Source organism: Curtobacterium sp. MCJR17_055, from assembly GCF_003224335.1.
GTDB lineage: Bacteria > Actinomycetota > Actinomycetes > Actinomycetales > Microbacteriaceae > Curtobacterium.
The window spans coordinates 795,505-851,357 of record NZ_QKLF01000001.1 but is presented as its reverse complement, the minus strand read 5'-3'; the positions used below and the strand labels follow the sequence as shown (position 1 = coordinate 851,357).

At 72.3% G+C, this 55,853-nt stretch carries 56 protein-coding genes and 1 pseudogene (2 of these 57 only partly in view); 35 read left to right on the top strand and 22 right to left on the bottom strand.

Translation table 11 applies throughout. From position 1 onward, the window contains the following. Window positions 1-594 carry the 5' portion of a LysR family transcriptional regulator gene (locus DEJ16_RS03970; RefSeq protein WP_181419443.1) on the bottom strand. 282 nt of this gene lie to the left of the window's left edge, so the window shows 594 of its 876 coding nt (coding positions 1-594); it begins with the start codon at window positions 592-594; the stop codon falls past the left edge of the window. Between the two features lie 81 nt (window positions 595-675). Between DEJ16_RS03970 and DEJ16_RS03965 the strand changes: the two genes are divergently transcribed. Beyond that, window positions 676-1,935, top strand: a complete 1,260-nt coding sequence (locus DEJ16_RS03965; RefSeq protein WP_110823930.1) for an MFS transporter — start codon at window positions 676-678, stop codon at window positions 1,933-1,935. A 184-nt stretch (window positions 1,936-2,119) separates the two neighbouring features. Then, window positions 2,120-2,752 (top strand): hypothetical protein, encoded by a 633-nt coding sequence (locus DEJ16_RS03960; protein ID WP_110823107.1) that lies wholly within the window; start codon window positions 2,120-2,122, stop codon window positions 2,750-2,752. A 24-nt stretch (window positions 2,753-2,776) separates the two neighbouring features. On the opposite strand, the gene DEJ16_RS03955 is transcribed toward DEJ16_RS03960, so the two are convergent. Then, window positions 2,777-3,691 carry a cation diffusion facilitator family transporter gene (locus tag DEJ16_RS03955; protein WP_110823931.1) on the bottom strand — a complete coding sequence of 305 codons (915 nt, stop codon included), beginning with the start codon at window positions 3,689-3,691 and terminating at the stop codon, window positions 2,777-2,779. Window positions 3,692-3,739: 48 nt separating this feature from the next. On the opposite strand from DEJ16_RS03955, the gene DEJ16_RS03950 reads away from it, so the two are divergent. Further along, window positions 3,740-4,474, top strand: a complete 735-nt coding sequence (locus tag DEJ16_RS03950) for a DUF4166 domain-containing protein (protein WP_110823109.1) — start codon at window positions 3,740-3,742, stop codon at window positions 4,472-4,474. A 19-nt stretch (window positions 4,475-4,493) separates the two neighbouring features. Further along, window positions 4,494-5,471 (top strand): epimerase, encoded by a 978-nt coding sequence (locus tag DEJ16_RS03945; protein WP_110823111.1) that lies wholly within the window; start codon window positions 4,494-4,496, stop codon window positions 5,469-5,471. Here DEJ16_RS03945 and DEJ16_RS03940 read toward each other — a convergent pair. Continuing rightward, window positions 5,440-6,480, bottom strand: coding sequence for an EamA family transporter (locus tag DEJ16_RS03940; RefSeq protein ID WP_258365793.1), 1,041 nt, complete (start codon window positions 6,478-6,480; stop codon window positions 5,440-5,442). The two genes, DEJ16_RS03945 and DEJ16_RS03940, sit on opposite strands and share 32 nt — an antisense overlap. Window positions 6,481-6,551: 71 nt before the next feature. On the opposite strand from DEJ16_RS03940, the gene DEJ16_RS03935 reads away from it, so the two are divergent. Continuing rightward, window positions 6,552-7,466, top strand: coding sequence for a LysR family transcriptional regulator (locus tag DEJ16_RS03935; protein WP_110823113.1), 915 nt, complete (start codon window positions 6,552-6,554; stop codon window positions 7,464-7,466). 128 nt (window positions 7,467-7,594) lie between these two features. Here the strand turns inward: DEJ16_RS03935 and DEJ16_RS03930 are convergent, their stop codons facing one another. The 7 genes from DEJ16_RS03930 to DEJ16_RS03900 form a co-directional block, all read right to left on the bottom strand. After that, on the bottom strand, window positions 7,595-8,680 hold the full coding sequence (locus DEJ16_RS03930; RefSeq protein ID WP_110823115.1) for a hypothetical protein: 1,086 nt from the start codon (window positions 8,678-8,680) through the stop codon (window positions 7,595-7,597). Between the two features lie 180 nt (window positions 8,681-8,860). Next, window positions 8,861-9,682, bottom strand: a complete 822-nt coding sequence (locus DEJ16_RS03925; RefSeq protein ID WP_258365792.1) for a L,D-transpeptidase family protein — start codon at window positions 9,680-9,682, stop codon at window positions 8,861-8,863. 2 nt (window positions 9,683-9,684) lie between these two features. After that, window positions 9,685-10,167 carry a hypothetical protein gene (locus DEJ16_RS03920; protein ID WP_110823117.1) on the bottom strand — a complete coding sequence of 161 codons (483 nt, stop codon included), beginning with the start codon at window positions 10,165-10,167 and terminating at the stop codon, window positions 9,685-9,687. Next, window positions 10,164-10,991 carry a hypothetical protein gene (locus DEJ16_RS03915; RefSeq protein WP_110823119.1) on the bottom strand — a complete coding sequence of 276 codons (828 nt, stop codon included), beginning with the start codon at window positions 10,989-10,991 and terminating at the stop codon, window positions 10,164-10,166. Before DEJ16_RS03915 ends, DEJ16_RS03920 begins: the two co-directional genes overlap by 4 nt. Before the next feature lie 200 nt (window positions 10,992-11,191). Then, complete coding sequence (gene purB / locus DEJ16_RS03910; protein ID WP_110823121.1) at window positions 11,192-12,577, bottom strand: adenylosuccinate lyase; 1,386 nt, start codon at window positions 12,575-12,577, stop codon at window positions 11,192-11,194. Then, window positions 12,574-13,086, bottom strand: coding sequence for a low molecular weight protein-tyrosine-phosphatase (locus DEJ16_RS03905; RefSeq protein WP_110823933.1), 513 nt, complete (start codon window positions 13,084-13,086; stop codon window positions 12,574-12,576). The genes purB and DEJ16_RS03905 overlap by 4 nt, the downstream gene beginning before the upstream one ends. 51 nt (window positions 13,087-13,137) lie before the next feature. Continuing rightward, window positions 13,138-13,539 (bottom strand): phage holin family protein, encoded by a 402-nt coding sequence (locus DEJ16_RS03900; RefSeq protein ID WP_110823123.1) that lies wholly within the window; start codon window positions 13,537-13,539, stop codon window positions 13,138-13,140. A gap of 52 nt (window positions 13,540-13,591) precedes the next feature. Between DEJ16_RS03900 and DEJ16_RS03895 the strand changes: the two genes are divergently transcribed. From DEJ16_RS03895 to DEJ16_RS03870, 6 genes are all read left to right on the top strand, one after another. Continuing rightward, complete coding sequence (locus tag DEJ16_RS03895) at window positions 13,592-14,689, top strand: histidinol-phosphate transaminase (RefSeq protein ID WP_110823125.1); 1,098 nt, start codon at window positions 13,592-13,594, stop codon at window positions 14,687-14,689. Window positions 14,690-14,694: 5 nt separating this feature from the next. Next, window positions 14,695-15,831 carry a thiamine pyrophosphate-dependent dehydrogenase E1 component subunit alpha gene (locus DEJ16_RS03890; protein ID WP_110823127.1) on the top strand — a complete coding sequence of 379 codons (1,137 nt, stop codon included), beginning with the start codon at window positions 14,695-14,697 and terminating at the stop codon, window positions 15,829-15,831. Between the two features lie 86 nt (window positions 15,832-15,917). After that, window positions 15,918-16,877, top strand: coding sequence for an alpha-ketoacid dehydrogenase subunit beta (locus tag DEJ16_RS03885; protein ID WP_110823934.1), 960 nt, complete (start codon window positions 15,918-15,920; stop codon window positions 16,875-16,877). Window positions 16,878-16,921: 44 nt separating this feature from the next. After that, complete coding sequence (locus tag DEJ16_RS03880; RefSeq protein WP_110823129.1) at window positions 16,922-18,508, top strand: dihydrolipoamide acetyltransferase family protein; 1,587 nt, start codon at window positions 16,922-16,924, stop codon at window positions 18,506-18,508. Window positions 18,509-18,629: 121 nt separating this feature from the next. Then, window positions 18,630-19,205, top strand: a complete 576-nt coding sequence (locus DEJ16_RS03875; protein ID WP_110823131.1) for a GNAT family N-acetyltransferase — start codon at window positions 18,630-18,632, stop codon at window positions 19,203-19,205. Window positions 19,206-19,373: 168 nt separating this feature from the next. Next, window positions 19,374-20,108, top strand: coding sequence for a GntR family transcriptional regulator (locus tag DEJ16_RS03870; protein WP_110823133.1), 735 nt, complete (start codon window positions 19,374-19,376; stop codon window positions 20,106-20,108). Window positions 20,109-20,115: 7 nt separating this feature from the next. Here the strand turns inward: DEJ16_RS03870 and DEJ16_RS03865 are convergent, their stop codons facing one another. Both DEJ16_RS03865 and DEJ16_RS03860 read right to left on the bottom strand, forming a co-directional pair. Continuing rightward, window positions 20,116-20,568, bottom strand: coding sequence for a PTS glucose transporter subunit IIA (locus tag DEJ16_RS03865; protein ID WP_110823135.1), 453 nt, complete (start codon window positions 20,566-20,568; stop codon window positions 20,116-20,118). Next, window positions 20,565-20,801: a glucose PTS transporter subunit EIIB gene (locus DEJ16_RS03860; RefSeq protein WP_110823137.1), complete on the bottom strand. Its 237-nt coding sequence runs from the start codon at window positions 20,799-20,801 to the stop codon at window positions 20,565-20,567. The genes DEJ16_RS03865 and DEJ16_RS03860 overlap by 4 nt, the downstream gene beginning before the upstream one ends. Window positions 20,802-20,979: 178 nt before the next feature. Here DEJ16_RS03860 and DEJ16_RS03855 point away from each other — a divergent pair, with 178 nt between their 5' ends. The 13 genes from DEJ16_RS03855 to DEJ16_RS03795 all read left to right on the top strand — a co-directional run bounded on the left by DEJ16_RS03855 (window position 20,980) and on the right by DEJ16_RS03795 (window position 32,774). Continuing rightward, a complete protein-coding gene (locus DEJ16_RS03855; RefSeq protein ID WP_110823139.1) occupies window positions 20,980-22,248 on the top strand; it encodes a PTS transporter subunit EIIC in 1,269 nt (422 codons plus the stop codon). A 121-nt stretch (window positions 22,249-22,369) separates the two neighbouring features. Further along, complete coding sequence (locus tag DEJ16_RS03850) at window positions 22,370-23,284, top strand: metal ABC transporter solute-binding protein, Zn/Mn family (protein WP_110823141.1); 915 nt, start codon at window positions 22,370-22,372, stop codon at window positions 23,282-23,284. Continuing rightward, entirely contained in the window at window positions 23,281-24,174 is an 894-nt protein-coding gene (locus tag DEJ16_RS03845) for a metal ABC transporter ATP-binding protein (protein WP_110823143.1), read from the top strand. The genes DEJ16_RS03850 and DEJ16_RS03845 overlap by 4 nt, the downstream gene beginning before the upstream one ends. After that, entirely contained in the window at window positions 24,174-25,094 is a 921-nt protein-coding gene (locus tag DEJ16_RS03840) for a metal ABC transporter permease (RefSeq protein ID WP_110823145.1), read from the top strand. The genes DEJ16_RS03845 and DEJ16_RS03840 overlap by 1 nt, the downstream gene beginning before the upstream one ends. Continuing rightward, window positions 25,091-25,513: a Fur family transcriptional regulator gene (locus DEJ16_RS03835; RefSeq protein ID WP_110823147.1), complete on the top strand. Its 423-nt coding sequence runs from the start codon at window positions 25,091-25,093 to the stop codon at window positions 25,511-25,513. Before DEJ16_RS03840 ends, DEJ16_RS03835 begins: the two co-directional genes overlap by 4 nt. A 10-nt stretch (window positions 25,514-25,523) precedes the next feature. Continuing rightward, window positions 25,524-26,210, top strand: a complete 687-nt coding sequence (locus DEJ16_RS03830; RefSeq protein ID WP_110823935.1) for an alpha/beta fold hydrolase — start codon at window positions 25,524-25,526, stop codon at window positions 26,208-26,210. Between the two features lie 74 nt (window positions 26,211-26,284). Next, the gene (locus tag DEJ16_RS03825) at window positions 26,285-27,733 is read left to right on the top strand and encodes a lipase maturation factor family protein (RefSeq protein ID WP_110823149.1); all 1,449 of its coding nucleotides are present in this window, start codon (window positions 26,285-26,287) and stop codon (window positions 27,731-27,733) included. Window positions 27,734-28,074: 341 nt separating this feature from the next. Then, window positions 28,075-28,311, top strand: coding sequence for a 50S ribosomal protein L28 (gene rpmB, locus DEJ16_RS03820; protein ID WP_110823151.1), 237 nt, complete (start codon window positions 28,075-28,077; stop codon window positions 28,309-28,311). Further along, the gene (gene rpmG, locus DEJ16_RS03815) at window positions 28,311-28,481 is read left to right on the top strand and encodes a 50S ribosomal protein L33 (protein ID WP_110823153.1); all 171 of its coding nucleotides are present in this window, start codon (window positions 28,311-28,313) and stop codon (window positions 28,479-28,481) included. The genes rpmB and rpmG overlap by 1 nt, the downstream gene beginning before the upstream one ends. Before the next feature lie 3 nt (window positions 28,482-28,484). Next, window positions 28,485-28,790, top strand: a complete 306-nt coding sequence (gene rpsN / locus DEJ16_RS03810) for a 30S ribosomal protein S14 (RefSeq protein WP_110823155.1) — start codon at window positions 28,485-28,487, stop codon at window positions 28,788-28,790. Between the two features lie 301 nt (window positions 28,791-29,091). Further along, entirely contained in the window at window positions 29,092-29,379 is a 288-nt protein-coding gene (locus DEJ16_RS03805; RefSeq protein ID WP_110823157.1) for an HU family DNA-binding protein, read from the top strand. 111 nt (window positions 29,380-29,490) lie between these two features. After that, a complete protein-coding gene (locus DEJ16_RS03800; protein WP_110823159.1) occupies window positions 29,491-31,455 on the top strand; it encodes a cytochrome c oxidase assembly protein in 1,965 nt (654 codons plus the stop codon). Then, window positions 31,452-32,774, top strand: coding sequence for an ATP-dependent RecD-like DNA helicase (locus DEJ16_RS03795; protein WP_110823161.1), 1,323 nt, complete (start codon window positions 31,452-31,454; stop codon window positions 32,772-32,774). Before DEJ16_RS03800 ends, DEJ16_RS03795 begins: the two co-directional genes overlap by 4 nt. A 54-nt stretch (window positions 32,775-32,828) precedes the next feature. Here DEJ16_RS03795 and DEJ16_RS03790 read toward each other — a convergent pair whose 3' ends face one another. Next, complete coding sequence (locus DEJ16_RS03790) at window positions 32,829-33,275, bottom strand: DUF4383 domain-containing protein (protein WP_110823163.1); 447 nt, start codon at window positions 33,273-33,275, stop codon at window positions 32,829-32,831. Between the two features lie 247 nt (window positions 33,276-33,522). On the opposite strand from DEJ16_RS03790, the gene DEJ16_RS03785 reads away from it, so the two are divergent. Then, window positions 33,523-34,434 (top strand): phosphatase PAP2 family protein, encoded by a 912-nt coding sequence (locus tag DEJ16_RS03785; RefSeq protein WP_181419442.1) that lies wholly within the window; start codon window positions 33,523-33,525, stop codon window positions 34,432-34,434. 157 nt (window positions 34,435-34,591) lie between these two features. Continuing rightward, the gene (locus DEJ16_RS03780; RefSeq protein ID WP_110823167.1) at window positions 34,592-35,731 is read left to right on the top strand and encodes a CE1758 family FMN-dependent luciferase-like monooxygenase; all 1,140 of its coding nucleotides are present in this window, start codon (window positions 34,592-34,594) and stop codon (window positions 35,729-35,731) included. 104 nt (window positions 35,732-35,835) lie between these two features. Here DEJ16_RS03780 and DEJ16_RS03775 read toward each other — a convergent pair whose 3' ends face one another. Next, window positions 35,836-36,222, bottom strand: coding sequence for a multidrug efflux SMR transporter (locus DEJ16_RS03775; RefSeq protein ID WP_110823169.1), 387 nt, complete (start codon window positions 36,220-36,222; stop codon window positions 35,836-35,838). Further along, window positions 36,222-36,536, bottom strand: coding sequence for a multidrug efflux SMR transporter (locus DEJ16_RS03770; RefSeq protein ID WP_110823171.1), 315 nt, complete (start codon window positions 36,534-36,536; stop codon window positions 36,222-36,224). The genes DEJ16_RS03775 and DEJ16_RS03770 overlap by 1 nt, the downstream gene beginning before the upstream one ends. Before the next feature lie 89 nt (window positions 36,537-36,625). Here DEJ16_RS03770 and DEJ16_RS03765 point away from each other — a divergent pair, with 89 nt between their 5' ends. The 4 genes from DEJ16_RS03765 (at window position 36,626) to DEJ16_RS03750 (ending at window position 40,517) form a co-directional block, all read left to right on the top strand. Then, the gene (locus DEJ16_RS03765) at window positions 36,626-37,207 is read left to right on the top strand and encodes a TetR/AcrR family transcriptional regulator (protein WP_110823173.1); all 582 of its coding nucleotides are present in this window, start codon (window positions 36,626-36,628) and stop codon (window positions 37,205-37,207) included. 119 nt (window positions 37,208-37,326) lie between these two features. Next, a complete protein-coding gene (locus DEJ16_RS03760; RefSeq protein ID WP_181419441.1) occupies window positions 37,327-38,346 on the top strand; it encodes a permease in 1,020 nt (339 codons plus the stop codon). Then, complete coding sequence (locus DEJ16_RS03755) at window positions 38,333-39,118, top strand: TIGR03943 family putative permease subunit (protein WP_110823175.1); 786 nt, start codon at window positions 38,333-38,335, stop codon at window positions 39,116-39,118. The genes DEJ16_RS03760 and DEJ16_RS03755 overlap by 14 nt, the downstream gene beginning before the upstream one ends. Then, window positions 39,108-40,517: a hypothetical protein gene (locus DEJ16_RS03750; protein ID WP_110823177.1), complete on the top strand. Its 1,410-nt coding sequence runs from the start codon at window positions 39,108-39,110 to the stop codon at window positions 40,515-40,517. The genes DEJ16_RS03755 and DEJ16_RS03750 overlap by 11 nt, the downstream gene beginning before the upstream one ends. 52 nt (window positions 40,518-40,569) lie before the next feature. Here the strand turns inward: DEJ16_RS03750 and DEJ16_RS03745 are convergent, their stop codons facing one another. The 3 genes from DEJ16_RS03745 to DEJ16_RS03735 form a co-directional block, all read right to left on the bottom strand. Then, the gene (locus DEJ16_RS03745) at window positions 40,570-41,532 is read right to left on the bottom strand and encodes a helix-turn-helix transcriptional regulator (protein ID WP_110823179.1); all 963 of its coding nucleotides are present in this window, start codon (window positions 41,530-41,532) and stop codon (window positions 40,570-40,572) included. Window positions 41,533-41,749: 217 nt separating this feature from the next. Continuing rightward, the gene (locus DEJ16_RS03740) at window positions 41,750-42,796 is read right to left on the bottom strand and encodes an NAD(P)-dependent alcohol dehydrogenase (protein ID WP_110823181.1); all 1,047 of its coding nucleotides are present in this window, start codon (window positions 42,794-42,796) and stop codon (window positions 41,750-41,752) included. A 113-nt stretch (window positions 42,797-42,909) separates the two neighbouring features. Beyond that, window positions 42,910-43,908 carry a LacI family DNA-binding transcriptional regulator gene (locus DEJ16_RS03735; RefSeq protein ID WP_220032727.1) on the bottom strand — a complete coding sequence of 333 codons (999 nt, stop codon included), beginning with the start codon at window positions 43,906-43,908 and terminating at the stop codon, window positions 42,910-42,912. 134 nt (window positions 43,909-44,042) lie between these two features. Between DEJ16_RS03735 and DEJ16_RS03730 the strand changes: the two genes are divergently transcribed. Next, the gene (locus DEJ16_RS03730; RefSeq protein WP_258365809.1) at window positions 44,043-50,021 is read left to right on the top strand and encodes a GH92 family glycosyl hydrolase; all 5,979 of its coding nucleotides are present in this window, start codon (window positions 44,043-44,045) and stop codon (window positions 50,019-50,021) included. Window positions 50,022-50,246: 225 nt separating this feature from the next. Here DEJ16_RS03730 and DEJ16_RS03725 read toward each other — a convergent pair whose 3' ends face one another. Further along, window positions 50,247-51,350, bottom strand: coding sequence for a glycerate kinase (locus DEJ16_RS03725; protein ID WP_110823183.1), 1,104 nt, complete (start codon window positions 51,348-51,350; stop codon window positions 50,247-50,249). 120 nt (window positions 51,351-51,470) lie between these two features. Next, window positions 51,471-52,199 (bottom strand): NYN domain-containing protein, encoded by a 729-nt coding sequence (locus tag DEJ16_RS03720; RefSeq protein WP_110823185.1) that lies wholly within the window; start codon window positions 52,197-52,199, stop codon window positions 51,471-51,473. 116 nt (window positions 52,200-52,315) lie between these two features. Here DEJ16_RS03720 and DEJ16_RS03715 point away from each other — a divergent pair, with 116 nt between their 5' ends. Further along, entirely contained in the window at window positions 52,316-53,158 is an 843-nt protein-coding gene (locus DEJ16_RS03715) for a formate/nitrite transporter family protein (RefSeq protein WP_110823187.1), read from the top strand. 26 nt (window positions 53,159-53,184) lie between these two features. On the opposite strand, the gene DEJ16_RS03710 is transcribed toward DEJ16_RS03715, so the two are convergent. Next, a complete protein-coding gene (locus DEJ16_RS03710) occupies window positions 53,185-54,315 on the bottom strand; it encodes an FAD-dependent oxidoreductase (protein WP_110823189.1) in 1,131 nt (376 codons plus the stop codon). Window positions 54,316-54,391: 76 nt separating this feature from the next. On the opposite strand from DEJ16_RS03710, the pseudogene DEJ16_RS16090 reads away from it, so the two are divergent. Further along, window positions 54,392-54,448, top strand: a pseudogene (locus DEJ16_RS16090) (hypothetical protein); the annotation flags it as partial. On the opposite strand, the gene DEJ16_RS03700 reads toward DEJ16_RS16090, so the two are convergent. Next, entirely contained in the window at window positions 54,427-55,008 is a 582-nt protein-coding gene (locus tag DEJ16_RS03700) for a TetR/AcrR family transcriptional regulator (protein WP_110823191.1), read from the bottom strand. The pseudogene DEJ16_RS16090 and the gene DEJ16_RS03700 overlap by 22 nt on opposite strands. A gap of 106 nt (window positions 55,009-55,114) precedes the next feature. On the opposite strand from DEJ16_RS03700, the gene DEJ16_RS03695 reads away from it, so the two are divergent. Both DEJ16_RS03695 and DEJ16_RS03690 read left to right on the top strand, forming a co-directional pair. Next, entirely contained in the window at window positions 55,115-55,477 is a 363-nt protein-coding gene (locus DEJ16_RS03695; RefSeq protein WP_110823193.1) for a DUF4267 domain-containing protein, read from the top strand. A gap of 84 nt (window positions 55,478-55,561) precedes the next feature. After that, window positions 55,562-55,853: the 5' portion of an ester cyclase gene (locus tag DEJ16_RS03690; protein ID WP_110823195.1), read on the top strand. The gene runs 173 nt beyond the window's last position; only the first 292 of its 465 coding nucleotides appear in the window; its start codon is at window positions 55,562-55,564; its stop codon lies beyond the right edge, outside the window.

The following is a 55,853-nucleotide window of genomic DNA, read 5'->3' as shown; positions in this document are numbered from 1 at the left end:
GTGCGCGGTGTCCACGAAGGTCTCGTCGGCCAGGTCGGCGAGGGACACCGAGCGCCGGCCGGCCAGCGGGTGGTCGGCGGCGAGGAACACCCGGAAGGGCATCTCCCGGAGCGGCTCCACCACGACCCCGGACGGCGTGTTCGGCAGCCCCGTGTACGCGAGGTCGAGGCGCCCGGCCACGAGGTCCTGCACGAGCCCGGTCGTCCCGCTCGGCGAGGTCATCAGTTCGACGGCGACGAGCGGGTGCTGCCGACGGAAGTCGCGCAGGACGCCGGTCAGGTCGACGACGTCCATGCTCGTGAAGATGCCGAGGCGCACCCGACCGCGCAGCTCCGCGTCCGACGCCGCGGCGAGGTCACGCATCCGGTCGAGCGACTCCAGCACGGCGCGGGCGTGGGGCAGGAGGTCCGCTCCGGTCGGGGTGAGGACGAGCCGCCGGCCGCCACGCTCGAACAGGCGGGTCCCGAGCGACCGTTCCAGGCTCGCGATCCCCGCGGACACCGTCGACTGCGCCGCCCACAGGCGCTCGGCGGCACGGGTGACACTGCCCTCGGCCGCGACCGTGACGAACTGTTCGAGCAAGCGGGTCTCCATCCGGACATCATCGACGAGATCGATGCCGGCCATCAAGGAGCTGCGTTTGACCCGATGGTCCACCGGCGGGACGATCGGGGCATGTCAACCGTCATCGAAACGCCGGCGACCGGCGCCCAGGCCACCGCTCCGGCTCCCCGTGGTCGGCGTGCGCACACCCGCCGTCGGCACGGCTTCGGCTTCTGGGCCGTCGCCTTCGCGTTCACCTCGGTGATGGCCTTCGCGACCGTCCCCGCGCCGCTCTACGTCATCTACCAGGCGCGCGACGGCTTCCCGACGTTCACGACGACCGTCGTCTTCGCCGCGTACGGTCTGGGCGTCGTCGGCTCCCTCTGGCTCGCCGGACACCTCAGCGACGTGCACGGGCGTCGTCCGCTCATCCTCGTGTCCGTGGCGCTGGAGCTCGTCGCCGCGGTGCTGTTCCTCCTCTGGAACGACGTCACCGGTCTGATCGTGGCGCGACTCGTCACCGGACTGGGTGTCGGCACGTTGACCGCGACGGCGACCGCACACCTCGGGGAGCTCAAGGTGCGGGCCACCGGCGACGAGTCCTCGGCGAAGGGCGCCAGCGTCGCCGCGGGCGTCGTCAACCTCGGCGGCCTGTCGCTGGGCGCCCTCGTCGGTGGTGCCCTCGCGGAGTTCGTCGGTCAGCCGCTCATGGTGCCCTACGTCGTGTTCGTCGTCGCCCTGGCGGTCGCGTTCGTCGTCGTGCTGGCCGTCCCGGAGACCGTCGACCGTCCGGCCGAGCCCGTGCCGTACCACCCGCAGCGCCTGCAGGCTCCGGAGGGCCAGAGCGCCGCGTTCTGGGCCGCCGGCACCGGGGCCTTCGCCGCCCTCGCGGTGCAGGGGCTGTTCACCTCCGTCGCGCCGACGTTCCTCGGGACGACGTTCCACGTCACCGACCGGTTGGCCGCCGGCGCCACGACCTTCGGGGTCTTCGCCGCGAGTGCCCTGTCGCAGATCGTGTTCGCCGCGCTCCCGCAGCGCAGGCAGATCCGCCTCGGTGTCGGCCTGCTCGTCGGCGGTCTCGCGGTCCTCGCGGTCTCGGCGGTGGTGCTGCAGGTCGCCGGGTTCATCGGTGGCGGGGTCGTCGCCGGTGCCGGTGTGGGTCTGCTGTTCCGTGCCTCGATCGGCAGCGCCGGAGCCCTCGTCGGCCCCGAGGAGCGCGGCGGCGTCCTCGCCGCGACGTTCCTCATCGCCTACGCCGGGCTCACGATCCCGGTCGTCGCGGTCGGCGCCGCACTGCTCGTCCTGCCCACCCTGCCGGTCCTCATCGGGTACGTGGTGCTCGTCTCCGTGCTCGCGATCGTCGCGGGCGGACGGCTGGCCGCGCGCGCCTGACCGCCGCGAGACGCCGCCCCCGGTCCTGCGCCGCTCGCCACGTCGGCGTCGCCCGGGTCGGGCGGGGTCGCGCGGCGTCCCGACGACCGTGACGACCGTGACGACCGTGACGACCGTGACGACCGCGCCGCGGTGCAGCAGCCCCGCCGGTCCGACCGGGAGGGCCGCACCCCATACTGGCCCGATGGCCCAGAAGCGCCCGCGTTCCACGCTGACCGGCATCGCCGCGGCGGTCGCCGCCGTCCTCGTGGTCGGCGGCTTCGCCCTGACGAACGCGCGGGAGGGTGACGACGCCGTCCTCACCGCCGCACCGTCGGCCACCGCGTCCACGACCGCCGACGAGCCGCAGTCGACGCCGGGCGGCGAGGGCGACGCGGGCGGCGTGGCGGTCATCGCCCGGACGGGACCCGACCTGCCGGGCACCGCGGTGCTCGACCGCTGCGGCACCGACACCCGTGCAGAGGTCGCGTCGTACGACACCGCCGCCCTCGGCACCGTCGTCATGCAGTGCGGGAACGCCGCGCAGGGGTACGAACACATCCGGGTCCGGCACACCGCCGACTGGCAGGACGTCCTCCGCGGGCACACCGACGCGCGCGACTGGGACGACGCCATGCTCACCGCCGTGCGGACCGCGGTGACGAACCCGCAGAAGGGCCTGCCGGTCGACGCCGGCGACGGCAAGGTCTGCTACGCCGCGCCCGTGCGGTTCGACGACGGCAGCGCGCCGAGCCCGGACGGCTTCGTCAAGGTGATCGTGTCCGCGACGACCGAGCGGGTCATCACGGCCTACCCGACGGACGAGTCCGACTGCTGACGCCCGGGGGCACCAGGGGGAGGATCAGGCGTGCACCTCGTGCTCGTGCCGCTGGTGTGACGCCGGCTCGAGCTGGAAGGTCGAGTGCTCGACCGGCACGTCGAAGTGCTCCGCCACGCACTGCTGCAGTTCGTCGAGGATCGCGGGGGCGTGCGCCGTCGTGAAGCAGTGGTCGTCCACCACGACGTGTGCGGTGAGGTTCGGGACGCCGGTCGACACGAGCGTGGCGTGCAGGTCGTGCACGGCGATGACGTGGTCGAGCTCGAGGATGTGCCCGCGCACCGCGTCCAGGTCGAGTCCGCGCGGGGTGGCCTCGAGCAGGACGTCGGCGGTCTCGCGCAGGAGCTTCACGGCCCGGGGCAGGATGAGCGCTCCGATGAGCAGTGCCGCGACCGAGTCGGCTCGTTGCCAGCCGGTCAGGAACAGCACGACCGCGGCCAGGATCACGGCGACGGACCCGAGGGTGTCGTTCAGGACCTCGAGCCGTGCCGCCCGCGAGGTGAAGCCCTCGCCGGACGCCCGCACGAGCACCGCGAACGCGATGAGGTTGCCGACGAGTCCGACGACCCCGAAGACGAGCAGCGGCCCCGCCTCGATCTCCTCGGGCACGATCAACCGCTGCACCGCGGAGATCACCACGTAGACGCCGACCGCGAGCAGGACCGCGGCCTGCGCGGTCGCGCCGAGGACCTCCGCCCGCTGGTACCCCCACGTGCGCCGGGCCGTCGGGATCCGGCGTGCCAGACGTGTGGCGACGAGGCCGATGCCCAGTCCGCCGGTGTCGACGACCATGTGCCCGGCGTCGACGAGCAGGGCGAGGGAGCCGGTGACGACCGCGCCGACGACCTCGGCGAGCAGGATCCCGGCGGAGATGCAGAACGCGATCAACAGCGCACGCTCGGACGCGGGTCCGTGCGTGTGGCCGTGGTCGTGTCCCATGACCGCCATCGTAGGAGCCCCGTCCGACGGCGTGCCAGGATCGGGAGCGTGAGCGGATCGCCGTACGAGCTGAGCGCGCCGGCCGACGTCCTCGCGCGGCTCCATCCGCGTCTCCGCACGTACTTCGGCCGGATCCCGTCCGGGTACGTCGGGCGCGGGTCAGGCACGTTCAGCGTCGTCGGCACGCCCCGCCGCTGGGTGTGGCCCGTGCTCGCCGTCTTCGCGCGGGACGCGGTGATGTTCCCGGTCTGGGAGCACGACGTGCCCTTCACCGTCGAGAACCGCCCGGTCCGCGTCGGCCGGGGCCCGGCGCCGGACGAGGAACCCGGCTCCGGCCGCCGCGACGCCCACCGGTCCGGCAGCTCCCGCGTCGATCGCGGTCAGGCCGACGGCCGGGAGGCGCGTCCCGCGGTGCGTGCGCACCGCACCTTCCACTTCGCCTCCGGGGACCGGACGATGGTCGACGCGATCACCGCCGAGCCGGAGGGGCTCGTCGACCACCTCGGCACCCGCGGGCGGGTGAGCGCGGTGCTCACGGTGGAGGTCCCGGCGACCGGACCCGACGCCGGGGCCCTCCGCCTGGTCTCCACGCGCGTGTCGGTGCGCGCGCTGGGACGCGCGTGGAGCCTCCCGGCCGTCGTCGCACCGCGGGTCGAGCTCACGGAACGATTCGATGACGAAGCCGACGTGCAGCGCGTGTCCCTGGTGCTCTCCGCACCGGTGCTCGGCACGCTGTACCGGTACGAGGGGGCGTTCCGGTACGCCGTCGTACGCGACGAGTGACCGGGATCAGGAGGACAGCATGAGCGGTCAGCAGCGACGCGTGGTGGTGGCGGGGGCGAGCGGGTTCGTCGGCCGGTACCTGCAGGACGCGTTCCGCGACGAGGGCTACGAGGTCGTCACGGTCGGTCGCACCGGCGACGCCGTCTGGGGGAACACCCTGCGGATCCGCGAGCTCGTCGACGGCGCCGACCTCGTGGTGAACATGGCGGGCAAGAGCGTCGACTGCCGGTACGGGCGCCGCAACCGCGCGGAGATCCTGCGCTCCCGGGTCGACACGACGCTCGAACTGGCCGAGGCCATCCGGACCGCCGAGCACCCGCCGCCGCTGTGGGTGAACGCGTCCACCGCGACCATCTACCGGCACGCCGACGACCGCCCGCAGGACGAGGAGACCGGGGAGCTCGGCGAGGGCTTCTCGGTCGGTGTCGCTCGCGCGTGGGAGGACGCCCTGTCCCGCGCCGACCTGCCGAGCACCCGCCGCGTGGCGCTCCGGATGGCGATCGTGTTCGGCGACGGCAGCGCCCTCGTCCCCCTGCTCCGCCTCGCGCAGGCCGGCCTGGGCGGACCCCAGTACGACGGACCGTGGTTCCCCACCAGGGCGCGCCTGGCCGCGGGGACGTACCACCACGACCGGCACACCCACGGTCGGCAGCGGTTCAGCTGGGTGCACATCGAGGACGTCCTCGGCGCGATCCGGTTCGTCCGCGACCACGAGGACCTCGACGGCCCGGTCAACGTGACGAGCCCGAACCCGTCCGACAACCGCACGGTGATGGCGACGATCCGGGACGCCGTCGGGCGCCGCTTCGGGCTGCCGACGTGGCGGTGGATGCTCGAGCTCGGGGCGTTCGCGATCCGCACCGAGACCGAACTCGTGCTCAAGAGCCGGTGGGTGGTGCCGACCCGGCTCGTGCAGGCCGGCTACGAGTTCCGGTACCCGCACCTCCGCGGCGCGCTCGCCGGGATCATCGCGGAGCGACGCCAGCACCGGGGCTGACCGGGGCGGCGGGCCCGGAGCCGGGCCCGGAGCCGGAGTCGGGCCGGGACGCCCCCGTCTGCGCAGGACGCCCCGACGCCCTCGGGACGCCGCCGGGCCCCGCGGCGTCCCGAGCACCCGGCGGCGTCCCGATGGCCAGGCCGGTCCGCGGCGGGCGCGAGGACCACAGCACCGCCGCGACCACGACCGCCCCGGCCACGGCCTCGACCGCATCGGGCACCTCGCCGAAGGCCGCCCAGGACGCGAGCACCCCCACGACGGGCACGAGCATCGAGAACGGCGCGACCGTGCTCGACGGGTACTTCCCCATCAACCGCGACCAGATGCCGTAGCCCACCAGGCTCGCCGCGACGACGATGTACAGGACGCCGAGGTCGGCCGGCAGCGCCTCGAGCGTGAACGCGGTGCCCAGTGCCTGCCCGATCCGTTCCGGGCCCTCGACCACGAACGACAGCACGGCCATCGGGATCGGCGGGACGACCGCCCACCAGAGCGTCAGGTGCAGCGGGTTCACCGGTCCCGTCCGGCGCGTCGCCACGTTGCCCGTCGCCCACCCGATCGCCCCCAGGAGCACGAGGACGACGGGGAGCAACGCGGCCGTCTGCGCCCGGTGCACCGCGATGACGCCGAGCGCGGCGACGGCGATGCTCACGCCGACGACCTGCCGGGTGGTCAGGCGTTCGCGGAGCAGGACCCCGGCGAGCACGACGGTGAAGGGCGCCGCGGCCTGGATGACGAGCGACGCCAGCCCCGAGGGCATCCCGGCCGACATGCCCAGGTAGAGGAACGCGAACTGCACGACGCCGAGCGTGGAGCCGACGAGGAGGATCCACCGGAACGGCACCTGCGGCCGCGGCACGAAGAGCAGGGTCGGCACGGCGAGCAGTGTGAAGCGCACCGCGGCGAGCAGGAACGGCGGGAAGTGCTCGAGGGCGATCGCGGTCGCCGGGAAGTTCAGACCCCAGGCGACGGCGACGACGAGGGCGAGGATGCGATCGCGGAACAGCACCGGATGATCGTCCCGCACCTGAATCAGTAGCACCAGCGTACGTTCCGACAGGATCGTTGTAGGGTCCCTGCATGGTCGGGTTCGACATCGCCCTGTTGCCGGTCCTCCGCGAGCTCGCCGAACGCGGGAGCGTGACCGCGGTCGCCGCCGCCACGCACCGGACACCGAGTGCTGTGTCACAGCAGCTCCGGACGCTGCAGCGCCAGGCCGGGGTGCCGCTCGTGGAGCGCGTCGGGCGTGGGGTGCGGCTCACCGAGCACGGTCGTGTCCTGGCCGGGATGGCCACCGGCGTCGCCACCGCCCTCGCCACCGTCGAGTCCGCCTGGGCCGAACACCTCGCCGGTGCCACCGGGACCGTCGACCTCGCGGTGTTCCCCTCGGCCGCGGAACTGCTGCTGCCCGGGCTCCTGACGCGGATGCGCGAGCACCCGGGCATCGCCCTCGAACTCTCCGACGTCGACGTCAGCGAGGGGGAGTTCGCCCCGCTCACCGCCGACCACGACGTCGTCATCGGTCACCGGCCCGACGGGGCGCGCCGTGCCGACCGTCCCGCGGTGGAGACCGTCGCGCTGCTCCGGGAACCGCTCGACGTCGCCCTGCCGCTCGACCACCCCCTCGCGGGCCGGGAACGCGTGGGGATCGAGGACGTCCTCGGCGAGACCTGGATCGGCGTCCCGGAGGACTACCCGATCGACCGCGTGCTCACCGCCATGGCCGCGGCCTCGGACGCACCGCCGTCGGTCGCGTTCCGCACGATCCACCTGCCGGTCATCGAGAACCTCGTCGCGGCCGGACACGGCATCGCGCTCGTCCCGCGGTACACCTCACGGACGCGCGCACCCGGACGGTTCCACCTCGCCACCCTCGCCGACGTGCGCGCCGGACGGCGGATCGAGGCGCTCGTGCGGCCGGACCGAGTGGTCCGACCGGCGGTCCGCGTCGTCCTGGAGGCCCTGGTCGCCGGAGCGACGGACGTCACCACCTGAGGTGGTGCGGACCGCGCGGTCGTGCTGCGGGCCTCCCGTCCGTGACCGGGAACGGATGCGACGACGCGACGACGCGGGGCGCCCCTCCCCGGTGGGAGGGACGCCCCGCGTCGGTCGTGTGCGGAGGGTCAGCCGGTGAAGGAGACGTTCCCCGGGACCGGCGTGGCGACCGGTGCGGTGCCGGTGCCGGGCAGGACGGCGGGCGTCGGCGTCGGCGGCGTCACGCCCGCCGTCGGCTCCTCCTGGATGGTCAGCTCCGCGAAGACCACGATGCCGGAGTCCAGCCCCTCGAACACCATCTGGTACTCGCTCGGCGGCGCGGAGGAGACGAAGGTCGTCTGACCGGCGAAGGCGCCGTCGGCGTCAACGGTGAAGCGGTTGGAGTCCGGCACGATCTCCGCGTCCGGCAGGATCAGGAAGACCGAGACCTCTTCGCCCGGCAGGAACCCGGTGCCCTCGACGGGCAGGCCGTCCGCCCGGAGGACCGACGGCGTCAGGTTCGAGGGCACCCCCACCACGGCGGTCGGCTCCGGCGTGAAGTACGAGCGGGTCTCGTTGCCGAGGATGCCGACGACGGTGCCCGGCGCGGTCCGGGCGAAGGCGCCGTAGCCGTTGACGGTTGCGTCCGGGGTGGTGGCCGCGATCTGTTCCTGGAACGTCGCGAGCGTGGCTGCGCTCCCCGCACGGACGGTGCCGATGTCGACGGAGGAGCGCCACGTGCCGTCGACGCCCTGGGCGCCGGCCTCGGCCGCGCTGAGGACCGCGGGCGTGGTGTTGTCCGCGGAACCGGCGAGGTCGAGGAGCAGCGCGTAGCGCGTTCCGCCGCTGCCGGCGAACAGGTCTGCGGTGGGCAGGCCGAGGCCGAGGCGGCCCGCGGCGTCGGTCGAGTACACGTCGGTCAGGTCGGTGGCTGCCGACCCGGTCCGGGCGTGCGCGACGAGCGTGCCCGTCGGGAGTGCGAGGCCGTCGACCCCCGAGGTGGTCGGGCCGGTGGTGAACCAGCCGTCGGGGAACGCGCCGGTCGTCACGGTGGTCAGGTCGTCCTGTGTCACCCACTCCGCGCGGGAGGTCGGGGTGCCCTGGACGGGCGTGGTGGTCGCGGCGGCGGCGGTCGACGTGGCGGGTGCATCGGCACTGGCGACGGTCGGCAGGCCGACGAGGGCGACGCTCAAGGCGGACACCGCGACGGCGGTGGCGAGGACGGGACGGCGCATGGGCTCATTTCCGGGATCGGGCGCCCGAGCGGGGCGCGACGCAGACCCCGGCTCCCGCGACGATGCGGCCCCCCTGAGTCCTAGCTCAGGATATTGGGCCATCCTCACGGACGCGCACACCGGGAGGTCACGATCCGGGAACGGTCGACGCTGCGTCGTGCCGCGTCCGGGTCGCCGACCTCAGCGGACCTGGATCGGTGTGCCGAGCGGCAGCCGTCCGGCCAGGGCGGTGATGTCGGCGTTCCGCATCCGGATGCAGCCGTGCGAGGCGTCGGTTCCGATGCTCGTCGCGTCGTCGGTGCCGTGCAGGCCGATCTGGCCCGGCCCGCCGCCGAAGGAGTTGAGGACGTCGGAGAACGCCGTCGTGCCGTACGCGTACGGGCCGTACCCGTCGTTCGTCGGCGCGAGGAGCTCCGTCAACGCGAAGCGGCCCGTCGGTGTGGGCGTCCCGCCGGTCCCGGTGGCGACCGGGTACGAGTCGACGACCTCGCCGGCCCGGTAGAGATCGAGCGTGTTCGACGCCTCGGTCACGACGATCGCGTAGTCCGTGGTCGACAGGGAGACCGCGCTGTCCGGCACCCAACCGGTGCTGCCGTTCGGGCGCTGGGCGAGCTGCACCTGCACCCAGCCGTCCCGCTGGTCGACGACGCGGAACACCAGCGGCGCGCCGGACGACAGCGGGTTCGCCAGCTGGTCGGTGGCGGGGCCACCGGGCGCGGCGCTCACCGGGACGGACGGACCGGACGCGGCGGCGATCGTCGTCGAGGCCGGAGCGTCGACCGCAGCGGGGTCGGTCGGTCTCGCCGAGGCCGACGGGCTCGGTGTCACGGTGGTCGTGGCGGACGGCACCGCAGCACGGGTCGCGGACGGCGCCGGGGCCGGGGCCGGGGCCGGGGTGAGCGTGCCGGTCAGCACGACGGCGACCACCCCGGCGCACACGACGGCCACGGCGGCGGCGACCAGGGTCGCGCGCCGTCGGGGATCGGTCGGGAGGCTCGGCACGGTCAGCCGGTGAAGGTCGCCCGCCCCGGCACGGGCGTGGCGACGGGTGCGACCGCACCGTCGGTGATGCGGATGCCCGGGGCCGCGACCTGGCCGGACGCGGTGCCGAGGAGCTCGAGGTTCCCCGGCCCGGCCACGGTCCCCGCGGGGAGGACGACCGTGGCGGTGAAGGCACCGTCGGCATCGGCGACCGGCCCGACCGGGAACACGGCGCCGGTCTCGCTCACCGTCAGGGACACGCTGATCCTCTCACCCGGGGCGAAGCCGGACCCGGAGACGGCGAACCCGGTGCTCGTCGCCTCGGCGACCGTGAGCTCGGGGTCCGCGACCGTCGCCGTGGCGGTCGGCTGCGGCGTGAAGTAGGTCGTCGTGTCGTCGAAGCGGAGGCTCGCGATGTGGGCGTCGGCAGCGGCAGCGGCAGCGGCGTCGGCGTCGGCCGTGGCGCGGAAGGCCGCGGCACCCTCGGCAGCGGCGCCCTCCGTCACCTGCGGGAGGAGGCGACGGAGCGTGTCGTCGAGCGGGGTCGTCGGCGCGGTCGGAGCGCTCGTGGGGGCGTCCGTCGGCGCTGCCGTCGGTGCGTCGGTGCGTCGGTCGGCGCGGTGGTGGGCGCGTCCGTCGGCTCGGTGCCCGGCGCCTCGGTGCCGGGCTCCTCGGTGCCGGGCTCCTCGGTGCCGGGCTCGACCGTGCCCGGGTCGATCGACAGGATGTCGCTGCCGATGAGCGCGACGAAGTACCCCGTCACGACGCGGTGGTCCGACGCGAGGTCGGCCGCGAGCTCGGACGTCGTCTCCTCGCCGGAGTCGGTGTAGGCCCAGGTGGTGTCCGCGCCGTGCAGGCCCTCGAGGGCGAAGGCCGTCGTCGCGAGCACGTCCGGGTCGGACTCGTCGGCGACGATGAGCCCGACGAGGGCGTTGTCCCCGGTCGCCGCCGTCGCGTCCGCCACGACCGACTGCAGCAGCTCGGGGACGACGGGCCGCGTGGTCGGGTGCAGGAGGAACACGCTCGAGTCGTCGTGGACCGTCAGACCGTCCTGGCCGAAGTCGACCACGTCGTCGAGCGAGCGGGCGGCGTCGCCGGACTCGATGGCCCCGCCGAACCAGGACCACCCGTCGGGAAGGCTCAGGTCCGTCGACTCCGGCGCGAGGCGAGCGAAGTCGTCGGCCCCGTCCGCCCAGGTGACGACCGGCGGGAGGGCGGCGAACGACGTGGCGCCGGAGACGGAGGGGACGAGCCCGGCGGTGACACCGAGGACGGTGGCGCCGACGGCGGCTGCGGCGATGCGGGAGCGGAGCACGGGGTGGGGGTCCATCCTGTCGAGCGAGCGGGGCACGTCAGCACTGCCGCCCCCGTGCTGAGCAGTACTCAGCGAGGTGAACCTAGCAGCAAGCTGAGCACCCGTGAAGGCCACGGGTCCGGCGCTGCTGTGCCGAGCCTCCCGTCCGACCGCGGAGACGACGACGGCGGCGGGACGCACCGGTGCGACCCGCCGCCGTCGCGACGCCGTGCGGCTCAGACGTCCAGGTGGTCGACCAGCTCGTCCGCCAGGCCCGTGTAGCCGGCCGGCGTCAGGTTCGTCAGCCGGGCCTTCGCGCCGTCGGAGATGTCCAGGCCGTTCACGAAGGCGACCAGGTCGTCGCGTCCGATCCGCTTGCCGCGCGTGAGCTCCTTGAGCATCGCGTACGGGTCCTCGATGTCGGACTGCCCGGCGGTGACCTCGGCGCGGATCACGGTCTGGATCGCCTCCGCGAGCACCTCCCAGTTGCCGTCGAGGTCCTCGGCCAGGCGGGTCTCGTTGACCGCGATCTCGCCGAGCCCACGGCGCAGGTTGTCGAGCGCCAGGAGCGAGTGCCCGAACGCGACGCCGATGTTCCGCTGCGTGGTCGAGTCGGTCAGGTCACGCTGCAGGCGGCTCGTGACGAGGGTCTCGGACAGTGTCGAGAACAGCGCCGACGAGATCTCGAGGTTCGCCTCGGCGTTCTCGAACCGGATCGGGTTGATCTTGTGCGGCATCGTCGACGACCCCGTGGCGCCGGCCACCGGGATCTGCGTGAAGTACCCCATCGAGATGTAGGTCCACACGTCGGTCGCCAGGTTGTGCAGGATGCGGTTCGCGTGGCGGACCCGGTCGTACAACTCGGCCTGCCAGTCGTGCGACTCGATCTGCGTGGTCAGCGGGTTCCACGTCAGGCCGAGGCCCTCGACGAACTCCCGGGACAGCGCGGGCCAGTCGGCCTCGGGGTCCGCGGCCAGGTGCGCGGAGAACGTGCCGGTCGCGCCGGAGAACTTGCCGAGGTATTCGCCCCGCTCGACCTGCGACAGGACGCGCTCCAGTCGGTAGACCACGACCGCGATCTCCTTGCCGAGCGTCGTCGGCGTCGCGGGCTGGCCGTGCGTGTGCGAGAGCATCGGGACGGCGCGGAGGCTCGTGGCCATCTCGCGCAGGCGCTCCACGACCGCACGGGCGGACGGCAGCCACACCTGCTCGACGGCGTCGCGCACGGTGAGGGCGTACGACAGGTTGTTGACGTCCTCGCTCGTCGCCGCGAAGTGGGTGAGCTCGGCGACGGCGTCGAGGCCGAGGTCGCTGAGTCGACGGCGGACGAAGTACTCGACCGCCTTGACGTCGTGACGGGTCGTCGCCTCGATCTCGGCGAGCTCCGCGATCTGGGCCTGCCCGAAGTCGTCGACGATCGCGCGGAGGGCGGCCTTGTCGTCGACCGAGAGCGGCGAGGTGGTGAACATCGCGTGGTCGGTCAGGAAGACGAGCCACTCGACCTCGACCCGGATCCGGGCACGGTTGAGACCGGCCTCCGACAGGTGCTCGCCCACCGTGTGCACGATCGGGTAGTAGCGCCCGTCGAGCGGGCTGATCGGCTGCGGGGGAAGGGGGGTCATGGGGCTCCCTGGCGGACTGCCGGCTCGAGCTGGTGGAAGAGCGCCCGGCAGGCCCGTTCGACCGTGCTGAGCACCCGGTCGAACTCGTGTCGGTCCGCGTAGTACGGGTCCGGCACGTCGGCCTGCTGGGGCCAGGCGTCGTCGTACCGCAACAGGAGCGTCACCTTGGCGGCGTCGTCCATGGTCGGGGCCCACGAGCGCAGGATGCGTTCGTGGGAGCGGTCGAGTGCGACCACCAGGTCGAGGTCCGGGAACCGGTCCGGGTCGAACTGACGGGCGCGATGCCTGCTGCCATCGTATCCGCGTGCCGCGAGCGCTGCGATCGTGCGCTCGTCGGCGGGTTCGCCGACGTGCCAGTCCCCGGTGCCCGCGGACACGACCACGAACCGGTCCGCCATGCCGGCATCGGCGGCGATCTGCGCGAAGACGATCTCGGCCATGGGGGACCGGCAGATGTTGCCGCTGCAGACGAAGGAGACACGGAAGGGCGACGGGGCGCCGGCGTCCATGGTCATGTGCACATCATGGCGCAGCCGGGGTGCGGACGCGACGCCCGTCCGTCAGGCGCGACCGCGACCGCCGAGCACCGGGCGGGCGACGAGTCCGACCAGCCAGGAGCACACCGCGAGCACGAAGGCACCGACGATGCCCCAGCCGAAGGACTCCACCGACAGGCCGAAGCCCAGCGCGGTGGACACCCCCGCGACGATGAGCAGCAGGACGCCGTTCACGACGAACGAGATGAGCCCGAGCGTCAGCACGTAGAGCGGGATCGCCACGATCCGGATGAGCGTGCCGACGACGGCGTTCACGATGCCGAAGACGAACGCGACGAGCAGGTAGGTCAGGACGGTCTCGACGGGGCCGGCGTCCCCGAAGGCGTCGACGGACACCCCCGCGACGACGAGCGTGGTGAGCCACAGGGCGACGGCGTTGACGACGAGCCGGACGATGAACCGCATGCACCCATGATGCCGGTCCTGCCCGCGAGACTGCCGCCGGTACGCTGACCCGGTGACCGACAGCCCCGTCCACATCAGACCCGAGATCGCGGTCCTCCCGCCCTACAAGCAGGGACGCCAGGCCGCGCCGGACGCCCTCAAGCTCTCGAGCAACGAGAACCCCTTCCCGCCGCTGCCCGGCGTGGTCGAGGCCGTGCAGGCGCAGACGTCGTACAACCGCTACCCGGACGCCACCGCGCTCGCCGTCCGGGCGGTGCTCGCGAACCGGTTCGGCGTCACGGTCGACGAGGTGCACGTCGCCCCCGGTAGCGTCGCGATCCTGCACGAGCTGGCGAAGGCCACCTCGGGCCCCGGCGACGAGGTCGTCTACGCCTGGCGCTCCTTCGAGGCGTACCCGGGTGTCGTCACGGTCGCCGGCGCGACGAGCGTGCAGGTGCCGAACCGGCCCGACGGCGGGCACGACCTCGACGCGATGGCGGCGGCGGTCACCGAGCGGACGCGCATGGTGCTCGTGTGCACCCCGAACAACCCGACGGGACCGATCGTCACCGGGGCGGAGTTCGAGTCGTTCATGGCGCAGGTGCCGTCCTCGGTGCTCGTGGTGCTCGACGAGGCGTACGCCGAGTTCGTCACCGACGTGGACGCCGTCCGCGGTCCGGCGCTGCTCGAGCGGTACCCGAACCTCGTGGTGCTCCGGACCTTCTCCAAGGCGTACGGCCTCGCGGGCCTCCGGGTCGGGTACGCACTCGGACCGGCATACGTCCTCGACGCCGTCCGCGCGTGCGCCATCCCGCTGTCCGTGACGGCGCAGGGTCAGGCGGCCGCGCTGGCCAGCCTGGAGCGCGAGGGTGAGCTGCTCGAGCGGGTCGCCGAGCTCGCCGACCGACGGGACCGGATCCGCGCGGGGCTGCTCGCGCAGGGCTGGGACGTGCCGGAGGCGCAGGGCAACTTCGTGTGGCTGCCGACGGGCGAGCACACGGCGGTCGTGGCCGAGGCCCTCGAGCACGCCGGGCTCATCGTCCGGGCCTTCGCGCCCGAGGGCATCCGTGTCTCGATCGGCGAGCACGAGGCTGTCGCAAAGCTCCTCGAAACCACGGGTGCCGTTGTGGGACGTCTCACAACGGGGGCTTCGGACCGGCCGGTACGCTGACCGACATGTTGTTCCGCGCCGCGGCTCCTGCGACGACCCCCGTCCAGCTCCTCGACCCCGAGGGCCGGTTCGTGGAGACCGACGAGAACGCCGAACTCGCCGCCGTCGCACAGGCCCTCCCCGACGAGACCCTCCTCGCCATGCACCGTCAGATGGTGCTCACCCGACGCTTCGACCACGCCGCCGCGAACCTGCAGCGCACCGGTCAGCTCGGGCTCTGGGCGCCGAGCCACGGGCAGGAGGCGGCGCAGGTCGGTTCCGCGTTCGCGCTCCGCCCGCAGGACCACGTCTTCCCGTCGTACCGGGAGCACGCCGTCGTCCTGCAGCGCGGGGTCGACCCGATGGAGATCATCTCGCTCTTCCGCGGGCAGGCCCACGGCAACTGGGACCCGGACGAGCGCGGCAACACGCACGTCTACACGCTCGTCATCGGCGCGCAGACGCTGCACGCCACCGGCTACGCGATGGGCCAGGCGCTCGACGGCGTCGTCGGCACGGGCGACCCGACGGTCGACGAGTGCTCGATCGTGTACTTCGGCGACGGCGCGACCAGCCAGGGCGACGTGAACGAGGCGTACGTGTTCGCCGCGTCGCACACCGCCCCGGTCGTCTTCTTCCTGCAGAACAACCACTGGGCCATCTCGGTGCCGGTGTCGGTGCAGTCGCCGACCCCGCTCGTCGACCGGCCGCGCGGCTTCGGCATCCCGAGCATCCGGGTGGACGGCAACGACGTGCTGGCCTCGTACGCGGCCAGCGTCATCGCGACCGAGCACGCCCGGACCGGGCAGGGCCCGGCGTTCGTCGAGGCGGACACCTACCGCATCGGCGCGCACACGAGCTCGGACGACCCGACCCGGTACCGTGCCGACGACGAGCTCGCCGGCTGGGTCGCCCGCGACCCGATCACCCGGTCCGAGGCGTACCTCCGCAGCCGTGGCGCCACCGACGCCCAGTTCGCGGAGTTCGACGCCGAGGGCGAGCAGATCGCCGTCGACGTGCGCACCCGCACGAACGCCCTCCAGGACCCGCCGATGGAAGCGATGTTCGACAACGTGTACCGGGAGCCGCACCCGCGCATCGACGAGCAGCGCGCATGGCTCCGGGACTACGAGGCCGGCCAGGACGCAGGAGCCCACGCATGAGCACGACCGAGCAGCTCTTCGACTACACGCTGCGCGCGCACCCGGGCGCCGGCGAGGTCCCCGCGGACCCGACGCCGACCCTCCCGATGGCCAAGGCGCTGAACGCCGGCCTGGCGAAGGCGATGGAGGCGGACGACAAGGTCCTGCTGATGGGCGAGGACATCGGCCGTCTCGGCGGCGTCTTCCGCATCACCGAGGGCCTGCAGGACCGTTTCGGCGCCGACCGTGTGCGGGACACCCCGCTCGCGGAGTCCGGCATCGTCGGCACCGCGATCGGACTCGCCCTGCGCGGCTACCGTCCGGTGATCGAGATCCAGTTCGACGGCTTCGTCTGGCCGGCGTTCAACCAGATCACCTCGCAGCTCGCGAAGATGGCGAACCGCCTGCCGGCGCACATGTCGCTGCCGATCGTCATCCGCATCCCCTACGGCGGTCACATCGGCGCGATCGAGCACCACCAGGAGAGCCCGGAGGCGTACTTCGCGCACACCCCGGGCTTGCGCGTCGTGAGCCCGAGCACCCCGAACGACGCCTACTGGATGATCCAGGAGGCCATCGCGTCGAAGGACCCGGTGGTGTTCTTCGAGCCGAAGTCGCGCTACTGGCCGAAGGGGCAGGTCGACCTCGTCGACGGCCACGTGCCGATGCACACGACCCGCGTCGCCCGCACCGGCACCGAGGTCACGCTCGTCGGTCACGGTGCGATGGTCGCGACGCTCATGCAGGCCGCCGACATCGCCGAGGCCGAGGGCACGAGCTGCGAGGTCGTCGACCTCCGCTCGATCTCGCCGATCGACTGGGAGCCGTTGCTCGCCTCGGTGCGCAAGACCGGTCGCCTGGTCATCGCGCAGGAGGACTCGGGCTTCATCAGCGTCGGCAGCGAGATCGCCGCGACCGTCGCCGAGCGGGCGTTCTACACGCTGCAGGCACCGCCGCTGCGGGTCTCCGGGTTCGACGTCCCGTTCCCGCAGTCCAAGCTCGAGCACTTCCACCTGCCGGACGCCGACCGCGTCCTCGAGGCCGTCGACCGCGCCCTCGCCTACTGACCCGCACCGCACCCGTACGAACGAACCCTGCTGAAGGAGCCGACGTGGCCGTCGCCGAATTCCCCCTGCCCGACGTGGGGGAGGGCCTGACCGAGGCCGAGATCGTCCAGTGGCGCGTCGCCCCCGGCGACGAGATCGCCGTGGACCAGGTGCTCGTCGAGATCGAGACCGCGAAGTCGCTCGTCGAGCTCCCGTCGCCGTTCTCCGGCACCGTGACCGGGCTGCTCGTCGCCGAGGGCGACACGGTGGAGGTCGGCAAGCCGATCATCCGCGTCGAGTCCGACGCGACCGCGGGCGTGCCGGGAGGATCGGCACCCGTCGCCGACGCAGCCCCCGTCGCGCAGACCCCCGTCGCGCAGACCCCTGTCGCGCAGACCCCCGCTCCGGCCGCACCGGCCTCCGCTGCGCCGGCACAGACCGCCGCCGTCCCCGCGCCCGCCGCCCCGGCCTCCGCCGCTGCACCGACGGCCGCTGCCGGCGCACCGACGGCCCCCGCTGCGCCCGCACAGGTCGCCGTCGACGCCGGCGTGGTCGGCACGGACGAGGGCTCCGGCGCCGTCCTCGTCGGCTACGGGTCTGCGACCTCCGCACCGTCCCGCCGCAAGCCGGGTGCCCGCCGGGCCGCAGCGGCCGCGGCGCAGGCGAGCCGGGCCTCCAGTCGGGAGGCCGACCTCGACCTGGTGACCGACGACGGCGAGGCCACGACCGCCGACGCCGTCGCCGCGCAGGGTCGGCGCCCCGCCCGCCCGACGATGCCGAGCGGCTCGGCGCTGCAGGTCATGGCGAAGCCGCCGATCCGGAAGCTCGCGAAGGACCTGGACGTCGACCTGACGACGGTCGTCCCCACCGGGCTCGCCGGCGAGGTCACGCGGGACGACGTGATCCGGCACGCGAAGCAGGCCAGCGTCTTCCGCAACATCGAGACGCCGGAGTGGGGTGGTGTCCGCCAGGAGACCATCCCGGTGAAGGGCGTCCGCAAGGCCATCGCGACCGCGATGACGACCTCGGCGTTCACCGCACCGCACGTGTCGCTGTTCGTGGACGTCGACGCGACCCGCACGATGGAGTTCGTCAAGCGCCTCAAGGAGTCGCCGACGTTCGCCGGGGTGAAGGTGTCCCCGCTGCTCGTCATGGCGAAGGCCGTGATCTGGGCCGTCCGGCGCAACCGCTCGGTGAACTCGTCGTGGACCGACCGCGAGATCATCGTCCACCACTTCGTGAACCTCGGGTTCGCCGCGGCCACCCCGCGCGGGCTCCTCGTGCCGAACATCAAGGACGCGCAGGACATGTCGCTCCTCGAGCTCGCCAAGGCGATCGAGGAGATGACCCTGACCGCGCGTGACGGCAAGACGAGCCCCGCGCAGATGGCCGACGGCACCATCACGATCACGAACATCGGCGTCTTCGGCATGGACACCGGTACGCCCATCCTCAACCCGGGCGAGGTCGCCATCGTCGCCATGGGCACGATCAAGCCGAAGCCGTGGGTCGTCGACGGGGACGTGCGGTCGCGCATGGTGACGACGATCGGTGCCTCCTTCGACCACCGTGTGGTGGACGGCGACGTGGCCTCGCGCTTCGTGCACGACGTCGCCTCGGTCCTCGAGGAGCCGGCGCTCCTGCTGGACTGACGTCCCGGACACCGGAGCGCGACCCCGCTCCGTCCCGGCCGGACCGGTCGACGTGGTCCGGGTCGCGCGGTCCCGGTGTGCCGTCCTCGCCGTTGTCGGCGGCGCGGGGGAAGATCGAGCCATGGTCCACCAGCTGCTCGTCCCGCAGCAGGAGATCCGGACGGGTCGCCTGGTGCTCACCCCCGTGACGCCCGCGGACATCGACGCGGTGCACGAGCTCTTCTCGGACGCCCGCACCTGGACGCACCTCCCCGCCGGACGGCACACCTCCCGGGCCCAGACCGAGGACCTCGTGCAGCGGAAGATCGGCGGTCGGGTGCGGTACGGGCTCGGCTCGTGGGTCGCGCGTGCGGCGGACTCCCGCGCCTTCATCGGGCTCGGCGGGGTCGACCGCACCGCCGGCGGCGTGTGGAACCTCGGGTACCGGCTCGCCCCGGAACACCACGGGCACGGCTACGCGACCGAGCTCGCACGGGCTGCGGTGGACGCCGCGCGCGACGTGCGCCCCGAGCTCCCGGTCACGGGCAGGGTCCTCACGAACAACCCCGCCTCGGCTCGGGTGCTGACCCGCGTCGGGCTGACGCAGGTGTGGCAGGGTCCGTCGGCGGCCGCCGGGTCGGACGACGTGGAGTGCCAGGCGTGGAGCGACCGCGAGCTGACGCGGGAACAGCTCGACTGGCTCATCGCCAACGCGTAGCGGTGCCGCGGTGCCGCGGTCACGCGTCGGACCGCACGGCGCCCCAGCCGACCGTGCCTATCGTGCCTATCGTCGACCGGGCTCCGTTGGACCGTGCAGCGTCGGACGGTACTGTGGAGGGACTGGTCATGTCCGCACAGGACCACCGCCGCAGCCCGAGGAGCCCGCTTGTCCCGCCGCATCACCGAGGGTGCTGAACCGAAGCACCAGCAGCTGCGGCGGATCCTGCTCGACCTCATCACCACGCGACTGGCGCCCGGTGCCGCGATCCCCTCGGAGCGCCAGCTCATCGCCGAGTACGGCGTCTCCCGCATCACGGTCCGGGAGGCCCTCGGGCAGCTCGTGAACGAGGGGCACCTCGAGCGCGTGCGTGGCAAGGGAACGTTCGTCGCGCACCGCCCGATGCAGTCGACGCTGCACCTCGCCTCGTTCACCGAGGAGATGCGGGCGATGGGGCACGTGCCGACGACGGTGGTGCTGGTCCGCGAGGAGCGGGAACCGCCGGCCGCGACGGTCGCCGCGCTCCGGCTGGCCGAGGGCGAGGCCGCGTACCACCTCAAGCGACTGCGGATGGCTGACGGTGCGCCCGTCTCCGTCGACGACGCCTGGCTCGCCGCCGCGGTCTTCCCCGGCCTGCTCGACCACGACCTGTCGGGCTCGGTGTACTCGATCGCCGCCGACGTGTACGGGCACCCGATCGACCGGGCGCAGCAGACGGTCGCGGCGAACCCGGCCGCGGACGAGATCGCGACGCTCCTGGGCACACGGACCGGAGCGCCCCTGCTCGAGTTCGACCGGGTGTCCTACTCGGGCACCCGGCCGGTCGAGCACGCGCGCAGCTGGTACCGGTCGGACCGGTACCGGGTGCAGATGGAGGTGACGGCCGCGCGGGCGATCGCCTGACCGGCCGTCAGACCTCGAACAGCCCGTCCCCGGTGGCGACGTCGCTGCCGACGGTGTCCTGCGGGACCGAGTCCGGCGTGGACCCGAGCACGACGACCGGCACGACCGGGGAGTAGCCCGCGGCGATGATCGCCGACGGGACGAAGCGCACGACGGGGTCACCGGCCGCGACGGTGTCGCCCTCGGCGGCGAGCAGTTCGAACCCCTCGCCCTTGAGCTTCACCGTGTCGATGCCGACGTGCACGAGGACGTCGGTCCCGGCCGCACCCTGCAGGGCGAACGCGTGCGGGTGCAGCTTGACGATGGTCCCGTCGACAGGGGCGACCGCGGTGACCGGGCCGGTCACGGCGGACGGGTCGACCGCGACGCCCGCGCCGACGAGCTGCTCGGCGAACACCGGGTCCGGCACGTCGGCGAGTGCGACGACCGGCCCGGCGAACGGTGTGCGGACGACCGTCACAGTTCGTCCTGGATGTCCTGCGCGAGGTTGTCCGCGATCGGGCCGACGATGACCTGCCAGCCGGTGCCGCCTCCGACGACGGCCTGGGCGCCGGCGGCCTTGAGGGCGTCCTTGTCGACCAGGTCGCCGTCCTCGACCTCGACGCGGAGGCGGGTGATGCAGCCCTCGACCTCGTCGATGTTGTCGGTTCCGCCGAGTGCGGCGATGATGTCGGCTGCCTTGATGTCGGCCATCTGTTTCCTCCTCGTTACGGGTTCGCTCACAGGTTGACACGACCGTCGTGGTCATCGACACTACGAACTGGTCATGACCGGACAGGACCGGACCTGGCGACACTGCCGAGGGTACCTGCGCCGACCACACGACTCAACTCACCCCGACCAGCTCCACCCGATGACGAGAGGACCGCCGATGAGCACCGCTGCCCCCACGGACGTGCCGGAGAAGAAGACGCCGAAGAAGCAGAGCAAGCTCTTCGCCAACGCCCAGCGGCTCGGCCGCAGTCTGCTCCTCCCGATCGCGGTCATGCCCGCGGCCGGCATCCTCCTCCGCCTCGGTCAGTCCGACATGCTCGGCGCCATCCCGGGCTTCGAGCAGGGCGCGACGATCATCGCCGCGGCGGGCAACGGTGTCTTCACCTGGCTCCCGCTGCTCTTCGCGGTCGGCATCGCGATCGGCTGGGCGAAGAAGTCGGACGGCACGACGGCACTCGCCGCGGTCGTCGGCTACATGGTCATGTACCAGGTGTTCGCGGCCATGTCGCCGATCGTGCTCGCCGGTGTCGAGGACGCGAACGGCAACCAGGCCACCATCAACTTCGGTGTCCTCGGCGGCATCGTGATGGGCCTCGTCTCCGCGGTCCTCTGGCAGCGCTTCCACCGGACGAAGATGCCCGACTTCCTCGGGTTTTTCTCGGGCCGTCGTCTCGTGCCGATCCTGACCGCCGCCGCCGCACTGGTCATCGCCGTGGTCATGTCGTTCTTCTACCGGTACTTCGACATCGCGCTGACCTGGGCCGGGCAGACCGTCGCGGACAACGCCGTCCTCGGTGGTGGCGTGTTCGGGTTCGTCAACCGCATGCTCATCCCGGTCGGCCTGCACCAGCTGCTCAACTTCTTCCCGTGGTTCCAGCTCGGCAGCTTCACCGGTGCCGACGGCACGATCGTCCACGGTGACATCCCGCGCTTCCTCGCGGGCGACCCGACGGCGGGCATCTTCCAGACCGGCTTCTTCCCGATCATGATGTTCGCGCTCCCGGCCGGGGCCCTGGCGATCTGGCGGAACGCCAAGCCGCAGAACCGCAAGCTCGTCGGCGGCATCATGCTCTCGGCCGCGCTGACGTCCTTCGTCACCGGCATCACCGAGCCGCTCGAGTACTCGTTCATGTTCGTGGCGTTCCCGCTCTACGTCATCCACGCGGTCCTCACCGGGACCTCGCTCGCGCTGGTGAACGCCCTCGGCATCAACGACGGCTTCTCGTTCTCGGCGGGGGCGATCGACTACGTGCTCAACTTCGGCAAGGCGGACGGGGCGATCTGGCTCATCCCGATCGGCCTGGCGTACGCGGTCGTCTACTACTTCCTCTTCAGCTTCGTCATCAAGAAGTGGAACCTCCGCACCCCGGGGCGCGAGGAGGACACGATCGCCGAGAACTCGATCGACGCGGCGACCAAGCCGTAGCCGTCGAGACCGCCCACCGGGAGGCCCGTCACCAGCCGGTGACGGGCCTCCCGTCCGTCCATGAGCCGTCGGACGCTCGCGCTTTTGACAATCGTTATCACGTGGCGCTAGCGTCCTTCCCATGCACTCCCGCCGCCTCCTCGCCCTGCCGCTCGTCGTCGGCGCCGCCGCGCTCGCCCTGACCGGCTGCGCCACCTCCTCCACGCCCTCCGACGACAGCAGTGACGGCACGATCCGCGTCGTCGCCTCGACGAACGTCTACGGCTCGATCGTCGAGACCATCGGCGGCGACCACGTCGACGTGACGAGCATCCTCGAGGACCCGTCCCAGGACCCGCACTCGTTCGAGTCGAGCGCGAAGACGCAGCTCGCCGTGTCCAAGGCGGACCTGCTCATCGAGAACGGCGGCGGCTACGACGACTTCATGACGACGCTCGCGAAGTCGTCGAACACGGAGGCCGACATGATCAACGCCGTCGACGTCTCCGGGCTCGACTCGGGCGGCTCCGACGAGTTCAACGAGCACGTCTTCTACAGCTACCCGGCCATGGTGAAGCTCGTCGACGAGGTCGCGAAGCGCCTCAGCGACCTCGACGGGGCGGACAAGAGCACGTTCGCCACGAACGCCGACGCACTCACCGAGAAGCTGCAGGACCTCGAGTCGCAGACCGCCGACATCGCGCGGACGGTCGACGGGGACAAGGTCGCCTACACCGAGCCGGTGCCGGGCTACCTGTTCAACGCGATGGGCCTCGACAACGTGACCCCCGGTGACTTCTCCGAGGCGATCGAGGAGGGCGACGACGTCCCGCCGGCAGCGCTCAACGACACGCTCAAGCTCTTCACGGACGGCGGTGCGGAGCTCCTCGCCGTCAACGAGCAGACCTCCAGCCCGGAGACCGAACAGGTCCAGAAGGCCGCCGAGGACGCCGGTGTCCCGGTGGTCGGTGTGACGGAGACGCTCCCGAAGGGGGAGGATTACGTCTCGTGGCAGCAGGCGAACATCGACGCGGTGCAGGCGGCACTGACGAAGTGACGACGGTCCAGGAGCCGAACCGGACCGCCACTGCCGCGCGCAGTGGCGGTCCCGCTGTGCTCGCGCTCCGCCAGGCCGGGCTGTCGTACGGGAGCCGCGCGCTCTGGGACGGCCTCGACCTGGACGTGGCACCGGGTGAGTTCGTCGCGGTCCTCGGACCGAACGGTGCGGGCAAGACCTCGTTGCTCCGGACCGTGCTCGGCCAGCAGCGTCTGACGAGCGGCTCGATGTCGTTCCTCGGACGACCGGTCCGCCGGGGGCACCGGAAGATCGGGTACATCCCGCAGCAGCGGCTCATGGAGTCCGGCACCCCCCTGCGTGCCCGCGACATGATCGCGCAGGGCGTGACCGGGCACCGCTGGGGCCTCCGACCCGAGCGGAAGGCCGAGCGCGAGCGCATCGACCGGATCGTCCACGAGGTCGGTGCCACCGAGTTCGCCGACGCACCCGTCGCCGAGCTGTCCGGCGGCGAGCAGCAGCGCACCCGTGTCGGCCAGGCGATCGCCGCCGACCCCGCGCTCCTGCTGTGTGACGAGCCCCTCATCTCGCTCGACCTCCGGCACCAGCGCGGCGTCACCGAGCTCATCGACCGGCAGCGCCGTCAGCAGGGCGCCGCGGTGCTGTTCGTCACCCACGACGTCAACCCGATCCTCGACGTCGTCGACCGGGTGCTCTACATCGCCGGCGGACGCTTCCGGATCGGCGCTCCCGACGAGGTCCTCCGCGCCGACGTGCTCAGCGACCTGTACGGCACGCCCGTCGACGTCGTCCGCACGATGGGTCGGATCGTCATCGTCGGCGCGAGCGACGCGCACGACACCGCGGGCGTCGGCCACCACCACTGTGAACCAGCCCCGCACGGGGTCGGCCCGGACGAAGGACGGTTCTGATGGACCTCTGGTCGACCGTCTTCTCGTTCCAGGACTACGGCGAGCTGCTCGTGCTCGTGCGGAACTCGATCCTCGCGGGCGCCGTGCTCGGTGTCGTCGGCGGGCTCATCGGGCCGTTCGTCGTCGCCCGGAACATGCCCTTCGCCGTGCACGGCATCAGCGAGCTGTCCTTCGCCGGTGCCAGTGCGTCCCTCCTGCTCGGCGTCAACGTCGTCAGCGGCTCGGTGGTGGGGTCGCTCGTCGCCGCGCTGCTCATCGGGCTGCTCGGCAGTCGGGCACGCGACCGCAACTCGATCATCGCGGTGCTCATGCCGTTCGGCCTCGGCCTCGGGATCCTCTGCCTGGCGCTGTACAAGGGCCGGGCGGCGAACAAGTTCGGCCTGCTCACCGGCCAGATCGTGTCCGTCGACAACCCGCAGCTCGGGTTCCTCGTGCTCATCTCGGCCGTCGTCGTCATCACCCTCGTCGTGATCTGGCGCCCGCTGATGTTCTCGTCCGTCGACCCGGACGTCGCAGCCGCCGCCGGGATCCCGGTCCGCACGCTCGGGCTCGTGTTCATGCTCGTGCTCGGCCTGGCCACGGCGGTGTCCGTGCAGATCGTCGGGGCGCTCCTCGTGCTCTCGCTCCTCGTCACGCCGGCGGCCGCGGCCCTGCGGGTGACCGTCAACCCGGTGCTGGTCCCGCTGCTCTCCGTCGTGTTCGCGGTGACGTCGGTGGTCGGCGGCATCCTGCTGGCACTGGGCGGCGGCCTGCCGATCAGCCCGTACGTGACGACCATCTCGTTCCTCATCTGGGTCGTCTGTCGGGTCATCGGAGCCCGGCGGGAACGCCGGGGACGCGACCGGGTGACGGACCGGGAGCAACAGACCGGTGGCGGGACGAGCCTCCCGGCCACCACGAAGGAAGGGGTCACAGCATGAACGCCGTGCAGAAGCCACGACGCAACACCTGGCAGCGCGAAGCGGTCCGCGGCGCCCTCTCCGAGACCGAGGGGTTCGTCAGCGCGCAGGCGCTGCACGCGCACCTGCGCGACGGCGGGTCGACGATCGGCCTCGCGACCGTGTACCGGGCGCTCTCCGACCTGGCGAACGACGGCGATGCCGACTCGCTGCAGCAGGACGGCGAATCGCTGTACCGGGCCTGCACGACCGACAAGCACCACCACCACCTCATCTGCCGGGTGTGCGGCCGGACGGTCGAGATCCAGGCCGACCCGGTGGAGGAGTGGGCGCGTGCGACGGCCGCGGCGAACGGCTTCTCGAACGCCAGCCACGTGGTCGACGTCTTCGGCGAGTGCGACGTCTGCACCGCCCGTGCCGCTGTCCGTGGTGGCGCGTAGTCTCCCGGACATGCACGTCGTCCTCGTCCCCGGGTTCTGGCTCGACGCGAGCGCGTGGGACGACGTCGTCCCGGTCCTCCGGGCCGCCGGCCACAGTGTCGATGGGGTGACCCGGAACGGGGCGACGCTCGACGACCAGGTGGCCGACCTCGTCCGACGTCTCGACGCCGCACCGGAACCCGTGGTGCTCGTGGGCCACTCGGGCGGGGGTCCGATCGCCGCCATGGCAGCCGACCGACGCCCCGGCCGGGTGCGGCACCTGGTGTACGTCGACACCTTCCCCGGCCCCGAGGGCGGGTGCGTCAACGACGAGCTGCCGGTCGTCGACGGACAGGTCCCGCTGCCGCCCTGGGACGTCTGGGAACCAGCGACCGTCCGCGACATGACGCCGGAGGTCCGCGCGGACCTCGAGCGTCGGGCGGGTGCCGAACCCGCGCGGGTGGCGTCCGACCGGTTCCACTACACCGACCCGGCCCGGCACCGGATCCCGGCGACGGTCATCACGTGCGAGATCGCGGCGGACGAGCTGGCCGGCATGGTCGCCGACCACCAGGCCTGGGCCGCCGAACTCGTCGCGACCGAGGAACTCGAGATCGTCGGGCTGCACGCCGGGCACTGGCCGATGCTCACGGTCCCGCGGGAGCTCGGTGCGCTGATGGTGCAGGCGCTGGCGCCGCGCCCGACCGACGGCGTCTAGCCGGGCGGCCACCGGACGGCCGGACCGCGCGGACCAGGACGCACCCGCGGAGACGCCCGCGTAGCGTCCGGCGCGTGGACCTGCAGACGTGGACGAGTTGGGCGGGCGCGGAGGACTACGACGTCGCCCGCTTCGTGCTCCAGCGCGGGGTGGCGGCGATCGCGTGCCTGGCGTTCCTGTCCGCCGTCGCGCAGTTCCCGGCGCTCCTCGGTGAGCGGGGTCTGCTCCCGGTCCCGCGGTTCATGGAGCGGCGGTACGCGCAGACCCTGCCCGTCGTCTGGCGGTGGTGGCGGTACACCGACCGGCGCCTGCGGATCCTGGCCGGGGGCGGGGCCGTCCTGTCGGCCGGCATCGTCGTCGGGCTACCGCAACGGGGGCCGGCGTGGGTGCCGGTCCTGTGCTTCCTGCTGCTCTGGCTCGCCTACCTGTCGATCTCCGACGTCGGGCAGACCTTCTACGGGTTCGGGTGGGAGTCACTCCTGCTCGAGTCGTTGTTCGTCGTCGCGTTCCTCGGTTCGGACGAGGTCGCGCCGCCGATCGTCGTCCTCGTCGCGATCCGGTGGCTGGTGTTCCGGCTCGAGTTCGGCGCCGGGATGATCAAGATGCGCGGCGACCGGTCGTGGCGGGACCTGACGGCGCTGTACTACCACCACGAGACACAGCCGATGCCGAACCCGATGTCCCGGACGGCGCACCTGCTGCCCCGTCCCGTGCACCGACTGGAGACCCTGGGCAGTCATGTCGTCCAGCTCGGCGTCCCGTTCCTGCTCTTCGCCCCGCAGCCGGTCGCCTCGATCGCGGCGGCGCTCGTGCTGCTCACCCAGGTGTGGCTCGTCGTCACGGGCAACTTCGCCTGGCTCAACTGGCTCACCCTGGTGCTGACGTTCGCCGCGATCGACGACCGTTCCGTGGCGACGGTGTTGCCGTTCCTCCAGGGCATCGCGGAGACCGGACCGACCGCGATCCCGGCGTGGTTCGTGGGGCTGACGGTCGTGGTCGGCCTGCTGCTGCTCGTGCTGTCCTGGCCCTCGGCGAAGAACCTGGTGTCGCGGCGGCAACTCATGAACGCCTCCTTCAACCGGTGGCACCTCGCCAACGCCTACGGTGCCTTCGGCAGCGTGACGCAGGAGCGGGACGAGGTCATCGTCGAGGGGACCCTGGCGGAGGACCCGGACGAGGACGACTGGTCCCCCTACGAGTTCAAGGGGAAGCCCGGTGACCCGCGGCGGCGTCCGGCCCAGTTCGCGCCGTACCACCTGCGGCTCGACTGGCTCATGTGGTTCCTGGCGCTCGGAGCGGACGACGGGTGGTTCCGGGTGTTCGTCCTGCGACTGCTCGAGGCCGACCGGCCGACGCTCCGGCTGCTCCGACACGACCCGTTCGACGGGCAGCGGCCGAGGTGGGTGCGGGCGCGGGTCTTCCGGTACCGCTTCGCGACCAGGGCGGAGCGGCGGGCGACCGGTCTCCACTGGATCCGACAGGAACGCGGACTGCTCCTGCCGCCGTCCGGTCTGCGGCGCTGAGGTACCCGCCGCCGGTGCGACCCGGCGGGCACGGACGGGAGGCGCGGCTTGCGACGCGCCCGGCGGTCGCGTAACGTGGGCGGCTGGTTCTCCGCGCCTGCGCGGAGCACCCGTTGTTCTGCCCTCCGACCGTCGCGAACGCCGCGGTCGCGTGGTACCGGATCCGAGCCTCCAGGCCTGACTGAACCCCCAGGTTCAGCGGTCGACGGTGGCCGACCGCCGGTCTGGGCGGTGCGCACACCCCCCTCGCTCAGCCACCTCCGGTGGTGCAGCGCGTGCGCGCCAGGCAAGTGACCTTGGGTGCAGCCGATCGGCTGCACGGTGAACATCAGGAGGAAACCATGGCTGCAGTGTGCCAGGTGACCGGCGCCGTTCCCGGCTTCGGACACGCCATCTCGCACTCGCACCGCCGGACGAAGCGTCGCTTCGACCCGAACGTGCAGAAGAAGACCTACTACGTGCCGTCGCTGCGTCGTAACGTGACGCTCAACGTCAGCGCCAAGGGCATCAAGGTGATCGACGCTCGTGGCATCGAGTCCGTCGTGGCGGGCATCCTCGCCCGTGGGGAGAAGATCTGATGGCGAAGCGCGGTCAGGACATCCGTCCGATCATCAAGCTCCGTTCCACCGCGGGTACCGGGTTCACGTACGTGACGAAGAAGAACCGCCGGAACAACCCCGACCGTCTCGTGCTGAAGAAGTACGACCCGGTCATCCGCAAGCACGTCGACTTCCGTGAGGAGCGCTGAGTCATGGCGAAGAAGAGCAAGATCGCGAAGAACAACCAGCGCGCCGTCATCATCGAGCGCTACGCCGAGCGTCGCCTCGAGCTGAAGAAGGCCCTCGTGGACCCGAACGGCACCGACGAGTCCCGCGAGGCCGCCCGCGTCGGCCTGCAGAAGCTGCCGCGCGACGCGTCGCCGGTCCGCTACCGCAACCGCGATGCCATCGACGGCCGCCCCCGTGGCCACCTCGGTGAGTTCGGCATCAGCCGTGTCCGCTTCCGCGACATGGCCCACCGTGGCGAACTGCCGGGCATCACGAAGAGCTCCTGGTAAGCACCAGCACCACCGACGCCCCCACGACCTCCCGAGGTCGTGGGGGCGTCGTCGTCCGCCTGGCGTCCACCGAGCGCGCCGGAGGGCGCGTCGGTCGTCACATCGGCCCCACCAGCCTCTCCCGTTGTTCGGCAGGCCCGGAAAACCGGGCGAGTCGACGGGAAACCCCGGGACCGGCTGGTAGGTTCATCACCGGTTCCACGGGCCCTCGGCCCGCCGGGCCTGCAGCACGGGACAACCGTCCCGGGCATCCGGGCGTCCGCGTCCGACCCATACGCAAGAAGTCCGAGGAGGACATCCAATGGCTGACAAGTCACTGAACCGCACCGAGCTCGTCGCTGCCGTCGCCGCCGAGTCCGGCCAGAGCCAGGCCACCGTCAACGGCGTCGTCGACGCGCTCTTCGCCGTCGTCGGCAAGTCCGTCGCGGACGACACCAAGGTCACGATCCCGGGCTGGATCGCCTTCGAGAAGACCCACCGCGCCGCGCGCACCGGTCGCAACCCGCAGACGGGTGAGGCCATCGAGATCGCCGCGAGCGACTCGGTCAAGGTCAGCGCCGGCAGCAAGCTCAAGGCGTCGGTCAAGTAAGACCCCGCAAGCTCCACGGAAGGGACGGCGTCCGCGCCGTCCCTTCCGTCGTTCCCACAGGGTGCCGACCGTGGTCGTCGCCGTGCCCGGGGCAGCGCCTAGGCTTGACGGGTGAACCGCATCGCGCGCATCGCCGGCCCCGGCGTCCTGTTGCTCGTGGCGTTCGTGTCCCTGCTCGTGGCGCTCGTCGTCGGTGGTGGAGCCGATGCCGCGCTCATCGCCGACCCCGGCGCCGTCGTCCGCTTCGGACTGCCGCTCGCGCGCATGCTGGTCGACCTCTCGGCAGCCGCGACCATCGGCGGACTCGCGCTCGCCACGATCGGCCTGTCCCGCACCGCGCCGGAGTGGGACCGCGCGATCGACGTCGCCGCCGGGGCGGCCGGTGTCTGGACCGTCACCGCGGCCGTCACCACCTTCTTCACCTACCTCAGCGTCGCGGGCGGGGCCGTCAGCCTCGACGCCGGCTTCGGGCAGTCGATGGGCGTGTTCCTCACGGGCACCGACCTCGGGCTCGCCTGGCTGACGACCGTGCTCGTCGCGGCGGTCGTCACGGTGCTGTGCTTCGCGGTGCGGTCCCGGGGGATGGTCGCGCTCACCACGGCGGTCTCGCTCATCGGCCTCGTCCCGCTCACGCAGCAGGGACACGCAGCCGGCACCGCGAGCCACGACGCAGCGGTCACCGCGCTCGGCCTGCACCTGGTCGGGGCAGCGCTCTGGGTCGGCGGACTCGTCATGCTCGTGCTCGTCCGCGACGTCCTGCCCGGCGCACGCCTGGCCGCCGTGGTCGGCCGGTACTCCAGCGTCGCCCTCGGGTGCTTCGTGCTCGTCGCCGTCTCGGGTGTCGTCTCCGCCCAGATCCGGATCGGGGCGTTCGACGAACTCGGCAGCCCGTACGGCGTCCTGGTGCTCGTCAAGGTGGGCGCCATCGTCGCGATGGGGGTCATCGGGGCGGTGCACCGTCGCCGGGCGATCGCGTCGCTCACGACCAGCCCGACGCGCGTCCGGCCGTTCTGGACGCTCGTGGTCGTCGAGCTCGCCGTGATGGGGATCGCCTCCGGGTTCGCCGCCGCCCTCGGCCGGACCGCGACCCCGGCCGGGCAGCTCGCACTGAGCAAGACCAGCGACCCGACCCCGGCCGAGATCCTGACCGACGACCCGCTCCCGGCCGCACCCGGCACGTGGGGGTGGCTGACGAACGGGAACGTCGACCTCTTCTGGCTCATGGCAGCGGTGCTGCTCGTCGCCGCGTACGCCGCCGGGGTCGTCCGCCTGCGCCGGCAGGGCCGCGCCTGGCCCGTCCGCCGGTCCGTCGCCGCCGGCATCGCGATCGTGGCACTCGTCGTCGCGACGTCGGGTGCGCTCCACACCTACGACCGCTTCCTGGTCTCCGCGAACATCGGCGCCCACGTGCTGCTCGGCCTCGTCGTGCCCGCGCTCGTCTGGGCGGCAGCGCCCGTCCAGCTCATCCGTGCGGCCGTGCTGCCGCGGGAGGACGACAGCGCCGGCGTCCGCGAGTGGACCACCGTCCTCGTCGACAACGCCGTCGTCCGCTACCTCGTCCAGCCGTTCCCGGCGTTCGTGCTGCTCGCCGGCATCTGGTGGGGCCTCTACGCCACCGACGTGCTCCGCTGGTCCGTCAGCGACGCGACGGGCCGCACCGTCGTGGACCTCGTGTTCCTGGTCGTCGGCCTCCTCGCGCTGCCCACGCTCCTCACGCCGGTCGCCATCGGTGCCCGCCGTCCGTCGACCGCGGCGTTCCTGGTGCGCGGCGCCGGAGCCGTCGTGGTCGCCGCGGGCACGGTGTCGCTCGGGATCGCCATGCAGGGGCCGCTCGGGCTGCTGCAGGCGTCCTGGTTCGGAGCGATGGGCCGGACCTGGGGACCGGACCCGCTCGTCGACCAGGCGCGGGGCGGTGTCGTCCTCATCCTCGCCGGGGTGCTCGTGGTGGTGGCCGTGGTGGTGGTCGGACTCGTGCGCCTCCGCCGCACGCAGCAGACCGGCGGGGACGCCCTGGCGGGACCGGACACGGGCCTCCCGGCCGTGGCACCCATCCCGAGCGGGTCGAGCGCACCGTGAGCGTCGAACTCTCCGCGGAGCAGCGCGCCGTCTTCGAGTACATCGAGTCGACCCGCGACCACGTCTTCATCACCGGCCGCGCCGGCACCGGCAAGTCGACGCTGCTCAACCACCTGTCGTGGAACACCGAGAAGCAGGTCGTGATCTGCGCGCCCACCGGGGTCGCTGCGCTGAACGTCGGCGGACAGACCATCCACTCGCTGTTCCGCCTGCCGATCGGCCTGATCGCCGACGCCGAGCTGCGGCAGGGGCCCGACACCCGGAAGCTCCTCAACACCATCGACACCCTGGTCATCGACGAGGTCTCGATGGTGAACGCGGACCTGCTCGACGCCATGGACCGGTCGTTGCGCAAGGCCCGCGGACGCCAGTCCGAGGCGTTCGGCGGCGTGCAGGTCGTCATGTTCGGCGACCCGTACCAGCTGCCGCCGGTGCCCGGCGACGGCGACGAGCGTGCCTACTTCACCGACCACTACCGGTCGATGTGGTTCTTCGACGCGAAGGTGTGGCTCGAGGCCGAACTGCACATCATCGAGCTCGCGACGGTGCACCGCCAGCGCGACGACGCCTTCGCCGCCATGCTCACGGCCGTCCGCCACGGCCGCGTCACCGCCGACGTCGCGGGGCAGCTCAACGCCGCCGGCGCCCGTCCGGCCCCGGACGACGCCATCACCCTCGCCACGCGGAACGACACCGTGGCGCGGATCAACAAGGCCGCCCTCGAACGGCTGCCCGGCAAGCTGAAGACCGCCAGGGCCGACGTCAACGGCGACTTCGGCGGGCGGAACTTCCCCGCGGACGAAGCGCTCGAACTCAAACCGGGCGCGCACGTCATGTTCCTCCGGAACGACCCGGACCAGCGCTGGGTGAACGGCACGCTCGGGATCGTGCGGAGCATCCGGGACACGGTCTGGGTCAGCGTCGACGGCGAGGACTTCGAGGTGCAGCCCTCGGTGTGGGAGAAGTTCAAGTACTCCTACGACCCGGACAAGAAGGAACTGAAGAAGGACACCGTGGGGGAGTTCCAGCAGTTCCCCCTCCGACTCGCCTGGGCGGTCACGATCCACAAGTCGCAGGGCAGCACGTACGACCGTGCGGTGGTGGACCTCGGCAACCGGGTGTTCAGCGCGGGCCAGACCTACGTGGCGCTGTCGCGGTTGACGTCACTCGACGGGCTGTACCTGACGCGCCCCCTCCGCCCGGCGGACATCATCGTCGACCTGGACGTGCGGCGGTTCATGTCCGAGTCACCCCGCGTCGTCGCGACCCAGCTCGAGGCGCCGAAGCCCGCCGGGACGCCGGAGTCCGACGCCTCCTGAACGACGACGCCCGCCTGCCTGATCGGCAGACGGGCGTCGTCGTGGAGGTGCGGGTCAGGCGCGGGCCGCACGCAGCGCGCGGAGGTTCTCCTTGTCGGCACCCAGTGCGGTGAGGACCAGGACGACGCCGACGATCGCGTGGAAGACGTTGTCCGTCGTGTTCAGCGCGAGGACGTTCGCCGAGGTGGCCGAGAACACGAAGCCGTAGACGGCGAGCACGAGCAGCACGACACCGATGACCAGGTTCACCGCACGGGACCCGATCGTGTTGCCGAGGCCCACGATGAAGAACGCGGCGGCCAGGAGTGCCCAGATCGCGCACAGCGCGGGGTTCAGCATGAAGGAGTTCCAGAGGAACCCGCCCTCGCGGCTGAAGAACTGTCCACCGTTGTCCTGGGCGAAGAAGAAGCCCAGGAAGCCCCAGATCGCGAACAACGTGCCGGCGGTCATCGCCAGTGCACGGTTCGGCGAGGCGGTGATGCCCGGTTCCTTGATGGCCACTTCGGTCTCCTCTTCCTGCGCGACGATCGCGCTGTACGGCTGCCCGCCACCGCGACCTGTGTCACGCTGTCCGGAGGCATGCTGTCCGGACACCTGTCGCAGGAGGGCCGTGGCCCCGCTCCGGAGGCCGGCGCTCCCAGCTCCCGACGGGCGCTGCAACGGTATCGTGTCGGACCCCGACCGACCGAATCGCTTCCCGCCCAGCAGGCGGACGACGAGACCGACGACGATGACTCCGAGGAGGACGATGCCCGTGATCCGGACCCCCGAGCGCACCGCGCCGGAGTCCCGCGACGACGGACGTGGACCGAGCGTGTCCCGGAGGTTCCGGTGGGCGCTGCTCGCGGCTCTGGGGTTCGTGATCGTGCCTTCCGTCTACGCGGTCGCGGTGTTGACGCCGACGGGGCAGCGGATCGAGGACGCCGCACTCGGCGGTGTCCGCGAGTCCGACCTGTTCGGGTCGGACACCGCCCTCAACGTCATCTCGGTCCCGGTGATCCTGCTGTTGGTCGTCGTGATCGCCGCCGTCGCGTTCGCACGCAGGCGGCTCGCCGTGGGGCTCGGAGCGGGCTTCGTGGTGCTCGCGTCCGCGGCCACCTCGACGTTGCTCAAGCGTATCGCCGAGCGCCCGGAGATCGCCCAGTCACCGACGCCCAACTCGTTCCCGTCCGGGCACGCGACCATCGCCCTCGCCGCGCTCTTCGCCGTGCTCATGGTGACGCCGCGACGTCTCCGTCCGGTGGTCCTGGTCGTCGGAGCGGTGTACGCCGTCTTCGTGGCGAACCAGACGGTGGTGTACGGCTGGCACCGGGTGAGCGACATCATCGGTGCGTGTGCGGTCGCCCTGTTCTGGCTCGGTCTCGTCCGGGCGGTCGGGCCGGCCGTCGACCGGGGCACGCGGGGGGACCGTGACGGGCATCGCGGCCCGCGCCGGGTCGTCACGGTCGTGCTGCTGCTCGCGGTCGCCGCGACGGTCCTCGTCGGGGTGGTCGCCCTGCTCGTGGGGACGACCGGTGGCGACCACGGGGCGATGCTCCTCGCCGGGCGCATGGCCTCGTCGGCGGGCGTCCTCGCCGTCATCACCGCGGTGTGGCTGGCGGACGGGATGCACACCGTGCCGCGCACGACCCGTCCGGACGGACCGGCCGTCCACGTCTGAAGCGACCGGTGCCTCCTGGCCGTCGCCGCCCGCGCCTGGCGGGGATGCCCGCCCGCGCCTGGCGGGAATGCCGTGACGTGCGCTACGTTGTACCCGTCAGTTCGATGCAAACGCATAGAACGGCACGGAAGCCAGCACACGACGGAGGCGGCGCATCATGCAGTTCGGGATCTTCACGGTCAGTGACGTCACGACCGACCCCACCACGGGAACCACGCCGGACGACACCCAGCGCGTCCGGGACATCCTGACCATCGCGCAGCACGCGGACCAGGCCGGTCTCGACGTCTTCGCGACCGGCGAGCACCACAACCCGCCGTTCGTCGCGTCGAGCCCCACGACGATGCTCGGCTACCTCGCCGGCGTCACGAAGGACATCACCCTCTCGACGTCGACCACGCTCGTGACGACGAACGACCCGGTGCGGATCGCCGAGGAGTACGCGATGCTCCAGGTCATCTCCGACGGCCGCATGGACCTCATGATGGGCCGCGGCAACACCGGCCCCGTCTACCCCTGGTTCGGCAAGGACATCCGGCAGGGGCTGAACCTGGCGGTCGAGAACTACGCGCTCATCCGCCAGCTCTGGGAGAACGAGGTCGTCGACTGGCAGGGGCAGTTCCGCACACCGCTGCAGGGCTTCACCTCGACGCCGCGTCCGCTCGACGGCGTGGCGCCCTTCGTCTGGCACGGGTCGATCCGCACCCCGGAGATCGCCGAGCAGGCCGCCTACTACGGCGACGGCTTCTTCCACAACAACATCTTCTGGCCCATCCAGCACACCGAGCAGATGGTCGGGCTGTACCGCCAGCGCTACGAGCACCACGGACACGGGCGCGCGGACCAGGCGATCGTCGGCCTCGGCGGGCAGTTCTTCGCCCGGAAGAACTCGCAGGACGCCTGGGACGAGTTCCGTCCCTACTTCGACAACGCCCCGGTGTACGGCCACGGCCCCTCGATGGAGGACTTCACCGCGCAGACGCCGCTCACCGTCGGCTCGCCGCAGCAGGTCATCGATCGGTACGCGACCATGAAGGACCACGTCGGGCACTACCAGCGCCAGCTCTTCCTGATCGACCACGCGGGCCTGCCGCTCAAGACGGTGCTCGAGCAGATCGACATCCTGGCCGAGGACATCGTCCCGGAGCTCCGCCGCATCAACGAGGCCGACCGCCCCGAGCACGTGCCGGCGAACCCGCCGACGCACCTCGAGCGGGTGGCGGCCGCCCAGGCGGCGGGAACCGCCGGTGCCGATCACGTCGCAGCGCTCGACGAGTGGACCGGCGCCTCGGTCTGATCGGTCCGAGGGCTACCTGACGGCCGGGAGGCCCGGTGCCAGCTGGCACCGGGCCTCCCGTCCGTCGTGTGCTCGCGCGGGCGGCGCCACGGCCCTGCCGCGGCTCAGCGGGTGGTGTCCGCGGCCCGCGCGAGCCGCGGTGTCCGCCGAGCCGGGCCGCGCGGCGGGGCCGGACGCGCGGGCACGAGCTTGAGGCCCACGACGCAGCCGACGATGCCCGCGATGAAGACCACGCGCAGGACGGTGACCGGTTCGGCGCCGGTCGCCATGCCCCACAGGACGGTGAGGGCCGCGCCGGTGCCGGTCCACACCGCGTAGGCGGTGCTGATCGGGATGTGCCGGAGCACGTACCCGAAGGCACCCAGGCTCAGGACGATCGTGACCGCGAAGACGAGCGTCGGGCCGAGCCGGGTGAACCCGTCGCTCTCGCCGAGGGCGGTGGCCCAGACGGTCTCGAACGCGGCGCTGACGAACAGGACGACCCAGGCCATCAGCTCACGACCTTGAGTCCGACGACGCACGCGACCAGGCCGAGGACCAGCGCGATCCGGGCGACGGACGCGGCCTCCTGCCGACGGGCGATCGCGACGAGGACGGTCAGTGACGCCCCGATGCCGACCCAGACGGCGTAGGCGGTGCCGACCGGGATCTCCTTCATGGCGAACGCGAGCCCGACCATGCTCAGGGCCATGCCGGCGACGAAGACGATCGTCGGCACCACCCGCTTGAACCCGTTCGACGCGCCGAGTGCGGTGGCCCAGACGGCCTCGAGCACGCCCGACAGCACCAGGACGACCCATGCCATGTGCTCCTCCGATCCGAAGTCGTACGAGTGTGCGACTTCACGACCCCCAGTTCTAGCACGAAGTCGTACGACTGTGCGAACATTGCCGGATGGCGCGCAGCATCGACCTCGGGGAACGCCGTCGGACCGTCTCCGAGGCCGCCCACCGGGTCCTGGCCCGTGACGGCCTGGGCGCACTGTCCGTCCGGAACGTCGCCGCCGAGGCCGGACTGCCGCCGAGCACCGTCCGGTACGCGTTCCCGACCCAGGCGAGCGTCCGCGAGCACGCCATCGCGTTGGTCTTCGACCGCACGCGCGAGCGCATCGCCGCCATCCCGGACGACCTGCCGGTCCGGGACCGCGTGCGCGCCGTGCTCGTCGAACTGCTGCCGCTCGACGCCGAGCGGGTGGTCGAACTCGACGTCTACCTGGCGCTCGGGAACGCCGCGCTCACCGACAGGGAGCTCCGGCCGACGCTCGACCGCGTCGTCGCCGAGATGCGGGAGTGGTGCGAGCGCGTCCTCACGATGCTCGGCGTGCCCGAGGAGGACCGCGAGTACGAGGCGCAGCGGCTGCACGCCCTCATCGACGGCCTCGCGATGCACGTCGCCCGGCTCGAGCCCGGCGCGGCGGGGGACCGGGCGATCACTGTCCTCGACCGGCACGTGGACGGACTCACGACGACACGCTGACCGCACTGCCGCGCCGCCGCGCCGGGGTCGGCCGCCGTGGATGAGAGGTCGCCGCCGTCGGGCAGGGCACGGGCCTGCCGGTCGGGGTCCTCGGCGCCCGGTTCGCCTATCCTGTCCGGGTGACGAGCACCCGCGCCCGCCCCGTCACGACGCGCTCCCGCAGCCTCACCGGTCCCGGTCTGGTGCTCGCCGCCGTCGTGGCGCTCCTCGCCGTCCGCATCGTCTCCCCGGCGGTCGGCACCGCGGGGCTGCCGGACGTGCTGCAGGACTTCCTGACGCTCGCGATCAGCGTCGTCGTCGAGTCCCTGCCGTTCGTCGTGCTCGGCATCGTCCTGTCGATCGTCGTCGAGGTGTGGGTCCCGCACGGCGTCCTCGAGCGGATCCTGCCGACCCGGCCGATCCCGCGCCGAGCCGTGATCTCCCTGATCGGCATGCTCTTCCCGGTGTGTGAGTGCGGCAACGTCCCGCTCGCGCGCGGCCTCATGCTCCGCGGGTTCACCCCGGCCGAGGCGGTCACGTTCCTCGTCGCGGCGCCCATCCTCAACCCGCTCGTCATCATCAGCACCGCGCAGGCGTTCGGGTGGTCCGGGTGGATCCTCCCCGCCCGGATCGTCGGCGGCTTCGTCGTCGCGAACCTCGTCGGCTGGATCGTCGCCGCACACCGCCGACCAGCCGACCTGCTCCTCCCCGCATTCGAGGCCCGGTGCCGCGCGGCCGTCGGTGCCCCACCGGTGCGCGACAAGTGGCGGGAGAGCGCGTCGCACTTCGGTGGCGAGACCGCGACGATGATGCCAGCCCTGTTCGTCGGTGCGGGCCTGGCGGCGGCGATCCAGGTCGCGGTGCCACGGAGCACCCTCGTCGCGGTGGGGGCGAACCCGGTGCTGTCGGTGCTGGCGATGATCCTCCTCGCGATGACCGTGTCGCTGTGCTCCAACGTGGACGCCTTCTTCGCGCTGTCCTTCGCGTCGACGTTCCTGCCGGGGTCGATCACCGCGTTCCTCATCATCGGGCCGATCATCGACGTCAAGATGATCGCCCTCCTCCGCACGACGTTCCGGGCACGCTTCCTGGTGCTGCTCGCCGTCGTCTGTGTCCTGTTCGCCGCGACCGTCGGGTTGGTGATGAATGTCCTCGTCTGAGCGCACCGTGCTGCGCCGCACCCTGCTCGGTCTCGGGTCGGTGCTGGCCGTGGCCGTCGGCACCCTGTGGCTCGGCATCGCCGACCACCTCGACCTGTACATCAACCCCCGCTACGCCACCTTCACCCTCGTGCTCGCCGCCGTCGCCGTGCCCGCGTCGATCGCGGGGCTCGTCGTGGTCGCCCGCCACGGCGCCCACGCGCACGACGGTGACCCGGAACCGCGGCCGGCCGAGGGCGGGCGCCTGCTGCACGTGGTGCTCGGGTCCGTCGCGGCGCTCGTCACGATCGGCACCGTCGTGGCGATGCTCGTCCTGCCGCCGACCACCCTCTCCGCCCGGACCGCCCAGCAGCGGAGCGTCGGGTCGGCCTCGCTGTCCGACGCGACGGGTGCCGGTGCGCCGGTGACGCTCCTGGGCAGCGAGTCCGTCGACACGTCCGAGTACGGCGTGAAGGACTGGGCGGCGCTCATCCGGCAGACGACCGACACGACCGCGCTCGTCGGCCGCAAGCTCACCCTGACCGGGTTCGTCGTCCCGGGGTCCGACGGGTCGTTCACGCTCACACGCTTCGTGGTCAGCTGCTGCGCCGTCGACGCCCAGCCGGTCGGCATCGGCGTGACGACCGACGACGCCTCCCCGCAGGAGGGCGAGTGGGTCCGGGTCGAGGGTGCCCTCGCCGCGAACCCGGACACCGCCTCGGACGCCCGCCTCGTCATCCGCGCGGCCCGGGTCAGCCCGGTCGAGCAGCCCTCGGACCCGTATGAGTACTGAGTCCCGTCCGCGTCGCCCGGTCGCGCACCGCTTCCGTCGCCGCTTCGTCGCCACGGTCCTGGTGCTCGCCGTCGTCGCCGCGCTCGCCGCCGTGGTGGGGACGCAGCAGGGGCCCCGGCTGCGGTCGGTGTCCTACGACGCCGGCGACCTCGTCACCCGACCGGCGCAGCGGGTCATCCTCACCGCGAACCAGGCCGTGCAGCAGGTGCCCGCGTCCGCCGTGCGCGTCCGCCCCGCGGCACCGTTCTCGGTCACGTCGAGCGGCAACACCGTCGCCGTCGAGTTCGCCGGACCGCTCGCCTACGACCGCGAGTACACGCTCACCGTCCGCGGGGTGCGGGCACCCGGACAGGCTGCGACGTCGGAACTGCGCACGACGATCCGCACCGGGACCACGGACGTCCTGGCCGTGGTGCCGGGGACGGACGGCGGTCCGGACAGCATCGTCCGCCGGGGCCTCGGCGCCGCGGGCTCGCGGACCGTGTACCGCGCGCAGGGCATCACGGAGTACGCCGTCCTGGCCCGCTCCCTCGTCGTGCTCCGGGACGACCGGGACGGCGGGTCCGCCATCGACATCGTGCCGCTCGCGGGCGGGGTGCAGGACGACGCCGTGCCCGTCGAACGCCTGTCGATGCCGAGTTCCCGCGGCTCCGCGAAGGCCCTGCACGCGGCCGACGACGGCTCCTCGTTCGGGTTCGTGTACGCCGACACGTCCTCCGGGCGCTCCGAGGACGTCGGCCTGTACGTCGTCGACCTCACCGGCACGCACCAGCCCGAACCCGTCGCGGCCGACGGCACCCCGACGGCCGGGGCGACCCCGATCTCCGTGGCGCAGTGGGCGTACGTGCCCCGGACCGCGAGCGCCCTCGTCCGGACCGGCGCCGACGACCTCGTGCTCGTCGACATGAGCGGTCGGAACGACGCCGTCCGGCTGGGGTCGGCGACCTACCTGCACGGCTTCGTCGGCTCCGGCACGACCGCCGTCGTCGAGACCGGCAACGGGATCGTCCAGCTCGACCTGACCGACGGCGAGCGGACGGACCTGCCGGCACCGGCGGCCAGCACCGACTCGGCGTACCTCGGGCGGATCGCCCCGATCGCGGAGGACGTCTACCTGCGGGTGGTGGGCTCGGTCCGCGAGGACGGGACCCTGGCCGCGCGCATCCTGCGGGTGGACGGGGCACGGGCTTCCCGGCTCGCGGTGACCGTGCCCGACGACGCGAGCATCACCGCGGTCTGCCCGTCGCCGAACGGGCAGTTCGTCGCCGTGGCGACGCAGTCGTCCGACGGTGCGCTCGTCAGCGTGGTCGATGCGACCTCGGGCGCGCTCGAGGCCTCGCTGGCCGGGACCGCGATCGACTGGTGCAGCGCGCTGCCGACGGGCGACGAGGTCGGCTGAGGCACCGGCACCGGCACCGGCACCGGCACCGGCACCGGCACCGGCCGACCGGTCAGTGCCGCAGCGTCTGCCGCGGGTACTCGCCGAACCGGTTCAGGTACTCGCCGGAGAACCGCCCCATGTGGCTGAACCCCCACCGCGAGGCGATCTCCGCGACCGAGGCCGACCCCGGCTCGGCCGCCAGCAGGTCCGCCCGGACGTGCCGCAGGCGGACCTCGCGCAGGTAGTTCATCGGGGTGCGGTCGAGCGTCCGCTGGAACGACTCCTGCAGTGCCCGGACGCTCAGGTCGGCGGCGCGGGCGATGTCCGACACGCTGAGGGGCTCGCCGGCGTGCTCGTGCAGGAACTCCACCGCGGCGCGGAGTCGGGCGTTGCGGCGCTCGCCGTAGCCGTCCGGCTGCGTCTCGCCCTGGAACCGGTACAGGCCGAACAGGGACCGAGCGACGTCGCGCTGCGCCTCGTGCCACGCGAGCGACGAGGGGCCGTCGACCCGGAGCGAGCGGACGGCGGCGGCGACGGAGCCGCGCCAGACCTCGATGGCCGCGGCCGTCGGTGGCGTCCGGCGGTCGAACGCGAGGGTGCCGTCGACCAGGAACTGCTCGGCGGCCACGTCGAGCACGAGGTCCCGGCGCAGGTGGACGAGGCGCTGGTCCCAGTCCTCGTACTCCATCTCGAAGCGCTGCTCGACCGGGAAGAGGGTCGGGACGCCCGGCTGCATGCGGACCTCGTCCCGGCCGACGTCCACCCGGGCGCGACCGGCGTCGATCCACTGCACGACGACCTCGCCCTCGACGGCGACGTCGCCGCGGAGGTGGCCGTGCATCTGGGAGCGACGGATGCTCATCCGGTCGTCACCGACGCCGACGTACTTGTACCAGTAGTCACGGTCGATCGGCGAGGAGTACCAGGCGCGCCCGGCGTACATGCCGGCGAGGTCCTGGATCGCGCCACCCGTGTCGGTCCCCGACACCGCGACGATGGCGGCGGCGGGTGCCGGGGTCTCCGGAGTCGTCATGCTCTCACCTTCTCCCGGAGCGGCGTCCGGATGCGAGTCGCCCGGCGCGGTGTGCCCCGGTGGACGGCGTTCCGTGGACCTTCGGGGGCGGGTACGGAGGTTCCGGTCAGGATCGCGACGGGGTCGGAGCCGGTCGGGAGGCCCGTCACCAGCAGGTGGCGGGCCTCCCGTCCGGTGCGTCCCGGCCGGCGACCGCCGGGCGGGAGGGGAGGCGTCGTCAGGCGAGCGTGGCGGCGTCGATGACGAAGCGGTAGCGGACGTCCGAGCTCAGGACGCGCTCGTAGGCCTCGTTCACCTGGTCGGCGCTGATGAGCTCGGTCTCCGGCAGGATGCCGTGCTCGGCGCAGAAGTCGAGCATCTCCTGGGTCTCGCGGATGCCGCCGATGGACGAGCCCGCCCAGCTGCGGCGGCCCGGGAGCAGCGCGAACGCCGGGACCTCGAGGGGCTCGGACGGCGCCCCGACGTTGACCATCGTGCCGTCGACCTTGAGCAGGCTCAGGTGTGCGGCCATGTCGATCTTCGCCGAGACGGTGTTGATGATGAGGTCGAACGAGCCGCGCAGCTCCTCGAACGTCTCCGGGTCCTTCGTCGCGTAGTGGGCCTTCGCGCCGAACCTCAGCGAGTCCTCCTTCTTGGAGGTCGTCTGCGACAGGACGGTGACCTCGGCACCCAGGGCGGCGGCGATCTTGACGCCCATGTGGCCGAGTCCGCCGAGGCCGACGATCGCGACCTGCATGCCGGGTCCGGCGTTCCAGTGGTGCAGCGGCGAGTACAGCGTGATGCCGGCGCAGAGCAGCGGCGCGACCCGCTCGATGTCGAGCGACTCGGGGACGCGGAGGACGAAGTCCTGGTCGACGACGACGGCCTGCGAGTAGCCGCCCTGCGTGATGGTGCCGTCGGCGCGGTCGACCGAGGCGTAGGTGCCGGTGTTGCCCTGCAGGCAGTACTGCTCCTGGCCGGCGAGGCACTGCTCGCACTCGCGGCAGGAGTTCACCATGCAGCCGACGCCGACGAGGTCGCCGACGCGGTACTTCGTGACGTCGGAGCCGACCTCGGAGACGTGGCCGACGATCTCGTGACCGACGACCTGCGGGTACTCGATGCCGCCCCACTCGCCGCGGACGGTGTGGATGTCGGAGTGGCAGATGCCGGCGTAGTCGATGTCGATCATGACGTCGCCGGGCAGGAGGTCGCGGCGCTCGATGGTGGTCTTGACGAGCGGTTCGGTCGCGGACGGTGCCGCGTACGCGTTGACGGTGCGCAAGGGTCTCCTCGTGGGGGTGGGGATGACGGGCCGGGTGCGGCCCACCGTCGATCCTGCCCCCGTCGCCCGACCTGAGACAGGTACGGACGGAGCACCCCTCGCGGTCCGGGCGGTCAGCGGGCCGTGCTGCTGGAGGCCCGGACGACCAACCGCACCGGCTGCACGTGGTGCCGCGGGGGCCCGTCGTCGCCGGCGATGCGTGCCAGGAGCTCCTCGGCCCCGACCCGGCCCATGGCGTCCGGATCGGAGGCGATGACCGTGATGCCGAGGACGTCCGCGAGGTCGAAGTCGTCGAAGCCGACCAGGGCGGGCCGGTCCGTGCGGTCGACGAGTGCGCGGAGTGCCCCGGTCGTGATCCGGTTGTTCGTGGTGACGATCGCGGTCGGCGGCTCCGGGGCGTCGACCAGGTCGCGCACGGCACGCGAGGCCTCGTCGAGGTCGTGCGAGTCACTGCGCACCCACCGTTGCCAGTCCGGCACGCCGGCCGCGCGCATGGCGTCGCCGAACGCGTGCACGCGCTCGCGGTGGGTCGACAGCCGGCTGAGGTCGCCGACCAGGCCGATGCGGCGGTGTCCGCGTTCGAGCAGGTGCTCGACCGCGGTCCGGATGCCGCCGGCGTTGTCGAGGACGACCGAGTCGGCGTCGACGTCCGCCGGTGCGCGGTCGAGGAACACCACGGGCGTGCCGAGGGCCCGCTCGCGGGCGATCAGGGAGTGGTCGTCGTCGGCGGACACGACGAGCAGGCCGCTGACACGGCGTTCGACGAGCTGCGCCACGAGGGTGCGCTCCCGGTCGGCGTCCTCGTCGTTCGAGGTGGACAGCAGGCTCAGCCCCGGTGCGCGGAGCGCGCGCTCGGCGCCCCGCGCGATGCGTGAGTAGAAGGGGTTCGCGACGTCGCCGGTGACCAGCCCGATCGTGGCGGACCGTCCACCGGCGCGGAACTCGCGCGCGAGCGTGTTCGGGCGGAACCCGAGCTCGGCGGCGACGGTCAGGACCCGTGCCGCGGTGTCGGCGGCGACGTACCGCTCGCCGTTCACCACGCGTGAGACCGTCTTCATGCTGACGCCGGAGCGCTCGGCGACGGCGCGCAGCGTGGGTCGCTCGGTGCTCACCCCGTCATCGTACGGTTGTCCGGTTTGCTGGGCGTTCCTTGACACGACTCACACGGAACCGTTAGAAACGTCGGGTGTGACAACGCTGTCATGGTCGACGCGGCGTCACTCCTCCCCAATCTCGGAAGGTGACGATGTCGTCATTCGGTTCCCGGCGCAGCCGGACCATGCACCAGATCAGCGGTCGGCGCGGCGGGTTCGGGACCCGCGCCACGGCCGTCGTGCTCGGGGCGGCGCTCGCCGCATCGGGTGCGCTCCTCGGGGCCGTGCCGGCGCAGGCCGCGTCCGGACCCTTCACCACCTCCTTCGAGGCGGGGGACACGGCGCCCCTCGCGAACACCCCGCTCACGCCGTCGACGACCGTCACCGGGTCGACGCTGCCGCCCGGGAGCCTCCTCGGTCACGTCACGGGCGTCACCGCCGACGCCGAGAACCCGCCGAACGAGGTCGCCGCCAGCCTGGCCGACGGGAACGCGGGCTCGAAGTGGCTCGCCTTCCGGAACACCGGCGTCGTCACCTACCGGCTCGACCAGCCCGAGACGCTGCGGGCGTACTCGCTCACGAGCGCCAACGACGCCCCCGGCCGTGACCCGTCGGCGTGGACGCTCGAGGGCTCCACCGACGGCACCACGTGGACCACGGTGGACACGCAGACCGCGCAGACCTTCAGCGGCCGTGGGAAGACGAACACGTACACCGCGGCGACGCCCGGCTCGTACGACCGGTACCGCCTCCGCATCACGAAGAACAGCGGCGACGGCATCACCCAGCTCGCCGACTGGAGCATCTCCGACGGCTCGACCACCCCGCCCCCGCCCAGCCCGATGGTCACCCGGGTCGGCAACGGACCGGTGTCCGGACTGAACATCCGCTCGACCGTCGGGTTCAGCGGGACCAAGGCGCTCCGCTACGCCGGCGCCCACGTCGCCGCCGGTCCGGCGAGCGCGACGAACGTCCTCTACGACGACGTCGCGATGCCGATCACCGCGGACAGCGAGCTCAGCTACAAGCTCTTCCCCGAGCTGAACGGGGACACCACCTACCCGGCGACCTACGCCGCGGTCGACCTGCAGCTCAGCGACGGCTCGCTCGTGTCCGCGGACCCGCAGGTCACGGACGAGAACGGCAACCGCGTCTCGGCGGAGGCCCTCGGTGCAGGCAAGGTCTTCTTCGTCGACCAGTGGAACTCCATCCGGATCCCGCTCGGCGCACTCGCCGGCAAGACCGTCGACAAGGTGCTGTTCACCTACGACGACGACGCCGCGGGCACCAGCGCGTCGACGAAGTTCCAGGGCTGGGTGGACGACATCCGCATCGACCCGGCGGCCGAGCGCATCGACGGCTCGAGCCTGACGGACTACGTCGACACCCGCCGCGGCACGAACTCCTCCGGCGGCTTCTCGCGGGGCAACAACATCCCCGCCGCGGCCGTCCCGAACGGCTTCAACTTCTGGACGCCGATGACGGACGCGTCGAGCCAGTCGTGGGAGTACTCGTGGCAGTCCGACAACGACGCGGACAACCTGCCGCGCCTCCAGGGCATCGGCATCTCCCACGAGCCGAGCCCGTGGATGGGTGACCGCAACCAGCTCGCGATCATGCCGTCGACCTCGGGCACGACGCCGAACGCCTCCCTCGATTCCCGTGCGCTCGCGTTCGACCACGCCGACGAGGTCGCCCGACCGGACCTGTACTCCGTGAAGACCACGTCCGGGACGGTGGCCGAGGTCACCCCGAGCGACCACGGCGCCGTGCTCCGGTTCGCCTTCCCGGCGAGCAGCGGCAGCGTCGTCCTCGACAACGTCGGCTCCGACGAGCGCACGTCGATCACGATGGGCGACGACGGCACCGTGACCGGGTGGACCGAGGGCGGCTCCGGCCTGTCCGTCGGCGCCACGCGGATGTTCTTCGCCGGTCGGTTCGACACGGACCCGTCCGGCACCGGCACCGCCGCGGGCGACCGCAGCAGCGCCCGCTACGCCTCGTTCTCCGGGCTGACCGGCGACCATGTCGTCGAGCTCCGCCTCGCCACCTCGTTCATCTCCCTCGACCAGGCGCGGCACAACGCCGACCTCGAGCTCACTGGCAAGTCGTTCGAGCAGGTCCAGCAGGCCGCCGCCGCCCAGTGGAACGAGCGGCTCGGTGTCGTCACCGTGCCGCAGTCGGCCGCGAGCGACACGCAGCTCCAGGCGCTCTACGGCTCGCTCTACCGGATGAACCTGTACCCGAACTCGCAGCACGAGAACACCGGCACCGCCGGGGCACCCGTCTGGGAGCACGCCAGCCCGAACGTCGCCCCGAAGGGCGCGGCGACCGCCACCACGACGAACGCCGTCGTGAAGGCCGGCAAGGTCTACGTCAACAACGGCTTCTGGGACACCTACCGCACGGTCTGGCCGCTCTACTCGATGCTCTACCCGGACGTCGCACAGGAGCTCGTCGACGGGTTCGTCCAGCAGTACCGTGACGGCGGATGGACGCCGCGCTGGTCCTCACCGGGCTACGCCGACCTGATGACCGGCACGAGCTCCGACGTCGCCTTCGCGACCGCGTACCTCGACGGTGCGGTGGACACGAAGACCGCGCTCGAGGCCTTCGACGCCGGGTACAAGAACGCCACGACCGTCTCGACCGACGTCTCCGGCGCCGGACGCAAGGCGCTCGACCAGTCCGCGTTCCTCGGCTACGTGCCGGACTCGCTCCACGAGAGCGTCTCGTGGGGGCTCGAAGGCACGATCAACGACCACGGTCTCGCGGAGATGGCCGAGGCGTTGGCGAAGGACCCGGCCACGCCCGCCGACCGCGTCGAGGAGTTGGAGACCGCCGCGGCGTACCTGCACGACCGGGCGGAGGACTACGTCAACCTGTTCGACGCGGACGCCGGGTTCTTCCAGGGCCGGAACGCCGACGGGTCGTTCGAGGTCCCGGCGGACGAGTTCGACCCGGCCGAGTGGGGCGGCGCCTTCACCGAGACGGACGGCTGGAACTTCGCCTTCCACGCCCCGTTCGACGTGCAGGGCCTCGCCGGCCTGTACGGCGGCGACGAGCAGCTCATCGCGAAGCTCAAGGAGTTCTACGCCACCCCGGAGACGGCCGAGAACGTCGGCTCCTACGGCGGGCAGATCCACGAGATGCTCGAAGCGCGGTCGGTCCGCATGGGCCAGCTCGGCATGAGCAACCAGGTCTCGCACCACATCCCCTACATCGCGGCAGCTGCCGGCGACCCCTCGCTCACGCAGCAGGTCGTCCGCGAGAGCATGCGACGCCTGTTCGTCGGCAGCGACATCGGGCAGGGCTACACCGGTGACGAGGACAACGGCGAGATGTCGTCGTGGTTCGTGTTCTCGGCGCTCGGCCTCTACCCGCTCGCCCAGGGCTCCGGTCAGTACACGATCGGTTCGCCGCTCTTCTCGCAGGCGACCGTGCACCTGCCCGGAGGCGACCTGCGCGTGAACGCGGCGGGCAACAGCGCGCAGAACGTCTACGTGCAGTCGGCCTCGTTCGACGGGAAGCCCCTGGACCGTGCGGTCATCGCGCAGTCCGACATCGCGAAGGGCGGCACGCTCGACTTCCGCATGGGGTCGACCGCGTCGAACTGGGGTGCCGGCAAGACCCAGGGTGCCGAGGGGCTCGACGCCCCGGCCGTCGCGCCGAAGCCGCTCGTCGACGCCACGACCTCCGGCTTCGGGGTCACGACGAGCGACGACGACACCGCCGTCGGCGCACTGACCGACGACGAGTCCCTCACCGCGACGACCTTCTCGAGCGCCACCCCGGCGATCACGTGGAAGTCGTCGCAGGGCCCGGTGACCGTCGACCAGTACACGCTCACCACCGCGGCGAGCGGCGGCCAGCCCACCTCGTGGAAGCTCGAGGGCTCCAGCGACGGCAGCACGTGGGTGCCGCTGTCGACCGTCGCGAAGAGCACCTTCGACGCGCCGCTCCAGACCCGTCCGACCACGATCGAGCACCCTGCCGCACTGACCTGGTACCGCCTGTCGGTCACCGGGACGAGCACGGGGAAGGCGCCGTCGATCGGGGAGTTCGAACTCCTCGCCGACAGCAGCAAGACCACCAGCGCGTTCGCCGTCGAACCGACGCCCGGGCTCACCGCGGAGGTCGGGCAGTCGTTCACGGGTGACCTCGCCGCGATCACCGGGCCGGGCACCGAGGCGTCCGACTACACGGTGACGGTCGACTGGCAGGACGGGTCGGACCCCCAGCAGGTGACGCCGACGAAGTCGGCGCTCGGTGCCTGGGAGGTGCCCGGCGAGCACACCTTCACGACCGTCGGCGAGCACACCGTGCACGTCGTCGTCCGCTCCGGTACGGAGATGGCGAGCACCGACGTCCCGGTGACGGTCTCGCGCACCGCACCGAGCCTCCAGGGCGCGTTCGACAACGTCTGCCTCGGTGACCCGGGACAGGCCGCGAACTGCGACTTCGGCGGCCGCGGGTTCTCCCGCTCGGCGCTCGCCGCCGACGGGTTCGTCCAGGGCACGACGAACACCGTGCCGGGGACCGACCTGACGTTCGACCTGCCCGCCGTGGAGCCCGGCGAGCCGGACAACGCGACCGGGAACGGCCAGACCATCCCGGTCCCGACGGGCACGGACATCACCGAGCTCGCCGTCATCGGCACCGCCAACGAGCGGGCGCAGCAGACCGTCGGCACGATCCGGTACTCCGACGGGACCACCGCCGACCTGCCGATCGAGTTCGGCGACTGGGCGGCCTCGCTCGCGGCGCCGCGGTTCGGGAACACGGTCGTCGCGTCGAGCGACCACCGCACCGTCGGGGTGAACGGCAGCGACCGGATCGCGGCAGGGGTCTTCGCGACCCCCGTCACCACCGTGCCCGCCGGCAAGCAGGCCGTGTCGATCACCCTGCCGACCCAGACCGGCTCGCCGTCGAGCGCAGGACGGATCCACGTCTTCGCGATCGCGACGAACGGCACCCGGGTGCCGACGACGGCGCTCACGGCCACGGCCGGTGCGCGCCTGAGCGGCACCGCCGGCGAGGAGGTCTCGGGCACGCTCGCGACCGCCACCGGCGGCACGATCGGGACCGGCACCACGACCGCCACCGTGAACTGGGGCGACGGGTCCCCGCTCGAGGAGGCGACCGTCACGGTCACCGACGGCACCGCGACCGTCACCGGTGCGCACACCTACGCGACGGCGGGCAGCCGGGAGGCCGTGGTCACGGTCGACGACGGCACCGGCAGCGCGAGCGTGCGGACCCCGGTCGAGATCGCGGCGGCTCCGGTGTGGACGCCGACGCTCACCACCTCGGCCGGGTCGGGGGTCCGTCCGCGGGCCACCGTGCACGTCACGGGTGCCGGCTTCGCCGCCGGCGAGACCGTCACGGTGACCGTCGACGGAGAGGGCACCGGCACCACCGCGGTCGTCGCAGCCGACGGGTCGGTCGCCTTCGACGTCACGGCTCCGGGTCGTCCGGGCAGCCACAGCGTCTCGGCGATCGGTGACCGGTCGGCGACCCTGGCGACCGTGGCCTTCCAGGTGGTCGTCCCCGGCAACGGCGGGGGCAACGGCGGGGGCAACGGCGGCGGCTCCGGGAACGGGGGCGGCAACGGCGGCGGCAACGGCAACGGCGGCGGCTCCGGCAACGGGGGTCCGGGGCACGGCGGCGGCCACGGTTCGTGGGCGCCGGAGTTCCGGCTCCTCGCCGAGGCCGGCACCGAGGGCACCGTCGTCGGCTACTCCGGCAGCCGCTTCGCACCGAACGAGCGCGTCACCCTCACCCTGCACAGCAAGCCCCTCGCGCTCGGCACGGTGACCGCGAACGCCGACGGCGTGCTCAGCGGCACCTTCACGGTCCCGTCGGCAGCACGGCCCGGTGCCCACGAGGTGCAGGCGCGCGGTGCGACGTCGGCCGTCACGGTGAGCGCCGCGTTCCGGGTGCTCGCCCGGCCCGCAGCGGACGCCGGACGCGCACCGGCCGAGCCCGGGCGCTGGGGCGGCCTGGCCTCCACCGGGTCCGACGTCGACCCGGCCCGCTGGGGCCTCGTCGCCGGAGCGCTCGTGCTGCTCGGCGCCGGGATCACCGCGACCGCCGCGGTCGTGCGGCGTCGTCGGAGCCGGCTCGGGTAGCGGCGGATGACGGACGGGAGGCCCGGTGCCAGCTGGTACCGGGCCTCCCGTCCGTCTGTGCGCGTGTCGTGCGCGTCGTGGCCGTCGCTCGCTGTCGCGCTCGGGGCCGGCCCCTGACCCGTGGTCCCTCCACTCGTGCTGCGGCTGCTCGCTCTCCCGGACGTGGGCGCGGGCGCGGGCGAGCGCGGACCCGGGTGCTGGCGCGAGCGCGGGCGACCGCCGAGGTCAGCCCTGGGCGCGCGCCATCCGCTCGCCGGCGACGCGCGCGAAGCGCAGCGGGTCGCGGAGTGCATCGTCGGGCTCGCCCGTGGTCTGCGTGGCGATGACCGTGAGTGAGGCCGCGATCGAGAACGCGTCCAGGCGGGCAGCGACGTCACCCGCGACGAGCGCGACCGGCGTCCCGGCAGCGACCGCGATCGCCGTGACCACCGTCGGGGTCTTGCCGGCCGCGGTCTGTCCGTCGAAACGCCCCTCGCCGGTCACCACGAGGTCGGCGGCAGCCACGGCGTCCGCGAGGCCGAGCGCCTCCGCGACCGCTCCCGCGCCGCTCCCGACACGTGCGCCCCACGCGAGGAGGCCGAATCCCGTCCCGCCTGCGGCCCCGGCACCCGGTGTCGCCGGGTCGACGTCGGGGAAGTGCGCTGCCCAGCGGGCGAGACGTGTCTCGTGCACGGGGACGCGGTCGGGGGTCACGCCCTTCTGCGGGCCGAAAACCGCTGCCGCTCCCTCGGGCCCGAGCAGCGGTGACGTGACGTCGCTGAGGACGGTGACGCCGCGCGGGGGGAGCGGTCGCAGCGACGTGCGGTCGACCGCGGCCACGTGGTCGAGCAGGGTGCCGCCGGTGGCGCTCGAGGCGTCGGCGCTGTCGTCCAGCGCGATCCCGAGTCCGAGCGCCCGGAGCGCCCCGACCCCGCCGTCCGTCGAGGCGCTGCCGCCGATGCCGAGCAGGAGGCCGGTCGCCCCAGCGTCGAGCGCGGCCGCTACCGCCTGCCCGAAGCCGGTCGTGTGCGCGGAGTCGGGCTCCGGCTCGTCCAGCAGACCAAGCCCGCTCGTCGCCGCGAGTTCGACGACCGCGCGGCCGTCCGGCAGCCGGAGCCAGGAGGACTCGACGGGACGGTCGTCCGGCCCGGTCACCCGCACCGGCACGCGCTCACTGCCGGGGACGGCGGCGGCGAAGGCGTCGAGCGTGCCCTCCCCGCCGTCGGCCATCGGCAGGACGACGAGCTCGTCGTCGGGCCGTTCGGTCCGCCAGCCCTCCGCGACGGCCGCGGCGATGTCGGCCGCGGACGCGGTGCCCTTGAAGGAGTCCGGTGCGATGACGACGCGCATGGGGTCACGCTACCGGCGCCGAGGGGCCCGATCTCGCGCTGGGGCGCACGGTGGAGAAAAGGAAGACCCGGCGCCAGAGACGCCGGGTGGGTGGCTCCAGTATGACACACATCACGAGTGTCACCAACCGGTAGGGCGCCGAAGCCGCCCGACCTCTTCTGGCAGTTGGACATCGCTGAAGTCCTCCGGCCGCAAGGTGTACCACCAGTGCCCACCGACACCGGCGGCGGAGTCCCCACGCAGCCGTCCGGCAGTCGGGCCCGGGGTCGGGTTGACCATGCCGACCTGAACGAGGGTCCGGGCATGCGCCACCGGGAAGGCCAGATCGCTGTCGTTGCTGACGACGATGGCGGCGTCGACGCGCCCGTCGAGCACGTCGATGAGGAGGTGAGAGGCAACGTTGACGTCCGACCCCTTCTCCTCACGCCGGGCGACCGACACGATGAACGATGCGCCTGGGACGTCCGCCCCGTCTGCGTCTTTCACTTGTACGGGCCAGTCCGAGCGTGCGAGTGTCGGGCGGCCACGGCGGTCCGGAACGGCGAGTGGCGCTGCTGTCACGCGGGTCACGAAGTTCCCGAAAGCAAGCTCGTCGACGCTCCGCGCCGCAGCGAGGGCCCTGAGGTAGGTGTCCTGATCACGCTGCCCGCTGACGTTCCCGACACCGCTGATACGCGCTGTGCAGAAGACCACGCGCTCCAGAACCGCACCGCGCCATCCAGATCGGGCCACGAGCCGTTCACCGAAGGAGCGGAGGTCGAGCCACCTCCACCCGGTTGAAGCGCGTCCGCAGAGGCCCCTACCGCCGTAGTAGAGGTTGAAGCCGTCGACGTAGAGTCCCACCCGCATCCCCGAACGGTAGTTGCCCACACGAGCTCGCCACGGGACTTGTGGAGAACCGCGCATGTGATGATCCGCGTACCCCTCGGCACCGCGCACATCACCCTCCGCCTACCGTTGCCGTCATGACCGACGACCGACGCCGTGAACTCGGCTCCACCGACGCACCCGTGGAGGACGAGCTCGCCGAGTCCTTCGACGCGACCATCGAGGAGGGCGCCGAGCGGCTCCAGCGGACGACCCGTGCGGTCCTGGTCACCGGATTCTTCGGCGGCCTCGAGGTCGGCCTCGGCGTGATGGCGTACCTGGCGGTCCTCACCGAGACCGACAGTCACCTGCTCGCCGGACTCGCGTTCGGCATCGGCTTCATCGCCCTGCACCTGGCGCACAGCGAGCTCTTCACCGAGAACTTCCTCATGCCGGTCGCGGCCGTGGTCGCCCGCGAGGGGACCGTGCTGCAGCTCGTGAAGCTCTGGGGCGGCACCCTCCTGGCGAACCTGGCGGGCGGCTGGCTCTTCATGTGGCTCGTCGTGCACGCGTTCCCGCAGTGGCACGTCACCCTGGCGGAGTCGGCCCGGCACTTCATCGACGCGCCCTTCGGCCTGCAGAGCATCGTGCTCGCCGTCCTCGGTGGCAGCACCATCACGTTGATGACCCGCATGCAGCAGGGCACCGACTCGGACCCGGCGAAGCTCGTGGCCGCCGTCGCGGGCGGCTTCCTGCTCGCCGGCCTGCAGCTCTTCCACTCGATCCTGGACTCGCTGCTCGTGTTCGGCGCGATCCAGTCCGGCGAGGACATCACGTACGGGCAGTGGCTCGGGTGGTTCGGCTACACGCTGCTGTTCAACGTCCTCGGCGGGCTGGTGCTCGTGACGGCACTGCGGCTGCTCCGCACGAAGGAGCTCATGCAGGACCGGCGCCACGGCTCCCAGGACGACCCGGAGCGCGCCGACCACGAGCAGGGCTGACGCGCGGCGGTACCCGAGTGGACGGCTCAGAGCGCGAACCGCGGGTGCGGCACCCCACCGGTCGCCAGGTCCGCGAGCATCTCCCCGAGCACCGGCGCGAACTTGAACCCGTGCCCGGAGAACCCGGTCGCGACGGTCAGCGGTCCGCGGCGGTCCATCACGAAGTCGTCGCTCGGGGAGTTGTCGTACAAGCAGCTGATCAGCGCTGGAGCCGTGGCATCGACGCCCGGCACGAACCGGGCCACGTACGCCTGCAGCCGCTCGACCTCGGCGGCGACCGGTGTCCGGTCGCGAGCGTCGGGGTCGACGACCGGGCCGACGCCGTGGAACCCGACCTTCACGCCCTCGCCCGGCGTCAGCAGGCCGTACACGTCCCCGCCGTCGAGCGGGTAGTGCACGAAGGACGGCCACGGGTCGTCCGGCAGGTGGCTGGGGAAGTGCGCGGGCTGCTCCTGCGTGACCCGGATGGCCGGGAGGCTCGCCCCGCGTCCGGCGAACAGCTCGCCGACCAGCGTGGGCGCCCAGGAGCCGACCGCCGCCACGACGCTCGGCGTCATCACCGCGGTTCCGTCGTCGAGGTGGACGGTCACGGTGTGGCCGTGGTCGTCGAGCCCCGTCACCCGGACCCCGAAGCGGAGGGCCGCTCCGTCGGACGCGGCCAGGTCGAGCAACGCCTCGATCGTCTCGGCCGATCGGATCCGGCCGGCGGTGCCGTGCGCGAGCACATGACCCTCGAACGCCAGTCCCGGCCAGCGGGCCGCGGCCTCGTCGAGGTCGAGCCGCTCGAACGGCACGCCGGCACGCTCGAGTGCGTGCGCGATCGCGTCGATGACCTCGGGCCGACCGTGGTCGACGGCCCCGGTGCGGTCGAGCAGGGTCCGACCGGACGCGGCCTCGAGCGCTGCCCAGGCGTCCCAGGCGCGCTGCGTGAGGGTGACGTAGTCCGGCTCGGTGTAGCCCATCCGGAAGATCCGCGTCGCTCCGTGTGAGGAGCCGTGCTCGTGCCCGCGGTCGTGTTGTTCCACGAGCAGGACCTGCTCTCCGCGGGCGGCCAGGGACCGGGCCGCTGCGGCGCCGACGACACCTCCGCCGACGACGACGTGGTCGAGCCGCGACGTCCACGGAGTGGAGCGTCGTCCTGCCGGGGCGTGGGGCATGCCTTCACAGTAGGGCGTCCGTCAGGGCGGAGGTGGTCCGCCCGACGCGGCGCTCGTCCGACGCGACGCCGTCGATTCCGGTTTCCTCAGCCGATCAGCGGACGGGTCTTCCTACGAACTCGTGGGGGTGTGACCGCCACTCGCTCGTCCTGCTCCCGAGCCTCCGCTCAGCGCTCGGTGGGCGTGGTCGAGTCGCGCACGCGACCGCGTTGCGGGTAATCGCTTGCTGTTCTCCAGGGTCGCCAGACCGTGGACCGTCGCCCAGGCCACCTCGGCTTCGGTGTCGTCCGGGCCGGGGAACGCCGCGCGGATCCCGGCGAAGGCGCGCTTGAGCGCGTCCGGGCCGCGTCCGGAACCGAACTCGAGGCCCGACGGCATCGAGAACATCGCCTCGTAGACGCGCGGTTGATCGGCGGCGAAGTCGAGGTAGGCCTGCATCCGCGCCAGTGGCTCCGCAGGCACGGCCTCCAATGCGGTCGCGATCGCTTCGAACCCGGCGAGCGCGACGGCGTCGATGAGTGCCTGGCGGCCGCCGGCGAACGCGGAGTAGATCACCGGCTGGGTCACCCCGATCTCGGACGCGAGCCGACGCATGGTGACGGCTTCCCACCCCTCGGCTTCCGCGACCTTGCGAGCCGCCCGGAGGATCTGGTCGCGCCGGAGATCGAGGTCAGGAGCAGGTCGTGGAGACATAGGTCCAGAGTAGCAGAAAGCGGTTACATAACGTCGGTATACAACGGCCCCATCGACTGTTAGCGTCGAGGCATAACGTCGTTAGCCAACAACGGAAGGTCCTCCCATGGTCATCACCGCCCTCGTCGTTGCCGTCCTCGGCTGTCTCTTCATCCTCTTCATCGGCGGCTGGTTCCTCGTGGCTCCGGCGCTCGCCACCGCCGGGTTCGGCATCGCTGAGGACCGCCGGCGAGCATTCACGAGCATCAAGGGCGTCCGCGACATCACCTCCGGCATCGTGCCGCTGGTGGTCCTGCTGGTCGCCGACCCGCACGTGTTCGGCTGGGCGCTCCTCGCCGCGGCGATCACGCCGATCGGTGACGCCGTCATCGTCGTCACGAACGGCGGAACCCTCCGCCAGGCCCTCGGCGTGCACGCGGCGACGGCACTCGTGCTCGTCATCGCAGGCCTCGTCCTCGCACTCGGCTAGATCGGACGCCACTCCTCGCGGCTCGGCCGCCCCGCCACCCGCCTCATCCCCCACCCTGCTCCACCACCACGAAAGGCAACACGCATGCGCACCACGAACGAGCACGACGACACCGACGGCACCGCCATCGAGAACATCGTGCGGGCCTTCTACGAGCCCTTCCGCACCGGAGACACCACCATCTACGACGAGGTCCTGGCGGAGGACTGGACGGACCTGCCCCTCGCACCCGGCCAGCAGCAGGGACCTGCCGGCATGGCCGCTCAGATCGCCCTCTTCCGCCACGCGATGCCGGACTACGCCGTCGAGCACCAGGACGTCATCGTTCAGGGCGGCAAGGTCGCCGTCCGCAACACCGTCTCCGGGACGCATCAGG

Bases quoted from the DNA above. Each gene is read 5' to 3' on its own strand.
- DEJ16_RS03965 (WP_110823930.1), top strand. From the start codon at position 676: ATGTCAACCGTCATCGAAACGCCGGCGACCGGCGCCCAGGCCACCGCT.
- DEJ16_RS03960 (WP_110823107.1), top strand. From the start codon at position 2,120: ATGGCCCAGAAGCGCCCGCGTTCCACGCTGACCGGCATCGCCGCGGCG.
- DEJ16_RS03955 (WP_110823931.1), bottom strand. From the start codon at position 3,691: ATGGGACACGACCACGGCCACACGCACGGACCCGCGTCCGAGCGTGCG.
- DEJ16_RS03945 (WP_110823111.1), top strand. From the start codon at position 4,494: ATGAGCGGTCAGCAGCGACGCGTGGTGGTGGCGGGGGCGAGCGGGTTC.
- DEJ16_RS03935 (WP_110823113.1), top strand. From the start codon at position 6,552: ATGGTCGGGTTCGACATCGCCCTGTTGCCGGTCCTCCGCGAGCTCGCC.
- DEJ16_RS03930 (WP_110823115.1), bottom strand. From the start codon at position 8,680: ATGCGCCGTCCCGTCCTCGCCACCGCCGTCGCGGTGTCCGCCTTGAGC.
- DEJ16_RS03915 (WP_110823119.1), bottom strand. From the start codon at position 10,991: ATGGACCCCCACCCCGTGCTCCGCTCCCGCATCGCCGCAGCCGCCGTC.
- purB (WP_110823121.1), bottom strand. From the start codon at position 12,577: ATGACCCCCCTTCCCCCGCAGCCGATCAGCCCGCTCGACGGGCGCTAC.
- DEJ16_RS03905 (WP_110823933.1), bottom strand. From the start codon at position 13,086: ATGGACGCCGGCGCCCCGTCGCCCTTCCGTGTCTCCTTCGTCTGCAGC.
- DEJ16_RS03900 (WP_110823123.1), bottom strand. From the start codon at position 13,539: ATGCGGTTCATCGTCCGGCTCGTCGTCAACGCCGTCGCCCTGTGGCTC.
- DEJ16_RS03890 (WP_110823127.1), top strand. From the start codon at position 14,695: ATGTTGTTCCGCGCCGCGGCTCCTGCGACGACCCCCGTCCAGCTCCTC.
- DEJ16_RS03885 (WP_110823934.1), top strand. From the start codon at position 15,918: ATGGCCAAGGCGCTGAACGCCGGCCTGGCGAAGGCGATGGAGGCGGAC.
- DEJ16_RS03875 (WP_110823131.1), top strand. From the start codon at position 18,630: ATGGTCCACCAGCTGCTCGTCCCGCAGCAGGAGATCCGGACGGGTCGC.
- DEJ16_RS03860 (WP_110823137.1), bottom strand. From the start codon at position 20,801: ATGGCCGACATCAAGGCAGCCGACATCATCGCCGCACTCGGCGGAACC.
- DEJ16_RS03855 (WP_110823139.1), top strand. From the start codon at position 20,980: ATGAGCACCGCTGCCCCCACGGACGTGCCGGAGAAGAAGACGCCGAAG.
- DEJ16_RS03850 (WP_110823141.1), top strand. From the start codon at position 22,370: ATGCACTCCCGCCGCCTCCTCGCCCTGCCGCTCGTCGTCGGCGCCGCC.
- DEJ16_RS03840 (WP_110823145.1), top strand. From the start codon at position 24,174: ATGGACCTCTGGTCGACCGTCTTCTCGTTCCAGGACTACGGCGAGCTG.
- DEJ16_RS03835 (WP_110823147.1), top strand. From the start codon at position 25,091: ATGAACGCCGTGCAGAAGCCACGACGCAACACCTGGCAGCGCGAAGCG.
- DEJ16_RS03830 (WP_110823935.1), top strand. From the start codon at position 25,524: ATGCACGTCGTCCTCGTCCCCGGGTTCTGGCTCGACGCGAGCGCGTGG.
- rpmB (WP_110823151.1), top strand. From the start codon at position 28,075: ATGGCTGCAGTGTGCCAGGTGACCGGCGCCGTTCCCGGCTTCGGACAC.
- rpmG (WP_110823153.1), top strand. From the start codon at position 28,311: ATGGCGAAGCGCGGTCAGGACATCCGTCCGATCATCAAGCTCCGTTCC.
- rpsN (WP_110823155.1), top strand. From the start codon at position 28,485: ATGGCGAAGAAGAGCAAGATCGCGAAGAACAACCAGCGCGCCGTCATC.
- DEJ16_RS03805 (WP_110823157.1), top strand. From the start codon at position 29,092: ATGGCTGACAAGTCACTGAACCGCACCGAGCTCGTCGCTGCCGTCGCC.
- DEJ16_RS03785 (WP_181419442.1), top strand. From the start codon at position 33,523: ATGCCCGTGATCCGGACCCCCGAGCGCACCGCGCCGGAGTCCCGCGAC.
- DEJ16_RS03780 (WP_110823167.1), top strand. From the start codon at position 34,592: ATGCAGTTCGGGATCTTCACGGTCAGTGACGTCACGACCGACCCCACC.
- DEJ16_RS03775 (WP_110823169.1), bottom strand. From the start codon at position 36,222: ATGGCCTGGGTCGTCCTGTTCGTCAGCGCCGCGTTCGAGACCGTCTGG.
- DEJ16_RS03770 (WP_110823171.1), bottom strand. From the start codon at position 36,536: ATGGCATGGGTCGTCCTGGTGCTGTCGGGCGTGCTCGAGGCCGTCTGG.
- DEJ16_RS03765 (WP_110823173.1), top strand. From the start codon at position 36,626: ATGGCGCGCAGCATCGACCTCGGGGAACGCCGTCGGACCGTCTCCGAG.
- DEJ16_RS03755 (WP_110823175.1), top strand. From the start codon at position 38,333: ATGTCCTCGTCTGAGCGCACCGTGCTGCGCCGCACCCTGCTCGGTCTC.
- DEJ16_RS03750 (WP_110823177.1), top strand. From the start codon at position 39,108: ATGAGTACTGAGTCCCGTCCGCGTCGCCCGGTCGCGCACCGCTTCCGT.
- DEJ16_RS03745 (WP_110823179.1), bottom strand. From the start codon at position 41,532: ATGACGACTCCGGAGACCCCGGCACCCGCCGCCGCCATCGTCGCGGTG.
- DEJ16_RS03730 (WP_258365809.1), top strand. From the start codon at position 44,043: ATGTCGTCATTCGGTTCCCGGCGCAGCCGGACCATGCACCAGATCAGC.
- DEJ16_RS03725 (WP_110823183.1), bottom strand. From the start codon at position 51,350: ATGCGCGTCGTCATCGCACCGGACTCCTTCAAGGGCACCGCGTCCGCG.
- DEJ16_RS03720 (WP_110823185.1), bottom strand. From the start codon at position 52,199: ATGCGGGTGGGACTCTACGTCGACGGCTTCAACCTCTACTACGGCGGT.
- DEJ16_RS03715 (WP_110823187.1), top strand. From the start codon at position 52,316: ATGACCGACGACCGACGCCGTGAACTCGGCTCCACCGACGCACCCGTG.
- DEJ16_RS03710 (WP_110823189.1), bottom strand. From the start codon at position 54,315: ATGCCCCACGCCCCGGCAGGACGACGCTCCACTCCGTGGACGTCGCGG.
- DEJ16_RS03700 (WP_110823191.1), bottom strand. From the start codon at position 55,008: ATGTCTCCACGACCTGCTCCTGACCTCGATCTCCGGCGCGACCAGATC.
- DEJ16_RS03695 (WP_110823193.1), top strand. From the start codon at position 55,115: ATGGTCATCACCGCCCTCGTCGTTGCCGTCCTCGGCTGTCTCTTCATC.